Origin of the sequence: Mesorhizobium sp. M1403, from assembly GCF_040317695.1 — a bacterium.
GTDB lineage: Bacteria > Pseudomonadota > Alphaproteobacteria > Rhizobiales > Rhizobiaceae > Mesorhizobium.
In genome coordinates this window covers 114,250-161,850 of the sequence record NZ_JAMYKY010000013.1, presented here as the reverse complement: position 1 = coordinate 161,850, position 47,601 = coordinate 114,250, and the positions used below count along the sequence as shown (strand labels likewise).

At 62.9% G+C, this 47,601-nt stretch carries 47 protein-coding genes and 2 tRNA genes (1 of these 49 only partly in view); 28 read left to right on the top strand and 21 right to left on the bottom strand.

The annotated features are described in order from the left end of the window. The first annotated feature begins 188 nt into the window (after nt 1-188). Entirely contained in the window at nt 189-1,442 is a 1,254-nt protein-coding gene (gene tyrS / locus NKH01_RS21140; RefSeq protein ID WP_353022178.1) for a tyrosine--tRNA ligase, read from the top strand. A gap of 89 nt (nt 1,443-1,531) precedes the next feature. Here tyrS and NKH01_RS21135 read toward each other — a convergent pair whose 3' ends face one another. Further along, nucleotides 1,532-4,909, bottom strand: a complete 3,378-nt coding sequence (locus tag NKH01_RS21135) for a hypothetical protein (protein ID WP_353022176.1) — start codon at nt 4,907-4,909, stop codon at nt 1,532-1,534. Between the two features lie 96 nt (nt 4,910-5,005). Here NKH01_RS21135 and NKH01_RS21130 point away from each other — a divergent pair, with 96 nt between their 5' ends. From NKH01_RS21130 to NKH01_RS21065, 14 genes are all read left to right on the top strand, one after another. After that, on the top strand, nt 5,006-5,473 hold the full coding sequence (locus NKH01_RS21130; RefSeq protein WP_023717351.1) for a peroxiredoxin: 468 nt from the start codon (nt 5,006-5,008) through the stop codon (nt 5,471-5,473). A 138-nt stretch (nt 5,474-5,611) separates the two neighbouring features. Beyond that, nucleotides 5,612-6,895: a M23 family metallopeptidase gene (locus NKH01_RS21125; RefSeq protein WP_353022174.1), complete on the top strand. Its 1,284-nt coding sequence runs from the start codon at nt 5,612-5,614 to the stop codon at nt 6,893-6,895. 214 nt (nt 6,896-7,109) lie between these two features. Further along, nucleotides 7,110-8,546, top strand: coding sequence for an FAD-binding oxidoreductase (locus NKH01_RS21120; protein ID WP_502912665.1), 1,437 nt, complete (start codon nt 7,110-7,112; stop codon nt 8,544-8,546). After that, the gene (locus NKH01_RS21115; RefSeq protein ID WP_353022172.1) at nt 8,543-9,283 is read left to right on the top strand and encodes a FadR/GntR family transcriptional regulator; all 741 of its coding nucleotides are present in this window, start codon (nt 8,543-8,545) and stop codon (nt 9,281-9,283) included. The genes NKH01_RS21120 and NKH01_RS21115 overlap by 4 nt, the downstream gene beginning before the upstream one ends. A 2-nt stretch (nt 9,284-9,285) precedes the next feature. Continuing rightward, nucleotides 9,286-9,723 (top strand): VOC family protein, encoded by a 438-nt coding sequence (locus NKH01_RS21110; RefSeq protein WP_352662627.1) that lies wholly within the window; start codon nt 9,286-9,288, stop codon nt 9,721-9,723. Nucleotides 9,724-9,813: 90 nt separating this feature from the next. Continuing rightward, on the top strand, nt 9,814-10,842 hold the full coding sequence (locus NKH01_RS21105) for an ABC transporter substrate-binding protein (RefSeq protein ID WP_353022189.1): 1,029 nt from the start codon (nt 9,814-9,816) through the stop codon (nt 10,840-10,842). Beyond that, nucleotides 10,842-11,615: an ABC transporter ATP-binding protein gene (locus NKH01_RS21100; RefSeq protein WP_352857127.1), complete on the top strand. Its 774-nt coding sequence runs from the start codon at nt 10,842-10,844 to the stop codon at nt 11,613-11,615. The genes NKH01_RS21105 and NKH01_RS21100 overlap by 1 nt, the downstream gene beginning before the upstream one ends. Beyond that, complete coding sequence (locus tag NKH01_RS21095) at nt 11,612-12,367, top strand: ABC transporter permease (RefSeq protein ID WP_023717344.1); 756 nt, start codon at nt 11,612-11,614, stop codon at nt 12,365-12,367. Before NKH01_RS21100 ends, NKH01_RS21095 begins: the two co-directional genes overlap by 4 nt. Before the next feature lie 111 nt (nt 12,368-12,478). Then, nucleotides 12,479-13,645 carry an ROK family transcriptional regulator gene (locus NKH01_RS21090; protein WP_353022171.1) on the top strand — a complete coding sequence of 389 codons (1,167 nt, stop codon included), beginning with the start codon at nt 12,479-12,481 and terminating at the stop codon, nt 13,643-13,645. Next, nucleotides 13,642-14,406, top strand: a complete 765-nt coding sequence (locus NKH01_RS21085; protein ID WP_023717343.1) for an ATP-binding cassette domain-containing protein — start codon at nt 13,642-13,644, stop codon at nt 14,404-14,406. The genes NKH01_RS21090 and NKH01_RS21085 overlap by 4 nt, the downstream gene beginning before the upstream one ends. Before the next feature lie 40 nt (nt 14,407-14,446). Next, entirely contained in the window at nt 14,447-15,487 is a 1,041-nt protein-coding gene (locus NKH01_RS21080; RefSeq protein ID WP_353022170.1) for a sugar ABC transporter substrate-binding protein, read from the top strand. A gap of 162 nt (nt 15,488-15,649) precedes the next feature. After that, on the top strand, nt 15,650-16,645 hold the full coding sequence (locus NKH01_RS21075; protein WP_031193507.1) for an ABC transporter permease: 996 nt from the start codon (nt 15,650-15,652) through the stop codon (nt 16,643-16,645). Then, the gene (locus tag NKH01_RS21070) at nt 16,642-17,412 is read left to right on the top strand and encodes an SDR family oxidoreductase (protein WP_353022168.1); all 771 of its coding nucleotides are present in this window, start codon (nt 16,642-16,644) and stop codon (nt 17,410-17,412) included. Before NKH01_RS21075 ends, NKH01_RS21070 begins: the two co-directional genes overlap by 4 nt. Further along, nucleotides 17,409-18,056 carry a GNAT family N-acetyltransferase gene (locus NKH01_RS21065; protein ID WP_353022167.1) on the top strand — a complete coding sequence of 216 codons (648 nt, stop codon included), beginning with the start codon at nt 17,409-17,411 and terminating at the stop codon, nt 18,054-18,056. Before NKH01_RS21070 ends, NKH01_RS21065 begins: the two co-directional genes overlap by 4 nt. A gap of 85 nt (nt 18,057-18,141) precedes the next feature. On the opposite strand, the gene NKH01_RS21060 is transcribed toward NKH01_RS21065, so the two are convergent. Together NKH01_RS21060 and NKH01_RS21055 are read right to left on the bottom strand one after the other, a co-directional pair. Then, a complete protein-coding gene (locus NKH01_RS21060; RefSeq protein WP_353022166.1) occupies nt 18,142-18,465 on the bottom strand; it encodes a hypothetical protein in 324 nt (107 codons plus the stop codon). Nucleotides 18,466-18,766: 301 nt separating this feature from the next. Then, a tRNA-Val gene (locus NKH01_RS21055) sits at nt 18,767-18,842 on the bottom strand. A gap of 217 nt (nt 18,843-19,059) precedes the next feature. On the opposite strand from NKH01_RS21055, the gene NKH01_RS21050 reads away from it, so the two are divergent. Next, nucleotides 19,060-19,136, top strand: a tRNA-Asp gene (locus NKH01_RS21050). Nucleotides 19,137-19,339: 203 nt separating this feature from the next. On the opposite strand, the gene rbsK is transcribed toward NKH01_RS21050, so the two are convergent. Genes rbsK through NKH01_RS21035 form a run of 3 tightly spaced genes read right to left on the bottom strand, consistent with a single transcriptional unit; the run spans nt 19,340 to nt 21,828 of the window. Continuing rightward, on the bottom strand, nt 19,340-20,281 hold the full coding sequence (gene rbsK / locus NKH01_RS21045; RefSeq protein WP_353022164.1) for a ribokinase: 942 nt from the start codon (nt 20,279-20,281) through the stop codon (nt 19,340-19,342). Nucleotides 20,282-20,285: 4 nt separating this feature from the next. After that, complete coding sequence (locus tag NKH01_RS21040; RefSeq protein ID WP_352481196.1) at nt 20,286-20,738, bottom strand: RbsD/FucU family protein; 453 nt, start codon at nt 20,736-20,738, stop codon at nt 20,286-20,288. A 31-nt stretch (nt 20,739-20,769) separates the two neighbouring features. Further along, the gene (locus NKH01_RS21035) at nt 20,770-21,828 is read right to left on the bottom strand and encodes an ABC transporter ATP-binding protein (protein ID WP_352640079.1); all 1,059 of its coding nucleotides are present in this window, start codon (nt 21,826-21,828) and stop codon (nt 20,770-20,772) included. A gap of 293 nt (nt 21,829-22,121) precedes the next feature. Between NKH01_RS21035 and NKH01_RS21030 the strand changes: the two genes are divergently transcribed. The 4 genes from NKH01_RS21030 (at nt 22,122) to NKH01_RS21015 (ending at nt 26,289) form a co-directional block, all read left to right on the top strand. Further along, nucleotides 22,122-23,798, top strand: a complete 1,677-nt coding sequence (locus tag NKH01_RS21030; protein ID WP_352845077.1) for an ABC transporter substrate-binding protein — start codon at nt 22,122-22,124, stop codon at nt 23,796-23,798. 126 nt (nt 23,799-23,924) lie between these two features. Then, a complete protein-coding gene (locus NKH01_RS21025; RefSeq protein ID WP_353022188.1) occupies nt 23,925-25,046 on the top strand; it encodes a carbohydrate ABC transporter permease in 1,122 nt (373 codons plus the stop codon). Between the two features lie 13 nt (nt 25,047-25,059). Continuing rightward, nucleotides 25,060-25,977, top strand: coding sequence for a carbohydrate ABC transporter permease (locus NKH01_RS21020; RefSeq protein ID WP_353022162.1), 918 nt, complete (start codon nt 25,060-25,062; stop codon nt 25,975-25,977). A gap of 3 nt (nt 25,978-25,980) precedes the next feature. After that, complete coding sequence (locus NKH01_RS21015) at nt 25,981-26,289, top strand: hypothetical protein (protein WP_353022160.1); 309 nt, start codon at nt 25,981-25,983, stop codon at nt 26,287-26,289. 7 nt (nt 26,290-26,296) lie between these two features. Here NKH01_RS21015 and NKH01_RS21010 read toward each other — a convergent pair whose 3' ends face one another. Both NKH01_RS21010 and NKH01_RS21005 read right to left on the bottom strand, forming a co-directional pair. Further along, nucleotides 26,297-27,040, bottom strand: a complete 744-nt coding sequence (locus NKH01_RS21010) for a creatininase family protein (protein ID WP_023717331.1) — start codon at nt 27,038-27,040, stop codon at nt 26,297-26,299. 5 nt (nt 27,041-27,045) lie between these two features. Further along, on the bottom strand, nt 27,046-27,612 hold the full coding sequence (locus NKH01_RS21005; RefSeq protein ID WP_023717330.1) for an SIS domain-containing protein: 567 nt from the start codon (nt 27,610-27,612) through the stop codon (nt 27,046-27,048). Nucleotides 27,613-27,796: 184 nt separating this feature from the next. Here NKH01_RS21005 and NKH01_RS21000 point away from each other — a divergent pair, with 184 nt between their 5' ends. Then, nucleotides 27,797-28,819 carry an aldo/keto reductase gene (locus NKH01_RS21000; RefSeq protein WP_353022157.1) on the top strand — a complete coding sequence of 341 codons (1,023 nt, stop codon included), beginning with the start codon at nt 27,797-27,799 and terminating at the stop codon, nt 28,817-28,819. A gap of 86 nt (nt 28,820-28,905) precedes the next feature. Here the strand turns inward: NKH01_RS21000 and NKH01_RS20995 are convergent, their stop codons facing one another. The 4 genes from NKH01_RS20995 to NKH01_RS20980 form a co-directional block, all read right to left on the bottom strand. Continuing rightward, nucleotides 28,906-29,178, bottom strand: coding sequence for an HU family DNA-binding protein (locus NKH01_RS20995; RefSeq protein ID WP_006201846.1), 273 nt, complete (start codon nt 29,176-29,178; stop codon nt 28,906-28,908). 196 nt (nt 29,179-29,374) lie between these two features. Next, entirely contained in the window at nt 29,375-31,786 is a 2,412-nt protein-coding gene (lon, locus tag NKH01_RS20990) for an endopeptidase La (RefSeq protein WP_023674656.1), read from the bottom strand. A 280-nt stretch (nt 31,787-32,066) separates the two neighbouring features. Continuing rightward, nucleotides 32,067-33,341: an ATP-dependent Clp protease ATP-binding subunit ClpX gene (gene clpX, locus NKH01_RS20985; RefSeq protein ID WP_006332719.1), complete on the bottom strand. Its 1,275-nt coding sequence runs from the start codon at nt 33,339-33,341 to the stop codon at nt 32,067-32,069. A 304-nt stretch (nt 33,342-33,645) separates the two neighbouring features. Further along, on the bottom strand, nt 33,646-34,275 hold the full coding sequence (locus NKH01_RS20980) for an ATP-dependent Clp protease proteolytic subunit (protein ID WP_023674655.1): 630 nt from the start codon (nt 34,273-34,275) through the stop codon (nt 33,646-33,648). Between the two features lie 347 nt (nt 34,276-34,622). Between NKH01_RS20980 and NKH01_RS20975 the strand changes: the two genes are divergently transcribed. Further along, entirely contained in the window at nt 34,623-35,213 is a 591-nt protein-coding gene (locus NKH01_RS20975) for a hypothetical protein (protein WP_353022155.1), read from the top strand. Nucleotides 35,214-35,217: 4 nt separating this feature from the next. Here the strand turns inward: NKH01_RS20975 and NKH01_RS20970 are convergent, their stop codons facing one another. After that, nucleotides 35,218-36,321, bottom strand: coding sequence for an NAD(P)/FAD-dependent oxidoreductase (locus tag NKH01_RS20970; protein WP_353022153.1), 1,104 nt, complete (start codon nt 36,319-36,321; stop codon nt 35,218-35,220). Between the two features lie 195 nt (nt 36,322-36,516). Here NKH01_RS20970 and NKH01_RS20965 point away from each other — a divergent pair, with 195 nt between their 5' ends. Beyond that, nucleotides 36,517-37,764: a cytochrome P450 gene (locus tag NKH01_RS20965; RefSeq protein ID WP_353022151.1), complete on the top strand. Its 1,248-nt coding sequence runs from the start codon at nt 36,517-36,519 to the stop codon at nt 37,762-37,764. 33 nt (nt 37,765-37,797) lie between these two features. On the opposite strand, the gene NKH01_RS20960 is transcribed toward NKH01_RS20965, so the two are convergent. The 6 genes from NKH01_RS20960 to NKH01_RS20935 all read right to left on the bottom strand — a co-directional run bounded on the left by NKH01_RS20960 (nt 37,798) and on the right by NKH01_RS20935 (nt 42,138). Continuing rightward, nucleotides 37,798-38,148 (bottom strand): cupin domain-containing protein, encoded by a 351-nt coding sequence (locus NKH01_RS20960; protein WP_352857149.1) that lies wholly within the window; start codon nt 38,146-38,148, stop codon nt 37,798-37,800. A 5-nt stretch (nt 38,149-38,153) separates the two neighbouring features. Beyond that, nucleotides 38,154-39,434 carry an O-acetylhomoserine aminocarboxypropyltransferase gene (locus NKH01_RS20955; RefSeq protein ID WP_352857151.1) on the bottom strand — a complete coding sequence of 427 codons (1,281 nt, stop codon included), beginning with the start codon at nt 39,432-39,434 and terminating at the stop codon, nt 38,154-38,156. 143 nt (nt 39,435-39,577) lie between these two features. After that, the gene (locus NKH01_RS20950) at nt 39,578-40,099 is read right to left on the bottom strand and encodes a CoA-binding protein (RefSeq protein ID WP_023717322.1); all 522 of its coding nucleotides are present in this window, start codon (nt 40,097-40,099) and stop codon (nt 39,578-39,580) included. Continuing rightward, nucleotides 40,096-40,872, bottom strand: coding sequence for an AAA family ATPase (locus tag NKH01_RS20945; protein WP_353022186.1), 777 nt, complete (start codon nt 40,870-40,872; stop codon nt 40,096-40,098). The genes NKH01_RS20950 and NKH01_RS20945 overlap by 4 nt, the downstream gene beginning before the upstream one ends. A 12-nt stretch (nt 40,873-40,884) precedes the next feature. Then, on the bottom strand, nt 40,885-41,307 hold the full coding sequence (locus NKH01_RS20940; protein ID WP_023717320.1) for a VOC family protein: 423 nt from the start codon (nt 41,305-41,307) through the stop codon (nt 40,885-40,887). Between the two features lie 9 nt (nt 41,308-41,316). After that, nucleotides 41,317-42,138, bottom strand: a complete 822-nt coding sequence (locus tag NKH01_RS20935; RefSeq protein ID WP_023717319.1) for an enoyl-CoA hydratase — start codon at nt 42,136-42,138, stop codon at nt 41,317-41,319. A 149-nt stretch (nt 42,139-42,287) separates the two neighbouring features. Between NKH01_RS20935 and NKH01_RS20930 the strand changes: the two genes are divergently transcribed. The 3 genes from NKH01_RS20930 to rpsI all read left to right on the top strand — a co-directional run bounded on the left by NKH01_RS20930 (nt 42,288) and on the right by rpsI (nt 43,916). Next, on the top strand, nt 42,288-42,752 hold the full coding sequence (locus NKH01_RS20930) for a PaaI family thioesterase (RefSeq protein WP_353022149.1): 465 nt from the start codon (nt 42,288-42,290) through the stop codon (nt 42,750-42,752). A gap of 215 nt (nt 42,753-42,967) precedes the next feature. Then, the gene (gene rplM / locus NKH01_RS20925; protein ID WP_023674645.1) at nt 42,968-43,432 is read left to right on the top strand and encodes a 50S ribosomal protein L13; all 465 of its coding nucleotides are present in this window, start codon (nt 42,968-42,970) and stop codon (nt 43,430-43,432) included. Between the two features lies 1 nt (nt 43,433). Further along, complete coding sequence (gene rpsI, locus NKH01_RS20920; protein WP_023717316.1) at nt 43,434-43,916, top strand: 30S ribosomal protein S9; 483 nt, start codon at nt 43,434-43,436, stop codon at nt 43,914-43,916. A gap of 110 nt (nt 43,917-44,026) precedes the next feature. Here the strand turns inward: rpsI and NKH01_RS20915 are convergent, their stop codons facing one another. Next, nucleotides 44,027-44,929 carry a LysR family transcriptional regulator gene (locus NKH01_RS20915; RefSeq protein WP_352845096.1) on the bottom strand — a complete coding sequence of 301 codons (903 nt, stop codon included), beginning with the start codon at nt 44,927-44,929 and terminating at the stop codon, nt 44,027-44,029. Nucleotides 44,930-45,024: 95 nt separating this feature from the next. Between NKH01_RS20915 and NKH01_RS20910 the strand changes: the two genes are divergently transcribed. Next, entirely contained in the window at nt 45,025-45,906 is an 882-nt protein-coding gene (locus NKH01_RS20910; RefSeq protein ID WP_353022147.1) for an aldo/keto reductase family oxidoreductase, read from the top strand. A 107-nt stretch (nt 45,907-46,013) separates the two neighbouring features. Here NKH01_RS20910 and NKH01_RS20905 read toward each other — a convergent pair whose 3' ends face one another. Further along, nucleotides 46,014-47,063: a glycerophosphodiester phosphodiesterase family protein gene (locus NKH01_RS20905; RefSeq protein WP_353022146.1), complete on the bottom strand. Its 1,050-nt coding sequence runs from the start codon at nt 47,061-47,063 to the stop codon at nt 46,014-46,016. A gap of 302 nt (nt 47,064-47,365) precedes the next feature. On the opposite strand from NKH01_RS20905, the gene speB reads away from it, so the two are divergent. Further along, nucleotides 47,366-47,601, top strand: partial view of an agmatinase gene (speB, locus tag NKH01_RS20900; protein ID WP_352481211.1) — the start only. It continues 772 nt past the right edge of the window; only the first 236 of its 1,008 coding nucleotides appear in the window; the start codon lies at nt 47,366-47,368; its stop codon lies beyond the right edge, outside the window.

The window sequence follows — 47,601 nt, the reverse complement described above, 5'->3', positions numbered from 1 at the left end:
TCACTGCCATCGCGATTCCCTCAGACCGTCCACCTCAGAGAATCACAATCAGCGAATTACGCAACAGGCCCACAAGGGGAGAAGGGAAGAGGGCGGATTCCACTTTTGCTGATCGCGCTTGAGTGCTAAACGCCCGCCTTCATGCATAGCCGAGCCACGTTCGGCCGGAAGCCTTTCAGGAAAGAAAAATGTCCGCCTTCAAATCCGATTTCCTGCGCACGATGAGCGAGCGCGGTTTCATCCACCAGACCTCGGACGATGCCGCCCTCGACCAGCTTTTCGCCACGGAAACGGTGAGCGCCTATATCGGCTTCGACGCGACCGCCAGGAGCCTGCATGCCGGGTCGCTGATCCAGATCATGATGCTTTACTGGTTGCAGCAGACCGGCCACCGGCCGATCGCGCTGATGGGCGGCGGCACCTCGATGATCGGCGATCCGTCGTTCAAGGACGAGGCGCGCAAGCTTTTGACGCCGCAGGACATCGAGAACAATCTGGCCGGCATCCGCCGCAACTTCATTCCCTACCTCAAATTCGGCAGCGGCCCCAACGACGCCGTCATGATCAACAATGCCGACTGGCTGATGGATATCAACTACGTCAATTTCCTGCGCGATGTCGGCAGGCATTTTTCGGTCAACCGCATGCTGGCCTTCGATTCGGTCAAGCTCCGGCTGGACCGCGAGCAGTCGCTGTCGTTCCTCGAATTCAACTACATGATCTTGCAGGCCTACGACTTCGTGGAGCTCTACAAGCGCCTCGGCTGCCGGCTGCAGATGGGCGGCTCCGACCAGTGGGGCAACATCGTCAACGGCATCGATCTCGGCCACCGCATGGAAGGCGCGCAGCTTTATGCGCTGACGACGCCGCTGCTCACCACTTCGTCCGGCGCCAAGATGGGCAAGTCGGCCTCGGGCGCGGTCTGGCTCGATGCGGAGATGTTGAGCCCGTACGAGTTCTGGCAATATTGGCGCAATACCGAGGATGCCGATGTCGGCCGTTTCCTGAAGCTCTACACGACCTTGCCGCTCGCCGAGGTCGCGCGCCTCGAACGGCTCGGCGGCTCGGAGATCAACGAGGCCAAGAAGATCCTCGCCACCGAAATCACCGCCATGCTGCATGGCCGCGAGGCGGCGGAGGAGGCCAGCGAAACGGCGCGCAAGACGTTCGAAGAAGGCGCGCTCGCCGAAACACTGCCGACTGTCGAGGTGAGCAGGGCGGATCTTGAAGTCGGCGTCGGCATATTGTCGCTGTTCGTGACCGCCGGGCTGGCTGCGTCCAACGGCGAGGCAAGGCGGCATATCCAGGGCGGCGCCGTGCGCCTCAACGACCAGCTCGTAGCCGACGATCGCAGGATGGTGACGCTGCAGGATCTTGGCCCGGAAAACGTGGCAAAGCTGTCCCTCGGCAAGAAGAAACACGTTCTGGTGCGGCCGGTCTGACGCTACGCTGCCGTTGACGCCGGCAGGACAGAGGGGGGCACGAAGGATCGCTACAGAGCGTGGTTGTTCACCCGCCTACCCTGGCCGCCTCAACGATACTCGAAGATCGACCGGAATATCCCGGGCGCGATCACCGATAGCGGATTGACCTCCAGGTTGGGCTTGTTGGCGTTGCCCTTGAGCCTGTAGGTGACGCCGATCAGGCCGCGGTCGCGGCCGTTGCCGAGCAGCGCGCCGATCAGCGGCAGTTCGCCGAAGATGCGGTTTACGCCGTAGGCCGGCATGAACGTGCCGGTGATGTCCATATTGTTGTTCTGGTCGTAGAGCGTGCCCTGGAAGGTGGTGCCGATGCGCGAGCCGCGCAGCACGCCGTTGCGCAGCTTCAGATAGCCGCTGCCCTTCTCGATTTCGCTGAAACCGCGCTCGAACTTCACCCTCGACGTGTCGAGATTGCCTTTGACCGCCTCGTTGAGGCTACGGCTGTCGCCAGCCGGCGTCGTCGACACGATCGAGGCGAGCTTCGGCTCGTTGACGATAAAGAAGTTCTTGGCGTCGACCTGGCCTTTCATCGGCCCGTCGCCGGCCCCGGTGAGTGCCAGCGTGATCGAGCCGCCTTCCATGTGCTCGTAGATGTTAAGGAAGCGCAGTATGGCACCGGCATCGGCCGACTTCATGTTGAGCGCGCGCAGGCCGCCGCCGGTCGTATTGCTGATGGTGATCGCGGCTCCCGAATCTGCCGTGGCGCTCACCTTGAGCCCGTTCACCCTGGAGCCGGCGGCGCTGTAGTCGAGCTTCAGATTCGATAGCACCTCGTCATGGAAGCCGGTCAGGGAACTGACGTCGGCGCTGACCGAGATCGTATCGACGCCGGTGGTCTTGGTGGCGGTGTCGACGTCGGACGTGAATTGCTTGATCAGCGAGCGTGCGTCCAGCGCGCTGCCGCTAACCTCGACCGCATAGGCCTTGCCCGACCGCTTCACCGAGACGGCGACGTCGTCGCCCCTGTTCAACGTGACCTTGCTGAACCGGGCCGAGGACAAGGCGCCGTTGACCAGCACCGCGCTGCCGTCGATGGAGAAGGTCTTGCCGTCGAGTTCGAAATTGGACAGCGTCGTGGTGTCGCCGGTCTTCGCCATGGCGAAGGTGACCTTGGCGGGGATGCCGGGGCCCTTGCTCCAGCCGGCCCAGGGAATGTCCAGCCTGGCATTGGTCAGGTCGGCCGACACGTTCTGGTTGCCGGTGCCGCTCTTGTCCATCGCCACCTTGATGGTTCCGGAAAGCAGCGTCGACAGGCCAGGCATGGCGGTGGCGCGGGTCTTGTCGTCGAGCACCAGCGCTACTTTACGACTGCGCGGCGGGCCGCCATCCCTGAGCGGCTCGATCAGGTCGAGCTCGGCCGGAATGCCGTTGAGCAGCGCCTTGGCCGAGATCACCGCCCGGTCGGGTGCGACGGTGATCGAGCCGTCGGCATGGCTGACCGTCTGGCCCTCGAACGGCTTGGCCAGCGACAGGTCCTTGTAGTCGAGCGCCACCAGCCAATCGAGTTTGGAGGAGTCGACGCCGGACTGCAGCGGAATATCGGCCTTGACGTGGCCGGTCACCGTGCCGGACAGGTCGTCCGGCAGCAGGCCGACATGGCGCATGGCGTTGATCGGGTCATAGGATGCCAGTTCGGCGATCGCCGGCGCCTCGCCGGCGACATCGATGTCGAGCGCGCCGATCACCGGCGGATGGTTCGCCGCCTTGACGGTGAGCGTGCCGTTGCTTGCCGCCACGGTACGGCCGCTCGGCATATAGACGCTGCCCGAGGACAGCGCGACGTCGACGTCGTTGCCGTGGAAGCCGACGACGCCGACGGCATCGCGGATCGGCGGAATACGGCCGGCCGTGTCGAAGCGCGATCCTTCGACCTGAAAACGGCCGAATACTTCATCGGCGGAAAGCGGCACGCCGTTGCCAAGCCTCCCGGGTACGACCTGAAATTGCAGGCTGCCATCGACGACGCGGCCGCCGAACAGGTTCTTAAGCACCCACAGCCTGGCATTGCGCGCCGAAAACCACGGCCATAATTGCTTGACGTGCGAAACCGGCATGTCGTGGACATTGAGCGCCACCGAAATGCCCGGCGCCTGGTTGGCGACGAATGAAACCGAAGCCGTGCCCAGCACTTCGCTGCCCGGTCCAGACCGGACGCCGATCTGCTCGGCGACCAGCTTTTGGCTCGTCGGCTGGTAGACGCCGGCAATACGGGCAATGAAGCTGAGCGCCGGTTCCGGCGAATCAGACGGCGCCAAGGTCGAACCGTCGCTGGTCAGGTCGTAGCGATAGGATGGCTCCTCGCCCGCTCTGCCGGTCGCCGGCTTGGGCCCGATCGAACCGGCAAAATCGAAGGTCGAGCGGCCGGTCTTCACCAGCAATCCGTCGACCTGGATCTTGTTCGAGGCGGCGACGAGCGTTGCATCGAGATCGACGTCGGCCGGAAGCAGGCCGCGCGAACCGAGGTCGAGCACCGATCCGGTCAGCGACAGGGCGGCGGTCAGCCGCGAACCGTTGTCGCCGGCCGCTTCCGACCCCGCCAGCTTCAAGGCGATCGCGCCCAATTTGCCACCTGCCGCCGCAGTGTCGGCGTCCGCCGCCTGGATGCTGGCGTCCAGCGTGGCGATGCGTCGCGTCGCCGGATCGCGGGTGGCGGAAGCGGCGATGGTGAGCGCCCTGCCGTCGACATCCGCGTCGGATGAAAACTCCATGCTTCCCGGTCCCGACTGCGACACGGAGGCGTCGGCGATGGTGACCGACTTGACCGATCCGGTCTCGGGCAGTGCCAGCTCGACATTGCGCAGATCGATCTGGCGCACCGAATCCTCGCGCACCGCATCGAGCGCGCGGTTGACGTTGGCGAAGACGGCGGCGGAAAGTTTTTCCGGATCGATGAGGCCATCCTGGTTGCGCAGCCCGGCCGTCCAGTCGCCGCCGGACGGCATCGCCGCCATGACGATGTGCGCGTCGGAAATCCGGGCGCTGGTCAGCCGCACCTCGCCCGAAAGCAGCGGGATCAGCCGGATGCCGAAGCGGACCCGGCCGGCATCGGCCATCGGTTTGCCGTCGGCGGTCTTGAGGCTGACGTCGCTGACCTGCAGCGCAATGAAGCTCGACCCGTCAAGCGTCAGCCGGGCCGGCCCGACGGCAACGTCGACATCGAAGCCGGCCAATTTCTCGATTGCCGTCTCGGCTTCCGCGCGAAGCCGCTCCGAGCCGAAACCGGACACGCCGATCGCATAGACACCGGCCGCAGCCAGCAGCACAAGGGCGACGAGGCCGGCAAACAGCCGCGCCATCAAACGAACGCCGCGACCGATCGACGCCTGGCCGAGCGGCGGGACGCGGCACGCGGACGGAAAGGTTCCCAGGTCGGTGATCTCGTCACGCCTGAACCTGATCTTCTCGTGCTGCGGTAGCTCCTGATCCACGCAATCTTCCGTTGAAACGAATTCGATCGTGGACGAATCCCCGCTCGACATTATATCGATGCAGCCTGGCGCGTAACCTCAAACAAGGGCATCGGTATGGCTGACCTCGACGTGGGCGATGTTGCGCCGCAATTCGATCTTCCGCGCGACGGCGGCGGTTCACTCAGCCTCGCCGCATTGCTGGGAAAACCCATCGTACTCTATTTCTACCCACAGGACGACACCACAAGCTGCACCAGCGAGGCGATCGGCTTTTCGCAGTTGAAGCCGGAATTCGAAAAGGCCGGCGCTGTCGTCATCGGGCTGTCGCCGGACAGCGTCAAGAAGCACGACAAGTTCAAGGCGAAATACGATCTGAGCATCGACCTGGTCGCCGACGAAGAGCGCAAGGTGATCGAGGCCTACCATTTGTGGGTCGAAAAGAAGCTCTACGGCCGCATTTATATGGGCGTCGAGCGGGCGACGTTCCTGGTCGGCCGGGACGGACGCATCGCCAGGATCTGGCGTAACGTCCGCGTCAAAGGCCACGCCGAAGCGGTGCTGGAGGCGGTTCGCGCCCTTTGAGAGCTGCGGCACGCCGCTACAATTCGATGCCCGTTTTGCGCGAATACCTTTGCCCGTCGTTCGGTCCGGCAAAACTTTGTTAACCCTAATAATGTGTAATCAGGCTCGTCGTTGGTGTCGTAACGAAAGCTTGGTCCCGTGAACGTAGCCAGTCAGTCAGCGGTCTTCGGCAGACGCAAAGAGCCCCACACCGTCATCATCGCCCGGGGTGACCAGATAAGGCATTTCACCATACGCCCGTGGCTGGCCGCATTTTGCGGCTCGGCGCTGGCAGCGATCGTCATTGGCTACCTGCTGGCGACCTCTTATCTGGTGCTGCGCGACGGCCTGATCGGCGCCACGACGGCGCGGCAGGCGCGCATGCAGCAGGCCTATGAAGACCGCATCTCGGCATTGCGCGGCCAGGTCGACCGCATCACCAGCCGCCAGCTTCTTGATCAGCAGCTGATGGAAACCAAGGTCAGCGAGTTGCTGGAACGGCAGAGCCAGCTCAGCCTGCGTCACGGCCGCCTCGGCCCGATCCTCGAACGAGCCGAAAATGAGGTCGGAACGCCGCCCGTGCCGACGGCAAAGCCGGACGAACACGCCGACGCGACCGGCAGCATCGCCCAGCCGATGGCCTACTCCGTCGCCAGCATTGCTGCCCCCCTTGCCAGCGACGACACGAGGCCGTTCTCGCTGTGGTCGACCCGCGCCAATCCGCTGCCGAGCGAAAGCGCGGCCGACCGGGCAGACAAGCTCTTCGTTTCGATCAACAACTCGCTGAAGACCATCGAGAGCCAGCAACTCACCCGCATCGCGACGCTTGCCGACAGTGCCTACAAGAGCGCGGACGCGATCTCGCAGGCGCTCGAGGCCGCCGGCCTGCCGGTCGATAGCGAATTCGAAAAGAGCGACGTCGGCGGCCCGCTGATACCGCTCGACAGTTCGTTGGTCTTCGACAGCAAGGTCAAGGAGTTGGACGAGGCGCTTGACGCGCTGGATCATCTGAAAAAGGAGGCGCGCCGGCTGCCGCTCGCCAACCCCGCCCCCGGCCATAGCGTCACCAGCCCGTTCGGCGTGCGCACCGACCCCATCCTCGGCACGGCCGCCTTGCATTCCGGCATGGATTTCAGGGCGCCGGTCGGCATGCCGGCCAAGGTCACGGCAGCCGGCGTCGTCGTCAAGGCCGGCTGGAACGGCGGCTACGGCCGCATGGTCGAGGTCGACCACGGCAACGGTTTTGTGACGCGTTACGGACATCTCAGCAAAATCGACGTCGCCGTCGGCCAGAAGCTCGATGCCGGGGACATCATCGGCAAGACCGGCAACAGCGGTCGCTCGACCGGCCCGCATCTGCACTACGAGGTTCGCCACAATGGCGAGGCAATCGACCCGCTACGGTTTCTGACCGTTGGCAAGAAGGTCGAGCGGTACCTCTAGGAGCCGGGCTGCTCCTCAGACGACCCAGCAATTGAGCGGCATCGGGCCGGCGCAGCCAGGCCAAGGCGGCCTCACCTCGGGCGATCGCCCTTCGCTCTATTCTCCCCAGCGAACATTCGGCTCCAGCCCTTGAGGCCTCTGCCTCACAGCGTTGACTCGGGCGCAGTTGTAGGATGATATATATAAGCCTATGCCTTAGCCCAACAGGCTTGTAATGACCGTTTATGGTATCCCGCCTGAAATTCTGAATGCTCTGGAGAGCGCTGTCGGACAAAGCGGCGTGGCTGCCGACGCTGCCAGTATGGCGAAATACCTTTTGGACTGGTCCGGGGATCATCGCGGCGGAGCCCTTGCGGTGCTGAAGCCTGCTTCCGTCAGCGAAGTCCAGGCTGTGGCGCGGCTCTGCGGCACGCTCGGGCTCGGAATCATCCCACAGGGCGGGAACACGGGGCTGGTGGCGGGTGCAATCGACATCGACACCCGTGGCGCGGTGGTCGTCAGTCTGGAGCGGTTGAACGGCATCCGTCTCGTCGACGCCGACAATTTCGTCCTGCAGGCCGATGCCGGCTGCATCCTGCAGCACATCAAGGATGCGGCAGAAGCAGAGGATTGCCTGTTTCCGCTGGCGCTCGGCGCGCAGGGAAGCTGCCAGATCGGCGGCAATGCGGCCAGCAATGCCGGCGGCACCAACGTGCTGCGCTATGGCATGGCGCGCGATATCATCCTCGGCCTCGAAGTCGTCCTGCCCGATGGCGAGTTGTGGAGCGGCTTTTCCGGCCTGCGCAAGGACAATCGAGGCTACGACCTGAAGCAGCTCTTCATCGGCAGCGAAGGAACGCTCGGCATCATCACCGGCGTCGAGCTCAAGCTGTTTCCGAAACCGGCCCGGGTCGAGACCGCTTATCTCGGTCTCGTTTCGTTCGAAGCGGCCATCACCCTGTTCCGGCAGGCTCGCCGGGCCTCATCCGATCTGATTTCGGCCTTCGAGATCATTGGATCGGAGTGCATCGCGCTCGCGCGCTTGATCGATGCCAACATCGTTTCGCCGGTCGAAGCTCCCGTCCACGTGCTGATCGAACTCTCCGCAAGTGCTACGGTCGATCTGCGCTCAATGCTGGTCGATTTCCTGGCCGGAGCCATTGAGAGCGGTCTGGTTGCCGAGGCCGTCCTTGCTGAAAGCGTCGCACAGGCCAGGGCCTTCTGGGCGATCCGCGAAGGGCTGGTCGAGGGCCAGGTAAGACGCGGCTACCATGTGCGCACCGACCTTGCGGTCAGGATATCGGACATCCCTGCCCTCATCGATCAGGCCCGCCAATTCGTGGCGCTGGAACATCCAGGCTGGCTGCCGCAGGCCTATGGCCATGCCGGCGACGGCAACGTCCATTTCAACGTCCTGCCACCGCTTGGGCTCGCCGAGGGGGAAGCTCGTGCCCAGGGCGCGGAGATCACTGCCGGACTCTACCAGATCGTCGGCGCGCTTGGCGGGTCGATCAGCGCCGAGCACGGCATCGGCCGCACCCGTCATCGCACTTTCTGGGCCGGCCTGGCGCCTGCCCATCGCCGGCTCGTCACGGCGCTCAAAACAACGATCGACCCTCAGGGATTGATGAATCCCGGCTGCCTTCTGCCATCGACGGAGACCTTTCCATGAAGCAAAGACTGGCCGCTATCGGCACGGTCGAGGCGCTGCCGCATCGCGTCGCCGCGTTCCTCAGCCGCGAGATCGAATCCGGCGAGCTCAATCCGGGCACGCGGCTGCCGACCGAGCAGCAGCTCTCGGAAAAATTCGGCGTCAGTCGCAATGTGGTGCGCGAGGCGATCGCTCAACTCAGGGCTGATGGCATGATCGAAGCCCGGCAAGGCGTCGGCGCCTTCGTGCTGGCGCCGGAGCAGCGCGCCTCGATCCGGATCGATGGCGAGGCGCTGAAAGCGACCGGGAATATGGAGCGGCTGTTCGAGCTGCGTTGCATACTGGAAGCCGAGTCAGCTGCGCTCGCCGCCGAACGGCGCGGGCAGGAGCACCTCGACGCAATCAAGGCGGCGCTAGACCGGATGAGCGGCGAGGAGCGCTGGGAAGAAGGCAGCATCGACGCCGACCTTTTGTTCCATCGCGAGATCGCACGGGCGACCGGCAACAATTACATCCACACCTTTATCTCCTTCGTTTGCGAGCAGATCCGCCGCTCGATCCACTACGCGCGCCTCACCAATCCGCTGCACGACCTGGTCGAAGTCAATGTCGGGGAGCATGTGCGCATCTACGAGGCGCTGGTCGCGGGCGATCCCACGGCCGCCGAGGCGGCGATGCGCGCCCACATCGTCGGCGCCGCCGACCGCGTCGGCGTCAAACTGCCAGCATCGCGCGCCGCGCACAGCACAGGGAGGTAGCCATGCCGGTCGGAGGCGCATATGCGATTTCGGACGTCTGCCTGCTCGTCGAAAATATCGAGCGGACGGTTGAATTTTATGTCGAGAAACTCGGCTTTCGCCTGCGGCGTCGCGCCGAGGGCTTTGCCGACTTCCATGGCAAAGGCGTCACACTGGCGGCGTGGGAGATCGACCACATCAACCGGCACACCGGCGTCTCCAAATTGAGGTCGCCGCGCCAGGCGCACAAGGTCTGCGTGGCGGTCAGGCTAGACGCGCCCGGCGAGATCGACCGGCTCCATGGCGAACTGGCAGCCAAGGGCGTGCCCTTCTACGGCCCGCCGGAGGATTATGTCTGGAACGCGCGCTGCGCATATTTCACCGATCCCGACGACACGCTTTGGGAACTATACGCCTGGCTCGACGGCGGCCCCGGCGACTATCACGACGAACAGCCGTAGACGACGCCGCGCCACGGGAACGGCGCGCAATGAAGAGACGAGAACGTCTTGCAACAGGAGCGAAAAATGAGTGGGAACAGAGACTACGACATGAACCGCCGCAGCTTCGTGAAAGCCGGCTTCGCCGCCGTCGCGGCAGCTTCGGCCGGAATGCAGCTCGTGCTGACGCCGGGCGCCAAGGCTGCCGGAAAGGTCGTCATCCAGTATGATTGGCTGATGTCCAACGGACAGATCGGCGACATCGCCGCGGTCGCCAACGGCTATTTCAAGGACGCGGGCCTCGAGGTGGAATTCAGCCCGGGCGGTCCCAATGCGGCAACGGTGCCGCCGGTGATTTCGGGGGCAGCACAACTCGGCCAGTTTTCCGAGACGCCGCAGCTCTATGCGGCGCGCGCCAGCGGCGTGCCGGTGAAGATCATCGCCTGTGGCTTCCGCACCGGTCCCTATGCCTTCACCTCGAAGCCTGCCAAGCCGATCCGCGGCGTGGCGGACCTCAAGGGCAAAAAGATCGGCATCCAGCCGACGGCGCGCTTCGTCATCGATGAGATCCTGGCCAAGAACGGCATTGATCCGTCCGAGGTCACCGTCGTCAATGTCGGCTTCGACAAGGCGCCGCTGGTGCGCGGCGACGTCGACGCGATTGGCGGATGGATCACCAACACCCAGGCGCTGAGCGTCGTCGGCGACGACAGGATCGATCTTCTGGTGCGCGACCTCGGGCTGAACTCCTATGCCGACGTCTATTTCGCTACCGACACCGCGATCGAACAGGATGCGGAAACGCTGGCGAAATTCATCGGCGCCGTCGCCAAGGGCTGGGGCTGGGTGCACGCCAATCCGCAGGAAGCAGTCAAGAAGATGGTCGAAGCCTATCCGGAAATGGACCTTGGCTGGGAGCAGAAGACGATCAATCTGGTGCTGAAACTCTCCTTTGACGGTGCAACCGCCAAGGACGGATGGGGAACCTTCGATCCCGCCTCGATCGAGGAGCAGCTGGCGCTGCTGGACAAGGTCGGCCAATACCCGAACGGCCGGCCCGCGGCAGCCGATGTCTACACCACCAAGATACTCGAATTGTCGGCCGCCGACCGACCCAAGCTCGACGCGCCCGCCGCTTGATGGCGAAGGCGATCGAGGCCCGCAGGCTGGATGTCGGCTATAGCGGCCGGCAGCCGGTGGTGAAAGTGCTCTCCGGTCTCGACCTGTCGGTCGAGGCCGGCTCCTTCCTGTCGATCCTTGGACCTTCGGGATGCGGCAAGTCGACCCTGCTCCGCGTAGTCGCGGACCTGCTCGATCCGCTCGGCGGCTCGATCACCGTGCTTGGCGACACACCGCATGCTGTCCGTTCGCGGCGCGATGTCGGTTTCGTCTTCCAGGACTCGACCCTGCTGCCCTGGCGCACCGTGCGCGACAACGTCCGCCTGCCGCTCGATGTCGGACAAGGCCGGCTTACCCGGACAATAGACGATCGAACCGACGAGCTGCTGGATCTGATGGGGCTTGCCGGGTTCGGTGAGCGTCTGCCGCACCAATTGTCCGGCGGCCAGCGCCAGCGCGTGGCGATCGCCCGGTCACTGCTCGGGCAACCCAGGCTGCTTTTGATGGACGAGCCCTTCGGTGCGCTGGACGAGATCACCCGCGACCGCCTCAACGACGAGCTTTTGTCGTTGTGGCGGCGCACCGGCGCGACCATCCTTTTCGTTACTCATTCGATCGCCGAAGCCGCCTATCTCGGAGAACGGGTCATCGTTCTCGCCGCCAATCCGGGCCGCCTGGCCAGAGACCTCGACATGCGGCCGTTCAAGCAGGCAGGCAACCGCTGTTCGCGCGAGGATCCGGCGATCGTTGCCGCGATGGCCGAACTGCGCGGCGCGCTGGAACAGGCCTCATGAGGCAGGCGCCCTTGCCATCGGCGCTGGCCGTCGCCCTGCCCGTTTTTGGCGCGGCCTCGATCCTGCTCGCCTGGCAGTTCCTGCTGCCATGGCTCGGCGTGCCGGCCTATATCGTACCGACGCCGACGGCCATATCAGGCGTGTTCCGGAAGAGTCTTGCTTTGCTACTCAGCAATCTCTGGCCGACGCTGATCGAGGCGCTGGCGGGATTTGTCATCGGCAATTTTGCCGGTGTGCTGCTGGCGGTGCTGTTCGTGCACAGCCGCATCCTGCAGGCCGCCTATTTTCCGATCGTGCTGTTCTTCAACACCATCCCCATCCTGGCGCTGTCGCCGATCATCATCCTGATCTTCGGGCTCGGCATGACGCCGAAGATCGTGATCGCGGCGGTGATCTGCTTCTTCCCGACGCTGGTCAACATGATTCGTGGGCTGGACTCGGCCAGCGACAACGAGCACGAACTGTTCCGGGTGCTATCGGCTACGCGCTGGGAGATCTTCTGGAGCCTGCGCCTGCCAAGAGCATTGCCGATGCTGTTCTCCTCGCTGAGAATCGCTTCGGCCACGGCCGTGATCGGCGCCATTGTCGGCGAGTGGATCGGGTCGGATAAGGGCCTCGGCGCGCTCATCATCCAGGCGACCTTCAACTATCAGTCGGACCGGCTCTATGCGGCGATCGTGCTGTCGTCGTCCTTGTCGATCGCGATGTTCGCAATCGTGGTTCTGCTGGAGCGCCGTGCCATCCGCTATTGACCATTCCGTCGAGCGGCCATCCGCCAGGCGCGGGCTGTAAATTTATTTTTGAATTCCATTTGACTGAATAAATCTTCAGTGCCAGTCTGGCCTCTCTCGAGGGCGCAAGGCATGGCACTGCGGGGAACCAATCAGGAGTTCGGGCGGCCGTATAATCGGCGCATCGTGCTCGAATCCATCCGCCTTCACGGGCCGATCGCCCGCGGCGACATTGCCAGGCGGGTCGGGCTCACCGTGCAGACGGTGTCGACCATCGTTCGCGAGCTGGAAGAGCACGGTTACGTGCTGTCGCTGCGCGAAGAGCCCAAGGGGCGCGGCCTGCCCCCGGCAACGCTGCGGATCAATCCGGAAGGCGGCTATGCCGTCGGCATTCACGTCACCCCGCTGGGCATCAATGCCGCGCTGATCAACCTCAGCGGCGATGTCATCGAGAGCAGCTACCGCGAGGCCCCAAATGCAACGCCCGACCACGCCTTCGAGCTGATCGGCGCCATGGTACTCGAATTGACAGCACTGCGGCCCGGTGGCCGCGTCCTCGGCATCGGCATGGCGTTGCCCGGGCCGTTTGGCGTGGAGTCCATGAGCTTTGTCGGTCCGACCACCATGACCGGCTGGAAGGATGTGGCGCTGCGCGAGCGGCTGGCCGCCTCGACCGGGCTGCCGGCCTTTTTCGAAACCGACATGGCGGCGGCTGCCATCGGCGAGCGCCTCTATGGCCTCGGCACGGCCTATTCCGAATATTACTATCTCTATTTCGGTGTCGGCCTCGGCGGCGTCATGGTGCATGACGGAGCCGCATTGCGCGGCGCCTGGGGCAATGCCGGCGAAATCGGCCACATTCCCGTAGTGCCGGGCGGCGAGCCCTGCCCGTGTGGCAATCGCGGCTGCCTCGAACGGTATCTTTCGCTCGAGGCGCTGCGGCGCCGCAACGTCGCCGACGCCGACTGGGTGAGCGAGATCGCGCCGATCTTCCGCAACGCCATCACCATCATCGAAAACCTGTTCGACCCCGAAACCATCATCCTTGGCGGGCTGGCCTCCACCGACCTGCTCGAAAGACTGGCCGGCACAGCTGCGCACCTGCCCAACTCGGTGTCGGCGCGAAGCGACCGCACGACGCCTCGCGTCAGCGTCGCGCGCGGCGGCCAGCATGCGGTGTTGCGCGGCGCCGCAGCGCTTGCCGTCTCAGGGGTGCTTTCGCCACGCTTCGGCCAGATCTTCACCGCCGAACGCGAACGCGGGCGGGATCTCTTGCATAACAAGGGGATCGCGGCATGAGCGAACCGCTGCTGGTGCTCGATAACGTTGCCAAGAATTACGGTGCCATCGAAGCACTGAAAGGCATCAGCTTTTCGATCGGCAAGGGCGAAGTGGTGGCGCTGCTCGGCGACAACGGCGCCGGCAAATCGACGCTGGTCAAGATCATTGCCGGCGGGCTCGAGCCGACCTCCGGCCGCATGCTGTTCGAAGGCAAGGAATTCCTCGCCAAATCTCCTGCCGAGGCCAAGGCCGCGGGGATCGAGACCGTCTACCAGGACCTGTCGCTTTGCACCAATGTCGACGTGGTCGCCAATTTCTTCATGGGCCGCGAGATCACCAGGAAGGTTCTCGGCATTCCGGTGCTCGACGAGCGCGCCATGGAGCAGGTGGTGCAAAAGGCGTTGGCCAGCGCCGGCACCCGCATTCCCTCGCTTCGCACCAATGTCGAGCACCTCTCCGGCGGTCAGCGGCAGGCCATCGAGCTCAACCGATTCGTGCATTTTGGCGGCAAGCTGGTGCTTCTCGACGAGCCGTTCGCAGCGCTCGGTGTCGAGCAGACGCGGCGCGGCCTCGACATGATCCGCCAGGTGGCGAGCCAGGGTATCGGCGTCGTCATCATCACCCATATCATGCAACAGGCCTTCCAGGTCGCCGACCGGATCGTGGTGATCCGGCAAGGCGTCGTGGCTGGCGATGTCGCACGCAACAAAACAAGTCCCGACGCGGTGATCAACATGATCACCGGAGAGACGCTTGCCGGTGCCGGACCGGCGAGCTGAGGGACAAAATGAGGGGTCCGGCGCAAGAGGAGCGAACGACATGAAGAAAATACTTCTTTCCGTCTTCGGTATCCTGGCACTGGCCTTTGCCACGCTCACGCCGGCATTCGCTCAGTCCAAGGGCACCGTCTACTACATGGTGCCGACACTGCTCGATGAGTTCCAGACCGGCTCGGTGAGCGCGCTGGAATTGTTCCTGAAGCAGGTCGGCTACGAGATGAAGACGCTGAACGCCGACAACAAGACCGACGCTCAGCAATCGCAGATGAACGACGTCATCGCGCTCAAGCCGTCGGCGATCATCCTTGCCGCCGTCGATTTCAATGCGCTGAAACCGTCGATCGAGGCCGCCCGTGCCGCCGGCATCCCGGTCGTCGAGTTCGACCGCCAGATCACCTCGACGCCTTCCGACTTCACCTCGGTGGCCGGAACCGTCGAAATCGGCTACGTCGCCGCCGATCAGGCGCAAAAACTCCTGACCGCGAAAAACGGCTCGGTGAAAGGCAAGATCCTGCAGGTGCTCGGCGATCCGGGCGACCCCTATACGCTCGATATCCAGAAGGGTTTCGAGGAGAAGATGAAGGCGTTCCCGGACGTCAAGATCATCTCGCTGCCGGCCATGCAATGGGCGGCGGATGCAGCCGGGACCATCGTCAACGACCAGCTGCTCGCCAACCCCGACATCGACCTGATCTTCAGCCATGCCGCGCATCTTTCGGTCGCTGCCGTCGCCTCGCTCGAGGCCGCCGGCAAGAAGCCGGGTGACGTCATGCTGATGAGTTCGAACGGTGCTCCGGTCGGCCTCGACCTGATCCGTAAGGGCTGGCTCAATGTCGAAGTCGAGCAGCCGCTCTACGCCCAGGCCGCGGCGGTCGCCATGTTCATGGACAAGGTGGTCAACAAGCAGGAGATCAAGCCCGGCGAATATGATGTGCTTGGCCTGAAATCGACCCTGACCAAGGAAGCGTGGGGGCCGAACATCAAGATCCCCGGCGCTGCGATCACCAAGGAAAATGTAGATAACCCAGCCTTCTGGGGCAACATGAAGCCGCCGGCCGAAACCATAAAGCCGGTCGAATAGCGAACTCGCCAGAAGCTCCGGGCCACGCAGGCCCGGAGCCCAGCCCTGCAGCCCGGTGCGTTCAAACGGACGCGCACGGGAATGCTGCAGCAATTTTCAACCGCGCCTGATCTTTCCGACGACCGAGTGGTTCTTCGGGTCATGCGCCAACCGGATCCGCAGATGAACCCTCGCACGCGCCAAACCCTCGAGTTCATCCTCGACAATCTTGTCTGGTTCATGCTGGTCTTCGTGCTGGTGGTCTTTTCCATCCTCATCCCGAACTATTTTCAGCTCGGCATCTTCGCCAACATCATCGAGGCCTCGAGCGTGCTCGGCGTCATGTCGATCGGCTTGGCGCTGGTCATCATCGCCGGCCATATGGACCTGTCGGTCGAATCGGTGGCGGCGCTCAGCGCCATGGCGGTCGGCATCCTGTTCTGCTCGTCGGGCATCGGCCTTGGCATCCAGTTGCAGCCGCAATGGCTGATGGTTCCGGTTTCGCTGCTCATCGCGCTTGCCGTCGGCGGCCTCATCGGCGCTTTCAACGGCTATCTGGTGGTCAGGGTGAAGATGAGCGCCTTCATCATCACGCTGGCCTCCTACATCTGGGTACGCGGCCTGGTGCTGGTCATCTCCGGTGGCCGCTCGGCACAAGACCTTGCGCCGGCAATCCGCTGGTTCGGCATCCAGCGCCTGGGCGGCCTGCCGTTGACGGCCTGGATCGCCATTGCGTGCTTCGTGGTGTTCTCGCTGATCATGGCCAAGACGCCCTTTGGCAGGCACCTGGTCATGATCGGCGGCAACGAGACGGCGACGTTCCGCGCCGGCATCCGCGTCAATCGCAACCTGGTCATAGCCTTTGTTCTCGCCGGTGCCATCGCCGGCCTTGCCGGCTGGCTGCTGGCAATCCGTACCTCCGGCGCCACCGCCAATCTGGGCGTCGGCCTGTTGTTCAACGCCTTCGCCGCGGTCGTCATCGGTGGCGTCAGCCTGAAGGGCGGCGTCGGCACCTTGCCCGGTGTCTATGCCGGCGTGCTGCTGCTCTCCGCCATCAATACGGCGATTAATTTGATGGGCCTGCCGGCCAACTTCACCCAGGTGATCCACGGCCTGCTCGTCCTCGCCGCCGTGCTGCTCGACGCCTTCAAGCAAACCATCCGCCAGAGGCTCGCATGACCGGCCGTCTGGAAGGTAAGGTCGCGATGATCGTCGGAAGTGCGCGCGGGATCGGCAAAGGCATCGCACAACGCTTTGCCGAAGAGGGCGCGACGCTTGTCCTGGCCGATACCGAGGTTGAGGCCGGGCAAGCGACTGCCGACGAGCTCGGCGCCGCCTTCATACGCACCGACATCTCGCAGATGGCCGATGCGCAAGCCGCCGTGGCGCTGGCGCTCGAGCGTCACGGCCGGCTCGACATCATGGTCCAGAATGCCGGCATCTATCCCTGGCAATTGCTGGAAAACACCAGTCCCGACGATTGGGACCGGGTCATGGCGGTGAATTTGCGCGGCAGCTTTGTCGCCGCACGCGCGGCGCTGGTGCCGATGAAGGCACAGCACTTTGGCCGCATGCTGTTCACCTCCTCGATCACCGGCCCGCATGTCACCAGTCCCGGCCACGGCCATTATTCGGCGACCAAGGCCGGCATCAACGGGCTGATCCGTTCGGCTGCGCTCGAATTCTCCGGCTACGGCATCACCGTCAACGGCGTCGAGCCCGGCAACATCCTCACCGAAGGCATAGAGCAGCATCGCGGTGCGGCCTTCATCAAGAACATGGAAGACGCCATCCCGCTCGGCCGCCTCGGCAGCCCGCGCGACGTGGCCAACGCCTTCCTGTTCCTGGCCTCGGATGACGCCAGCTACATCACCGGCACGACCATCATCGTCGACGGCGGGCAGCTTTTGCCCGAGGGCAAGGATTTCCGGCTGCTGCCGCCATGATCGTCGATTTCGGCGGCGGTTTCTTCCTGCGCCGGGCGACCGCCGCCGATCGTGCAGCGCTTGCCGCAATCTGTCTCAAGACCGGCGACGCCGGCAAGGACGCCAGCGGCCGCGAGGACGACCCGGAACTGCTCGGTCTCCTCTACACCGTTCCTTACCAGGTGCTCGAACCCGAACTGGCCTTCATAGTCGACAGCCCCTCAGGCGCCGCCGGCTATCTGCTTGGCGCAGCCGACACAGCTGCTTTCAATGCCAGCCTGGCATCGAACTGGTATCCCGACCTGCAGCGGCGCGTGACCGACCCCGGACCCGACAGCTCACGCTGGCGCGGCAGCGACTGGGCGCGGCACCGGATCCACCATCCCGATTTCGCTGTCCCGCCTGCACTGGCGGCCTATCCGTCGCACGGCCATATCGACCTGTTGCCGCAAGCGCGCGGGAAAGGCATCGGCAGGCGCGCGATGGAATTTCTCGACCAGCGCCTTGCCGCGAGCGGCTCAACCGGCATCCACCTCGAGGTCACGCCGCAGAATGATGATGCGCTAAGGTTCTACAAGGCGATCGGGTTTGAGGTGGTGCAGGTGCCGACGTGTTGTGTTTATGTGGCGAAACGGCTTGCTCAGGCTCCGGCGATTGCAGGCTGAGCTGCGGCAAGCAATCGCTCAAGTTGCATAGAACCGGGAGCTTTCAATACAGTGCGGGCTAGTTCCAGTCTTGGCGGAGCGTCTGCTAGTTCGGTGTGGGCGGCAGAGGAACATGCGCAACCGTTTCCCCCGCCACAATCGAGAACACATAAAGCAGATAGATAGCTAATACCAATAGCGCGAGGAATGAGCCATTGGCGAAAATTCCTGCAACCGTGGTGCTGCGATAAGGCTCAACTTTTTCTTTCTTAAAGATGTCTTCGCTACGCGTTGTCTTCACAACCCGTTCGCCTGGAAGCCGGTTTTTTTCAGCCTCCTTCGATACCTTATTCGCGAGATCTCCTGCGATCACGGCATCATCCGGAAGATGACTCGTAAGCCATCCAGGAATATTTTCGCTCCCGCCCATGCCCATGTGCAAGTAAGATTCAGCTTTCTGTTATGCTCCCCTTAAATTACTGCATGTTTTATCTTTCGGCAATCGTTTGCCTTATCGGGAAGCGCCAGATCAGACTTAAGTCCCTACGGAAAGGCGCTTTGATCGGACCAAAGTCCTAGTGGCGTAGTGGTCACATGTGTCTCGCCTGGGCCGCGGAGCATTTGCAGGCGGAAAATACGGCACAACAGCGAAGCCATTGGTTGCGATCAGAGGTTGCGCCGGGCGGGTCAGCTTGGGCGGTGTAGCCCCTGATTGAGCACATTGAGGAAAATGGTGGGCGATGACGGGCTCGAACCGCCGACATCTTCGGTGTAAACGAAGCGCTCTACCAACTGAGCTAATCGCCCGCTCCGGGCCGGACCTTTAAGCAGTTAGGACCGGCTTCGCAAGGCCAAATGAGCGGCCAGCGGCTTGGCCGAGAGCAGCTTTCGGCGACAAGGTTCTGCTTGTCAAAAAACCTTCTGCTGTTTGCTGTTATGCTGTCCGGGTCCGCTTGACACCCGGTGGCTTACCCCTTATCCACCGCCCCAACGACGAACACGGCTGACACGTGCTCGTCCATGCGCGGGTGTAGCTCAGTTGGTTAGAGTGCCGGCCTGTCACGCCGGAGGTCGCGGGTTCGAGCCCCGTCACTCGCGCCATTTCTCCTTCGGGCCACGGCCCTTGGTGTCGGAGAAATGTCGACGTTGATTTGTCAAAAACCGTCTTCTTCGTCAGGTAATCCCGATTCATTGGTTTTGAATCTGAGATCGATCTCTACATCGACCCACCAGCCCTGCTTGCTAGCGCGCCGAGCCACAAGACAAGAGCTTCCTGCCCACAGTCTGGTCCCTCAGCTACGGACTCACCCCTTGGCGAGCAGCGCCTCGACCTCCTGCAACGCCGGCATGGACGGCGCGGTGCCTGGACGCGTCACCGAGATGCCGGCGACGGCGCAGGCGAAGCGCACCGCCTGCAGGGGTTCGATCCCCCTCGACAGCGCCGCCGCCAAGCCGCCATTGAAGGCGTCGCCCGCGCCGGTGGTCTCGATGACCGGGCCGGCAGCGACCGCTGCGACATGTTCGGATCGATCGGCCGTGTGCAGCAGCGCACCCTTTTCGCCGAGCGTCACGATGACCGTGCCAACGCCCTTCTCGAGCAGGCTGTCGGCGGCACGGCGGGCATCGTCGATCGAGGACACCTTGATGCCGGTCAGTTCCTCGGCCTCGGTTTCGTTCGGCGTGACATAGTCGCAAAGCGTATAGATGCGGGCTGGAAGCTTTGCCGCCGGCGCCGGGTTGAGGATGGTGGTCACCCCTGCCCCACGCGCGATCTCCAGCGCCCGCATCGCCGCCTCGATCGGCTGTTCGAGCTGGGTGACGAAGACCCCGGCCGCGCGGATCAGTTCGGCATTTGCCTCGATATCGGCGGGCGAAATCAGCATGGCCGCACCGGGACTGACGATAATGGCGTTGTTGCCGCTCGTCTCCTCGATGAAGATATAGGCGGCACCGGTGTAGCTTTCCGGTGTGTCGATGACAGCGCTCTTCACGCCGGCCGCGTTCCAGGTCTGTCTCGCCATCTCGGCAAAGGGATCGACGCCGAGGCGGGTCAGAAAGGTGACGTCGGCGCCGAGCCGGCCGGCCGCCACCGCCTGGTTCGAGCCCTTGCCGCCGGGGCCGAGCGTGAAGGACGTGCCCAGGATCGTCTCGCCGATGCGCGGCTGGCGGGCGGCGCGGTAGGCCGTGTCGGCGACGAAGACGCCCAATATGACAACAGGCTTCATAACGATCGGTCTGCCCGGCATGTCGCTACTCCGCATCCGGCGGCACGACGCCCTTGCGGAATGCGAAGCAGCCATAGAAGCGGCGCTCGCCGGTCTGGATGACGCAATAGGCCTTCTTGGCGCGTTCGTAGAAGGCATAGCGCTCGACCGAGATCATCGGCCAGGCCTTGCCCTCGGCGGCATCGATCTCTTTTTGCACTTCCTGCTGCACGGCGGGAATCTCGTCCGGCTTGCCGACGATCTCCATGCGCGCGGCGGCATCGTCGACGAAGGTGTCCAGCGGATAAAGCGACAGCACCGCCTTGACGACCTCCGCTGCCGATGCGTCGATGCGCAGCAGCTTGCCAAGCACAGTCTGCCGCGCCACCGAATCGGACGGGAAATTGGTGTCGGCGATGATCAGATCGTCACCGTGACCCATCGCCCGCAGCGCCTGCAGCACATCGGCATTGAGCAGCGGATTGATTCCTTTGAGCATGGTATCCCTCGCGAGGTTTGCTGGGGCGAAATCAGAGCCGCTTGCCGGTCTCTGCGTCGAAGAGATGCACCTGGTCGAGCCGCGGTTTCAGGTGCAGTGTGTCGCCCGGCTTGAACTCGTGGCGTTCACGGAACAGCGCCACCATCTCGCCCTCGCCGAAGCGCAGGAACACGAGAGTCTCGGAACCGGTCGGCTCGACCACCGAAATCTTCGCTGGGACACCATCTGGATGGATTTCGAGATGCTCGGGCCGCACGCCGTAGACGACATTGCGGCCATCTTCCACGGTATTGCTCGATGCGATCGGGAACGGCGTCCCGGCGATCTCGACGACGGGCTTGTCGCCCTTGCGCACGACGCCCTTGAGCAGGTTCATCGAGGGCGAGCCGATGAAGCCGGCGACAAACAGATTGGCCGGCCGGTCGAACAATTCCAGCGGCGCGCCGACCTGTTCGATGCGACCGTCGCGCATCACCACGATCTTGTCGGCCATGGTCATGGCCTCGATCTGGTCGTGGGTGACGTAGATGGTGGTGGTCTTCAGTCGTTGGTGCAGTTCCTTGATCTCGGTGCGCATCTGGACACGCAGCTTGGCATCGAGATTGGAGAGCGGCTCGTCGAACAGGAACACCTGCGGGTTGCGCACGATGGCGCGACCCATGGCGACGCGCTGGCGCTGGCCGCCCGAGAGCTGGCGCGGATAGCGCTTGAGGTAGGGGTTGAGGTCGAGGATGTCGGCGGCGCGCTTGACCCGCTCAGTGACCACCGCCGGATCAGTTTTGCGCAGCTTGAGAGCAAAGGCCATGTTCTGCTCGACCGTCTTGTGCGGATAGAGCGCGTAGTTCTGGAACACCATGGCGATGTCGCGCTTGGCCGGCGGCAAATGGTTGACGACGCGCTCGCCGATGGCGATGGTGCCGCCGGAAACCGTTTCCAGCCCGGCCACCATCCTCAGCAGCGTGGACTTGCCGCAGCCGGAAGGCCCGACCAGCACCACGAACTGTCCGTCGGCGATGTCGACGCTGACATCGTGCAGAACCTTGACGGTTCCGAACGCCTTGGCCACATTGCGGATCGCGACTTGAGCCATCATTCCCCCTTCAGTTGCCGTGAAGCTAAACAACGCAAACGGCGAGGGCAAGTCGGTCTCTTATAGATAAAAAACCCATTCACGTTGACACCGCACTTCGTTGTGCGAATAGTGACAGCGCCCGGCTTATGACCCTGTTCCGGGCGCACCGGTACGCTTGTCCGGCACTGAATGCCAAGCGTCGCGGGAGGGAGAATTCGGGCCGCTATTTACGGGAGTCGCTGTCGTTGGGGAACATAATCGGCGCTCCACCATCTGAACCAATTCACGATTGATCTTCTGGGAGGAACGAGATGAAAGTCAGCCTTTATAACCAACTTGTCCGCGCCGGGGCCACCCGCCGCGACGTGCTGAAGGGAGCGGCCAGCATGGCCGCCCTCGCCGCGGCCTCAAGCGCCGGACTTGGTGCCCTGACGCGCCCGGCTGCGGCCGCCGATGACCTGCGCGCGCAGATCCTGCAGATCCCGGGCGTCGGCAAGGGTCAGCCGACCGATGCCGATTTCCAGCAGGTCGGCGAGCTTTGCCTGGGCGCCACCAAGGCCAATGTCAAGGAAGGCGAATTCGCCGGTGTCGAACTCACCTTCATGGGCCTCAACAATCAGAACCTGCACAATGTGCTGTTTCGCGGCTTCCTGAAGCCGTGGGAGACCTATACCGGCGCCAAGATCAACTGGATCGATCTGGCGCAGGCCGACTACAATCCGCGCCTGCAGCAGGCGATCGCCACGAACACAATTGACTTTGATATCGTCGAGATGGGCGCGCCATTCGAAGGTGACGTCTGCGGCAAGGGCCTCACTTCGGAAATGCCGGATTGGGTCAAGAAGCAGATCGACATGGACGACCTGGTGGCCTATCTGAAGCCTCCGGTCGGCACCTGGAACGGCAAGCAGTACCGCGTCACCGTCGACGGTGATACGCACAACTTCAACTACCGCACCGACGTATTCTCCGATGCTGGACTGGCAGAGGCCTGGAAAGCCGACAGCGGCGACAAGGCGGGCTTGACGGAATGGGGCGTGCCGAAGACCTGGCAGCAGGTGCAGGTGGTGACCAAGTTCCTCAAGGGCAAGCAGGTGAACGGCCAGGACGTCTTTGGTTATCTCGACGCGCCCAAGCCCTGGGGCGGTTTCGGCTTCTACTTCCTCGGCAGCCGCGCCTCCGCCTATGCCAAGCATCCCGACGACAAGGCGTGGCTGTTCGATCCGGATACGATGAAACCGCGCGTCAACAACCCGGCCTGGGTGCGGGCGATCCAGGACGTGATCGACGCGCTGCCTTTCGAACCGCAAGATCAAATCAACGCCGACCCGAACCAGACCTGTTTCTCACAATTCCTGGGTGGCACTGGTTCGATGCTGGCTTGGTGGGGAGACGCTGGCTCGAATGCGAAGACCAACGACTCCTCGGTCGTCGGGGACGTCACCGGATTCTCGATCCTGCCAGGCTCGGACGACGTCTACAATTCCAAGACCGGACAGTGGGAGAAGCTCGCCAGCGGCCCGAATTATGCGCCGAACTGCGCCTATCTCGGCTGGGGTGTCTACGTCATGGCCCGCGTCGATACGGATGAGAAGAAGAAGAAGGCGGCCTGGTCTGCCGCGGCTCATCTCGGCGGCAAGGACCTGTCGCTCTGGTGCGCGGCGTATCCGTCCGGCTTCCAGCCTTACCGCAACTCCCATTTCAACATTCCGGAATGGGTGGCGGCGGGTTACGACGAGGCGTTCACCACCTCGTATCTGAAGTCGGAAGCCGACAGCTACAACCATCCGAATGCGGCGATCGAGCCACGTATCCCCGGCATCTTCCAGTATTACAGCGCCGCCGAGGACATTCTGGCCAACACATTTGCCGGCAAGATGAAGGCGCAGGAAGGTGCCGACGCCATCGCAGCCGCCTGGGAGAAGCTGACCGACCAGATCGGCCGCGACAACCAGATCAAGCTCTACAAGGCCTCGCTTGGTATGTAGGCTGATAGTGAAACTTGGTCCGGCAGCGCATAGCCGCCGGACCTCCCCTTGACCGACTTGGCCTCGACCGGCTCGGCCGGTCATCGAGCCTCCTGTGAACGGGCAAGACGCGTGGCTGACCGGACCCTGGCTGACCAGACTTTGTCGACAAGTGAATGGCCGGCAGGCGCCGTGCCATCCGACCTGATACCGCGGAGCCGCAAACGGCTTGGCTGGGCGCTGATGGCTGCTGCAACGCTAGGCCTTCTGGCGGTGATTGCGCTGCAGATCCTTTACAAGAGCGATGTCGACGCTATCGGCTTCGAGACCTGGCGGCCTGTCGTTTACGCCTATGTGCTGTGGGGTGTCGCGCTTGGCATCGGCCAGGTGCTGACGCGCGGCGAGGACGGCCAGCGCGCGCTGTTCCTGCTGCCGGCGCTGCTGTTTACCATTGCCATGGTGATCTTCCCGACGCTGTTCGGCTTCTACATCGCGCTGACCGATTGGAACCTCAGTTCTTTCAGCGGCCGGACGTTCAACGGGCTCGACAATTTCTGGCAGATGCTGAACGACGCCTATTATCGCAACGCGCTGTTCAACATGGTGCTCTACGTGCTGGCGGTGTTGGTCGAATATGTGATCGCCTTCGGCCTGGCGCTGCTGCTCAACGCGCAGATCCGGGCGCGAAAATTCTTCCGCATCGTCTTCCTGCTGCCGTTGATGCTGTCGCCAGTCGCGGTGTCGTGGATGATCGGAAAGTCGCTGATGGAATACCGCTTCGGGCCGGCCGCAACGCTGGCGCGGCAACTCGGCTGGGAAAACCCGGCCTTCTTCTCCAACCCGATCACCGCCCGCATCTCGATCATGGTGCTCGACGCGTGGACTTTCATCCCGTTCATGATGATCATGCTGCTCGCCGGCCTGCAGGCGATGTCGCGCGAGGTGCTCGAGGCGGCGCGTGTCGATGGCGCCACCGCCTGGCAGACCTTCTGGCAAGTCACCTTCCCGCTGATGCTGCCGGTGTCGGTGACGGCGGTCATCCTGCGCATCATCTTCAAGCTGAAGCTGGCCGACATCATCATTACCGTCACCTCCGGCGGGCCGGGCGGCGCGACTGATTCGGTGTCCAGTTTCATCTACCGCGAATATCGCGACCGCTCGAATGTCGGCTACGGCACCATGCTGGCGATGGCCTATTTGGTCATCATCATCGTGTTCGTGACCTGGCTGCTGAAATTCGCCAGCCGCTTCGTACGCAACGTCAACTGATCGGGCCGGCAAGATGAGCGTTCAAACCACCGACTTTGCCGCCTCCGAAATCCGCTCGCCGGCGAGCTTCTTCGCCAACCGCGTCTTCATCTACGGCGCCCTCATCTTCTGGGCTTTCATCTGCCTGTTCCCGATTTATTGGACGATAACCACCTCGTTCAAGACCGCGGTCGACGTCACCCAGGGCCATCTGATCCCGTTCGTCGATTTCAAACCCGACTGGAAGGGCTGGCGTTCGCTTGGCCTGTCGCCGGACTCGATCTTTCGGACGTCGACGGTGCGCGACGAATTCATCAAGCGCTTCATGAATTCGGTCATCACTTCGGTCGGCGCGTCGACCCTCGCCATCGTCATCGGCAGCCTCGCCGCCTATGGGCTGACCCGCTATCGTTACAAGTTCGCCTGGTTCAGGAACGAGGACATTTCCTTCTTCTTCCTGTCGCAGTTGATCCTGCCGCCGGTGGTATTGGCCCTGCCCTTCCTCGTGCTCTACCGGGAAGTCGGCCTGCTCGACACGCGCGTCGGGCTGATCCTGCTCTACACGCTGATGGTACTGCCGATCGTCATCTGGATCATGCGCGACCAGTTCAATTCGATCCCTGTCGAGCTGGAGGAGGCAGCACTCGTCGATGGCCTGTCGATCTGGGGTGCCTTCTTGCGCATCGTCATGCCGATCGCGCTGCCGGGCATGGTCGCGGCCTTCATCCTGGCGATGGTGCTGTGCTGGAACGAGTATTTCTTCGCCGCGCTTTTGACCTCGACCGATGCCAAGACCATTCCTGTCATGGTGGCGAGCCAGACCGGCTCACAAGGCATCAACTGGTGGTCGATGGCAGCGCTTGCCACCGCGGCCATCACACCGCTCGCCGTCATCGGCATTGCGCTCGAGCGTTACCTGATCATGGGCATGACGGCGGGCGCGGTGAAATAGGCGATGGCCAACAAATACTGGTTCGCACGCAACAGGCGCGGCAGCGGCTACGCCAAAGGCGTGATGCCGATCCGTTGGGAAGGCCGGGCCGTAGTCGCCGGTTTTGTGATGGCGATGATTGCCGGCGGCTTGATCATGCTGCGTCTCGGCCTCTACGCGAACCTGATGGCACTCGGCATCGTGATTTACGTCCTGCTGGCTATCTGCGGCGCCGGCACGTTCATCTGGGCTGCGGCGACCAAGGTCGATCCCGAAAAGACCATGGCCGACTATCAGGCGGAAAGGCTAAGAGCCCGGTCGTCCGGGATCTAGACAGCACCTAACCCAAAAGTGTTGCCCGCAAATGATCGAGGATCATGGCAACCCCTTTTTGCCCCAGTTCCGCCGAGGCTTCGGGCGCACTTGCCGTGTACCAGCCGGTGTTGTCGGCGAAGCGGCCCGCATCCACCGCTTCCGGGCACAGCGCCAGCATCAGTGACGTCTCGCCGGTGCCGGCATGGTCGAACGGGTACTGGCTGTGCATTGAAGCCGGCATCAGCGGATGCACCTGTACCCAGTTGAAGAAATTGCTGCCCTCGGCGTGCTCGGCATAATAGTCAGCCATCGCCGCAGAGCCCCACCAGCCTTCGCCGCGTTCTTTCTCCAGGAAGCGGAAGATCGCTTGTCGGCCGGCGGCCTTGAAGGCGAGATCGGTTGGCATGCCGGCAGCAAAATTCTCGGTTTGGTGGTGAATGATGGCGTGGATGTTGCGGAAGCCAATGCGCAGCAAGCTGTAGAACAATTCTTCCGCAAATGGCGCCAGCACATTGCCGCCGACCTGCACCGAGCCGCTGCCTTCCGGCGCCGCAACGGCATAGCTTGCCGCGCCGTAATAGAAGGGCGGCAGAATGACGATTTCGGCCTCCGTTTCGAACAGTTCCAGGCTCTTGACCACGGCCAGCGTGTCCATGCCGACGGCCATGTGCTCGCCGTGATATTCGAGCACACCGAGCGGCAACACGACCGGCCGGTTCTCGGCGATCGCCTTGCGGATCTGGTGCGGCAGCATCAGTTCGTAGCGCATGACACCTACTCCATATTGGTGTGGCGGGCGCGCATCGCTTCCGGCGAGACGCCGGTCAGATCCCTGAGCTTCAGCACCATCACTTCGAAGAGGACGAACAGCGCGCCTTCGAACACCGAGCCCATCGGCAGGACGGATGTCTTTTCCGGACCCTGGTCGTCGGCCATGGTCTGAGCCGGGATAAGCAGCGTGAAGTCGGCCAGCTTCGCGGCAGTGCTGTCGGCTTGCGCAGTGAGCAGCAGGACGACGGCACCGGCCTCGCGCGCGACCCGCATCAAGGTCAGCACCGTCGATGTCTCGCCCGGGCCGGAGCTGGCGAGGAAGACATCGCCCGCGCCCAGCGGCGGCGTGGTCATGTCGCCGACGACCGACACCGGCAGACCGAGATGGTAGAGCCGCATGGCAAAACCCTGGACCTGCAGCGCCTCGCGGCCGCAGCCATAGGTGACGATCTTTTTCGCGCCGGCCAAGATGGCGCAAGCCGCGTCAATGCGGCTTTCGTTGATACGCTCCAGCACGGTGCCAAGCTCGCTCAGCGCAATCCCAAACAGGTTTTCGCCGTCGTCCGTCATGACATTTGCACCAGCTTGCAGGTACCGGAGAACCACATGAACATCTCAGTCACATTTGCCCCGAACAGCTTGTTTTCATTCATGCTATCACCGCGAAAATTGGTGTCCAACGACACGCAGTGCTTTTGATGCGCTACAGCCGTGATAGTGTCACGGCAAATCGTAAATGAGGAAACGACAGCATATGAAGACACGGCATTTCGACCGCATCGGCAATGGCGGCATCAACTTCACCGAGCTCGGCTTCGGCACCGCGCCGCTCGGCAATCTCTATCGCGCCGTGTCCGATGAGGATGCCAATGCCACGCTGGAGGCGGCATGGCGGGTCGGCTGCCGCTACTACGACACAGCACCGCTCTATGGGCTCGGCCTCGCAGAAACGCGGCTTAATCCGTTCCTGCGTTCGAAGAGGCGCGACGACTACGTGCTGTCGAGCAAGGTCGGGCGCATCATGCGCGCCTGCCCGCCGGAACAGCGCACCGGCATCGGCAAGTTCTTCGACACACCGTCGCGCCGCGAGGTCTACGACTACAGCTATGACGGCGTCATGCGCTCGTTCGAAGCCTCGCTGGAACGGCTCGGCGTCGACCGCATCGACATCCTCTTCGTGCACGATGTCGATATCTTCACTCATGGCAGCAAGGAAGCCTCGGACCAGCGCATCCAGGAATTCATGAGCTCCGGCTACTATGGATTGCTGGCACTGCGCGACCAGGGCGTAATCAAGGCGTTCGGCGGCGGCATCAATGAGTGGCCGGTTGCCCAGACGCTGGCCGAGCGCGGCGATTTCGACCTGTTTCTGCTTGCCGGGCGCTATACGCTGCTGGAGCAGGAGGCGCTGCAGTCTTTCCTGCCTCTATGCCAGCAACGCGGCATCGGCATCGTTCTCGGCGGGCCGTACAATTCCGGCATTCTGGCAACCGGGCCGAAGCCCGGCGCCTACTACAATTATTCGGAAGCGCCGCAGGATATCATGGACCGCGTCACCCGCATCGAGGCCGTCTGCAAGCGCCAGGGCGTGCGCCTGATCGAGGCGGCGCTGCAGTTCCCGCTGTTGCATCCTTCGGTCGTGTCGGTAATCCCGGGTGGCCAGCGGCCGGGCGAAGTCGAAAGCAATCGCTCGCTGCTCGACGCGAAGCTGCCATCAGCGCTGTGGGCCGATCTCAAGACAGAAGCCTTGATGCGCACGGATGCGCCGACCGCATAGCGCCGCGTTTCCAACGACCTGCGGGCACAGAAAAGAAAAACCGGATATGCCGGCTTTTCTTTTCTCTGAAAGACTTAAGGAGGCGCTTAGTTGACCGCGTCCTTGAGGCCCTTGCCGGCCGAGAACTTCGGCACGGTGCGCGCCGGGATCTTCACTTCCGCACCGGTCTGCGGATTGCGGCCGGTCGACGCGGCGCGTTTTGACACGGTGAAATTTCCGAAGCCGACAAGCCGGACATCGCCGCCCTTTTTCAGTTCGCCGGTGATGACGGAAAACACCGCATCAACCGCCGACTGCGCGTCACCCTTCGAAATACTCGCGGCATCGGCGACAGCGGACACCAGTTCGTTCTTGTTCATAAAAATTCCCTTCCATGAGAAAACCGGAACACTCGACTCATCCGGCAGGAAACGGACTTTAGAAAGAAGCGCTCCGGCAACCAAGTCGAAAAGCGCCAAGAAAGTCGAAAAAAGCCCGGAAATCCGGGGTTCTTCACATGAAAAAGCCGGGCTCAAGGCCCGGCTCTCTCTTTGTGCATTGCAACTTTAGCAAGAACTAATGCGCCAGCGATTTACCAGCCTCGTCTCCGACATCGACCACGGCCGGCGCATTGACGGGTTCGACCCACTGGATCGGTTCCGGCATGCGCACCAGCGCATGGCGCAACACTTCACCAACGCGTGAGACCGGAATGATTTCCATGCCGCTCTTCACGTTCTCCGGAATCTCCGCCAGATCCTTAGCGTTCTCTTCCGGGATCAGCACCTTCTTGATGCCGCCGCGCAGTGCGGCAAGAAGCTTTTCCTTAAGGCCGCCGATCGGCAGCACCCTGCCGCGCAGCGTGATCTCGCCGGTCATCGCCACATCGGCCTTGACCGGGATACCGGTCAACACCGAGACGATCGCCGTCGCCATCGCCACGCCAGCCGACGGTCCGTCCTTAGGCGTTGCGCCTTCTGGCACGTGGACGTGGATATCGCGCTTGTCGAACAGCGGCGGCTCGACGCCGAAATCGATGGCCCGCGAGCGAACGTAGGACGCCGCCGCCGAGATTGATTCCTTCATCACGTCGCGCAGATTGCCGGTCACCGTCATGCGGCCCTTGCCGGGCATCATGACGCCTTCCACCGTCAACAGCTCGCCACCGACTTCCGTCCAGGCGAGCCCGGTGACCACGCCGACCTGATCGTCGCTCTCGACCTGGCCGAAGCGGAAGCGCGGAACACCAAGGTAATCGGCAAGATTGTCCGCCGTGATGTTGATCGTCTTCTTCTTCGTCTTCAGGATCTCGGTCACCGCCTTGCGCCCGAGCTTCATCAGCTCGCGCTCCAGGCTCCTGACGCCCGCTTCACGGGTGTAGGTCTGGATGATGCCGCGGATCGCGTCCTCGCCGACGGAGAACTCCTTCGGCTGCAACGCGTGGTCGCGGATCACCTTGGGCATCAGGTGACGCTTGGCGATTTCGATCTTCTCGTCCTCGGTGTAACCGGCGATGCGGATGATCTCCATGCGGTCCATCAAGGGCGCAGGGATGTTCAGCGTGTTCGCCGTCGTCACGAACATCACGCTCGACAGGTCGTATTCGACCTCGAGGTAATGGTCCATGAACGTCGAGTTCTGCTCGGGATCGAGCACCTCGAGCAAAGCCGATGACGGATCGCCGCGGAAATCCTGGCCCATCTTGTCGATCTCGTCGAGCAGGAAGAGCGGGTTGGATTTCTTCGCCTTCTTCATCGACTGGATGACCTTGCCGGGCATCGAGCCGATATAGGTGCGGCGGTGACCACGGATCTCGGCCTCGTCGCGCACGCCGCCCAGCGCCATGCGGATGAACTCACGACCGGTCGCCTTGGCGATCGACTTGCCGAGCGAGGTCTTGCCGACGCCGGGAGGTCCGACGAGGCACAGGATCGGCCCCTTCAGCTTTTTCTGGCGGCTCTGCACGGCGAGGTATTCGACGATGCGGTCCTTGACCTTGTCGAGGCCGAAATGATCCGTATCGAGCACGTTCTGGGCAAAGGCCAGATCCTGCTTGACCTTGGAGTTCCTGCCCCACGGGATCGACAGCAGCCAGTCGAGATAGTTGCGCACGACGGTCGATTCAGCCGACATCGGCGACATCGTCCGCAGCTTCTTCAGTTCGGCTTCCGCCTTTTCGCGGGCCTCCTTGGAGAGCTTGGTCTTCTTGATGCGCGCCTCGATCTCGGCGGCCTCGTCGCGGCCGTCCTCGCCTTCGCCGAGCTCCTTCTGGATCGCCTTCATCTGCTCGTTGAGGTAGTATTCGCGCTGCGTCTTCTCCATCTGGCGCTTGACGCGCGAGCGGATGCGCTTCTCGACCTGGAGCACCGAGATTTCGGCTTCCATGAAGCCCATCGCCTTCTCCAGCCGTTCCTTGACGGAAAGCGTGGCGAGCATCTCCTGCTTCTCGGGGATCTTGATGGCAAGATGCGAGGCGACCGTGTCGGCGAGCTTGGAATAGTCGTCGATCTGGCTGGCGGCACCCACCACTTCGGGCGAGATCTTCTTGTTCAGCTTGACGTAGTTCTCGAAGTCGGTGACGACGGAACGAGCCAGCGCCTCGACCTCGACCTCTTCCTCTTCCGGTTCGACCAGCGCCGCAGCACGGGCCTCATGGAAGTCGGGACGGTCGGTGAACGCGACGATTTTCGCGCGCGAGGCGCCTTCGACCAGCACCTTCACGGTGCCGTCCGGCAGTTTCAGCAATTGCAGCACATTGGCGAGCGTGCCGATGTCAAAGATGGCATCGGGCTCCGGATCGTCGTCGGCGGCATTCATCTGGGTCGCAAGCAGGATCTGCTTTTCCTGACCCATCACTTCTTCCAGCGCCTTGATCGACTTTTCACGCCCGACGAAGAGCGGAACGATCATGTGCGGGAACACCACGATGTCGCGCAGTGGGAGGACTGCGAAGACGCCGTCGCTGGGAGCCTTGGATAATTTGGCCATTGTCCAACCTTTCATGTCGCGGCCGCCAATCGGCCAACCGCGAATCTCATATTAACGACCGGGGATCGTTCCGCCTACCACCGTTTGTGACGGGAGTTTTACAGCACAGAATTCGGCACCACGGCCTTCTGCCATTAGTTGGAGGCACAGGGGGTAAAGATCAAGGGTCAACACGGTCCGTCCCTCCAATCCGCGGCCATTACGCGGCGCCGTACGCAGTGTGCGACAGCAAAACGGCGCCCTGCGGCGCCGTTTCAGAAAAATCCATTGCCGGCTCACGTCAGGCGCTGACGTTGCCCTTCTTTTCCTTCTGCTCGGAATAGATGTAGAGCGGCCTGGCGTTGCCTGACACCACCTCTTCCGAAATAACCACTTCGCGCACGCCTTCCAGCGCCGGCAGCTCGAACATGGTGTCGAGCAGGATCGCTTCCATGATCGAACGCAGGCCGCGCGCGCCGGTCTTGCGCTCGATGGCGCGCTTGGCGATCGCCGACAGCGCGTTCTCGTGGAAGGTCAGGTCAACATTCTCCATCTCGAACAGCCGCTGATACTGCTTGACCAGCGCGTTCTTCGGCTCGGTCAGGATCTGGATCAGTGCCGGCTCGTCGAGGTCCTCCAGCGTCGCCAGGACAGGCAGACGGCCGACGAACTCGGGAATGAGGCCGAACTTCAACAGATCCTCAGGCTCGACCAGGCGGAAAACATCGCCGGTGCGGCGATCCTCGGGCGAAGCGACGATGGCGCCGAAACCGATCGAGGTCTTCCTGCCGCGATCCGAGATGATCTTGTCCAGGCCGGCGAAAGCGCCGCCGCAGATGAACAGGATGTTGGCGGTGTCGACCTGCAGGAATTCCTGCTGCGGATGCTTCCGGCCGCCCTGCGGCGGCACGGAGGCGACAGTGCCTTCCATGATCTTCAAAAGTGCCTGCTGCACGCCCTCGCCCGACACATCGCGGGTGATCGAGGGATTGTCCGACTTGCGCGAGATCTTGTCGATCTCGTCGATATAGACAATGCCGCGCTGGGCTCGCTCGACATTGTAGTCGGCCGACTGCAACAGCTTCAGGATGATGTTCTCGACGTCCTCGCCGACATAGCCGGCCTCGGTCAGCGTCGTCGCGTCAGCCATGGTGAAGGGAACGTCGATGATGCGGGCCAGCGTCTGCGCCAGCAGCGTCTTGCCGCAACCGGTAGGGCCGATCAGCAGGATGTTCGACTTCGCCAGCTCGACGTCGTTGTTCTTGCCGGCATGGGCGAGGCGCTTGTAGTGGTTGTGGACGGCCACCGATAGCACACGCTTGGCGTAGGGCTGGCCGATGACGTAGTCGTCGAGAACCTTGAGGATTTCCTGCGGGGTCGGCACGCCCTCGCGCGACTTCACCATCGAGGTCTTGTTCTCCTCGCGGATGATGTCCATGCACAGCTCGACGCATTCGTCGCAGATGAACACCGTCGGCCCGGCGATCAGCTTGCGCACTTCATGCTGGCTTTTGCCGCAAAACGAGCAATAAAGCGTGTTCTTGGAATCACCGCTGTTGTTGCCGACCTTGCTCATTTTCATGTCCTTTCATGGCCGCCCGCCGATGGTCTGGTTGAAAGGGCGCATATTCAATCTATCGCGGGAATCCGCCGCCGCCAGTGCCCCGGCTCCCGCAACGCATTCCGTACGAAACACAAATCGGAAAACGGGGCAATGATTCGAACAACCCCACGCAAAGCTAAGCCGTCGAAAATCAACATAGCCTTAACGTAGGCAATTGCACCCGTCGAGGGAACAGCCAATTGTGGCTGAAATGCCGCAAGCTGCGCCAAAAGCGCGTGATCCCGCCACTCACTGCCACCGCGGGGCCACCGCGTGCCTATAAGGCAATACCTTCGACCGGCTCACGTGACGAAATGACCTTGTCGATAAGGCCGAAATCCCTGGCCTCGTCGGCAGTCATGAAATGGTCACGGTCGAGCGTTTTTTCAATCTCATCGTAGCTCTTGCCGGTGTGCTTGACGTAAACCTCGTTGAGGCGGCGCTTCAGCTTGATGATGTCCTGGGCATGGCGCTCGATATCGGAGGCCTGGCCCTGGAAGCCGCCGGACGGCTGGTGGACCATGATGCGGGCGTTCGGCGTCGCAAAGCGCATGTCCTTGTGGCCCGCCGTCAAGAGCAGCGATCCCATCGATGCGGCCTGGCCGATGCACAGCGTCGACACGGCAGGCTTGATGAACTGCATGGTGTCGTAGATCGCCATGCCGGAGGTGACGACGCCGCCGGGCGAGTTGATATAAAGGTTGATTTCCTTCTTCGGATTCTCCGCCTCGAGGAACAGCAGCTGCGCGCAGACCAGCGTCGCCATGCCGTCCTCGACCGGGCCGGTGATGAAAATGATGCGCTCCTTGAGGAGCCGCGAGAAAATGTCATAGGCCCGCTCGCCGCGATTGGTCTGTTCGACCACCATCGGAACGAGGTTCATGTAGGTTTCGACGGGGTTCTTCATGGACTATCCCTTTTTGAGGATGGGATTCCGGCGCCGGAGATTTGCAATCGGGCAGAATCGGTTCTGGATCGTTATTGTGTAAATAGGATGCCGGCTCACCCTAGCGCAAGGCCGCCTCTCCTAGCCATCCGGTTAAGTCGAATCAAGGTTTCCAAACCAAGTTTCGCCCGTCGCCGTGCCGGCAGCCCTCTCCCGCCGCCGGAAGGGACGCTCATGCTTGGCCGTTGTTTAGCAGTTTCTTAACCGCATCGCTTAACGAAAAGCGGTGAAACCGCTTTTTCCAGCCGCGGCTTGCCCTACAATCCAACGTTGAACCCGCTTCACGCAGTTCAAACAGGGGGAGTGCGATGATCAGGAAAACTGCTTCCTTGGCCCTTACCGGCATCGCCGTACTCGGCATGGCATCCGAAACGGCTGCCAGCGGACGCGCGGTTGAATGCTACGAGAAGGTCAACCGGCCGGCCGTCTACGACACGGTCTATGAGAACGTGCTCGTCAGTCCGGCCGGCCAGCAGGTGGAATACGAGGCGCCAATCTACGGGACGCGCGAGCGCGTGGTGCAGATCGCGCCGGCGCGCGTCAGCTACGAGATCGTGCCCGCCATCACCCGCACCATCTACCGGTCCGTGAGGGTCGACGACGGCGGCTATTCCTGGGAATGGCGCATCATCAATGGCCGCAAGGTCCTGTGCAAGGTCAGGCACAAGGCGCGCTATGAACGTGTGGCCGAGGTCGTCGTGGTTGAGCCGGAACGCCGGCGGCGCGTTGTCCTCCCCGCCGAATACGAGAGCGTCGCCGAAGAGGTGCTCGTGCGGCCGGAGCAACGGCGCATCATCGACATTCCGGCGTCTTATCAGACAGTGGCGCGCCGCGTGGTGGTCAGGGAGGGCTCATCCAGCTGGCGGCGCGTGCATATTCCGAGGCATTGCCGATACTAGGCGCTCAGGCCGCCTCGGCCCTGAGCCATTTCTTCAGGCCGTCGACATCGCCATTGCCGACGCAGGCCGCAACCCTTCTGCCAACTGCCGCGCCGAACTTGTAGCCGTGGCCGGAGCAGGCCGAGACGACCAGGCATCTGCCTTTCTGGTGGGCCAGAAATTTCTCGTCGGCGGTGAAGGTGTAGGCGCAGGTGACCACTTCGGTGACCTTGTACTCCTCGATACGGGCAATCGGCGGCGAAAACAGATTGCGGATCGCCTCACCCTCGCCCGGTACCGGTTGACGGTTCCAGTCGGCATCGCTGGTCGGTACTCGGTGCAGGCCTGAGCCGAACTTCATGCCGGCGCCGCCGGAGGGCGGGATCACGTAGCCGTCGACGGAGCCACCGACGTCGAGCACAACCGGTGCTGCCTGCCAGGCTGCCTTCAGGTCCACTGGCGGTTCGACATAGGCGAGCGCGGTGCGCCAGGTTTTCAGCTCGCCATCCAGCTCCGGGAACAGTTTTAGCACCCAGGCGCCGGCGGCGACGACGATGCGGTCGGCCTGCATCGTTTCGCCGCTCGCAAGCACGACATGTCCGGCGTCGGCATCGATCTCGACCACCTTGCTGTTTTCGTAGACATTGGCGCCGTTCGCGCGCAGCCATCTGGCGAGGCCCGAGGCGATCTTGCGGCAGTGCAAGGCGCCACCGTCTGGTGAAAAATATGCATAGCGGAATGAACTGGGTTCTAGGAACGGCCAGCGGTCGACCGCGGCGTCCGGTTCGAACAATTCGAACGGGTAGTTCCCGGCTTCCATGCCTTCGCGGTATTCCTCGGCCTCATCTCCCGGCTCGCGCGAAATACAGATGAAGCCGCGCGGATCGAGATGGCTTTCGCCGAGATCGGCCCACATCTCATCCCATGCTTGATAGGCCTCGGTGATCAGCCGGCCGTAGCCCGTCCTGGCCCGATAGGCGCGGCGAATGATGCGATGGTGGTCGCCGGAGGCGGCGAGCGGATTGGGGATCGGTCCCTGCTCGACGATCGAGACAAGGTGCCCAGCCTTGACCAGAGACCACGCCGTGGAAAGCCCGGCAACGCCTGCACCGACCACGATCACATTCATGAAAACCGTCCTTCCACAACCGCTTTGGCGGCTCACCTCACGGGAGGGCCAACATACGGTCTGGCACCAGACTGGCAAGCCTTGGAGCGCCGCGCGTCCTTCGACGCGCAAAGGACGCTCCAACACTTTGAATCTGCGCATGATCCTTTCCGAAAACCGATTCCGGTTTTCGGGGTCATGCGCTAATGGTCTGGCATGACCGAATTGAAGCCGCCCTACCTTGCCTTTGATCCAGCCACCCGCCGACTGCGGCTCGATCCGCACGAGCCGGCTTTTTTCCAGGACCCTTACGAAGCCTACGCTTACCTGCACGGTGCATCGAACGCCATCTTCTGGGAAGAATTTGGTTTCTGGTGCTTTGGCGGCTTCGACGACGTCAACCGTCTGCTGCGCGATCGCCGCTTCGGCCGGCAGAACCCGGCCGGCATTCCAGACAGCCGGGGCATCGGCCAGGATCGCACGCATCTCAGCGCCTTCGACGGCATCGAGGCCAATTCGATGCTGGAGCTGGAACCGCCCGTCCACACACGGCTCAGAACGCTGGTCAACCGCGCCTTCGTCTCGCGCCAGGTCGAGCGGCTCAGGCCGCGCGTCGAGGCGCTGGCCAACGAACTGATCGACCGTTTCGAACCAGGGGAAGTCGACCTGCTGCCGGCGTTCGCAGCTCCCTTGCCGATCACCATCATTGCCGAGATGCTCGGCGTACCGGTCGACATGGGGCCGCAGTTGCTCGACTGGTCGCATCGGATGGTCGCCATGTACATGCATGGCCGCACCCGCGAGACGGAGGACACGGCCAATCGCGCCGCGCGCGACTTTTCGGATTTTTTGCGCGGCTATGTGGCCGAGCGGCGAAAGAGGCCGGGCGAGGATCTTCTGTCGCTGCTGATTGCGGCACAGGAGGATGGCCAGAAACTGTCGGAGGACGAGCTGGTATCGTCGGCGATCCTGTTGCTCAATGCCGGCCATGAAGCAACCGTCCACCAGACCGGCAATGCGGTGCGCTCGATCCTTGCGCAAGGCGGCGACCCGCGCCGCTTCTCCGCCTCACCGGAAGCAACAGCCGCGACGGTCGAAGAGTGCCTGCGCTTCGACGCGCCGCTGCACATGTTCACGCGTTATGCCTATCAGGAGGTCGAGGCTGGGCCTGGGATCATCGTAGGCCCTGGCGAGACGATCGGTCTGCTGCTCGGCATGGCCAATCGCGATCCCGTCGCCTTTACCGAGCCCCTCGCCTTCAGGCCGGACCGCGCCGACCAGAAAAACCTGTCGTTCGGCGCCGGCATTCATTTCTGCATCGGCGCGCCGCTCGCCCGGCTCGAATTGCAGGTGTCGCTGAAAACCTTGTTCGAACGCCTGCCGCAGCTGCATCTTGCCGAACAACCACGCTTTCGCGACAGCTATCATTTCCATGGGCTGGAAACGCTCGCCGTGGGCTTTTGAGGATTCGATCCGATAGGCTCAGCCGACAGGCGATCAAAGCTTGATCACATACTCCTTGCGAGTCGTTTCAAGCACTTCCCAGCTCCCCTTGAAGCCCGGCCTCAGCGCGAAACTATCGCCGGCTTTGACGGTGCGCGCCTTGCCGCCGTCTTCGGCGATCACCGAGACCCCTGACAGGATGTGGCAGAACTCCCACTCGTCATACTCGATGCGCCATTTGCCGGGCGTTGCTTCCCAAATGCCGGCATAGAGGCCGCCGTCCTGTTCCTCGACATTCCAGGTGCGGAATTTCGGATCGCCCGAAATCAGGCGATCCGGCGCCGGTGCGCCAAGTTCCGGTTCGACGGTGTCGACGCCGACGAAAAGAAATTTCGGTGCGGTCATGGCAATCAAACCTTGCCGAGCGCCTGTTCCAGATCGGCGACGATGTCGTTGACGTCCTCGATACCGACCGAAAGCCTGACCGTGTCCGGCCCTGCCCCGGCATTGATCTTCTGCTCGTCGGAAAGCTGGCGATGCGTGGTCGATGCCGGGTGGATGACCAGCGACTTGGTGTCGCCGACATTGGCCAGGTGCGAGAACAGCTCGAGCGCCTCGACGAACTTGATGCCCGCCGCGTAGCCGCCCTTCAGCCCGAAAGTGAAGACCGCGCCGGCGCCCAGCGGCGAGTACTTCTTCTGCAACGCATTGTTCTTGTCGCTGGGCAGGCCGGGATAGGACACCCAGGCGACCTTGGGATGGTTGGAAAGCCATCCGGCGACCGCCGCCGCATTGTCGCAGTGGCGCTGCATCCTGAGCGGCAAGGTTTCCAGACCGGTCAGGATAAGGAATGCATTGAACGGCGAAATCGCCGCGCCGATGTCGCGCAGGCCGAGCACGCGCGCGGCGATGGCGAAGGCGAAATTGCCGAAGGTCTCATGCAGGACGAGGCCGCCATATTCGGGGCGCGGCTCCGACAGCATCGGATATTTGCCCGACTTCGACCAGTCGAACGTGCCGCCGTCGACAATGGCGCCGCCGATCGAATTGCCATGGCCGCCGATGAACTTCGTCAGCGAATGCACGACGATGTCGGCGCCATGCTCGATTGGCCGCAGCAGGTAGGGCGAGGCCAGCGTGTTGTCGACAATCAGCGGCAGGCCGTGCTTGCGGGCAATGTCGCCGATCTTCTCGATATCGACGAAGACGCCGCCCGGATTGGCCAGGCTTTCGATGAAGATCGCCTTGGTCCTGTCGTCGATCTGGCTCTCGAAGGTCGAGATGTCATTGGTGTCGGCCCAGCGCACCTGCCAACCGAAATTCTTGAAGGCGTGGCCGAACTGGTTGATCGAGCCGCCGTAAAGCTTTGTCGCTGAAACGAAATTGTCGCCGGGCTGCATCAGATTGTGGAAGACCAGCACCTGCGCGGCATGGCCGGAGGCGACCGCAAGGCCTGCCGTGCCGCCTTCGAGTGCCGCGATGCGCTCTTCCAGCACCGCCTGTGTCGGGTTCATGATGCGGGTGTAGATGTTGCCGAACGCCTTCAGCCCGAACAGCGAGGCGGCGTGGTCGGCATCGTCGAAGACAAAGGAGGTCGTCTGATAGATCGGCGTCGCTCGCGCCCCAGTCGCCGGATCCGGCTTGGCGCCGGCATGGACGGCGAGCGTGTTGAAACCGGGCGTGCGGGCCATCGAAAACCTCCCTCAATGGTGAATGGTGAATGGTGAATGGTGAATGGTGAAGTCGGCCAGCGCCGCCCTGATTGCAAGCGGCTCATATGCCGCCTTGCCGCCTTCCAGAAAAATCCTTCTATTCACCATTCACTATTCACGACCTACTTCTGGCGAACGCCGAAACTCTGGAAACCCGGCCGCATCAGCGGCTTCTTCGACGACAGCACGCCGGAATTGACGCCGGTCCAGCCGATCTCGCCCGACAGCTTGCCATATTCGATCTTGGGGCAACGGTTCATCACCACCTTGATGCCGGCGGCTTCGGCGCGTGTGGCCGCCTCGTCATGGCGTATGCCAAGCTGCATCCAGATGACCTTCGGCAGCGGATCGAGCCGCAGCACCTCGTCGACAATGCCCGGCACGGCAGCGGACGCGCGAAACACGTCGACCATGTCGACAGGTCCCGGAACGTCGGCGAGCCTGGCAAAGGTCATCTGGCCTAGGATCTCCTTGCCGGCCTGGCCGGGATTGATCGGGAACACCGAAAAGCCCTTGCCGAGCAGATATTTCAGCACGAAATAGCTCGGCCGCACGTCATTAGCCGACGCGCCGACCATGGCGATGGTCTTCACCGAATTGAGGATGCCGGCGATATAGGCGTTGTCGTAAGCGTCGTGGTTCATGCCTCGTCCTCATACAGCGCTTCGGCGAGAAAACCATCTGGATCGTTGCAAAAATTGCGCATCATGCGGAAATGATCGGTGTCGTGAAAATCGGTCGGGTCGAGCCCGGACCGGCTGATGCGGAACAGCCGCGCGCCGGGACAGGCCATCAGCAGCGGCGAATGCGTCGCCATGATCACTTGCGCCGTGCCGGACTGGTCCATCCGCCGCAGCATCTTGAGAAGTTCGATCTGGCGCGTCGGCGACAAGGCGCTTTCGGGCTCGTCGAGGATGTAAATGCCTTGCCGGCGGCAGCGCTCCTCGAAGAATCTGATGAAACCCTCGCCATGCGACCAGGACAGGAAGTCGGGCGGCGCCTCATGTGCGTCGATGGCAGCCTGATCTAGATAGCGGGCAACCGAATAGAAGGATTCGGCGCGAAAGAACCAGCCGGCGGTGACCTTCGGCAGCCAGTGGCCGCGCAACGTCGCCGCCAGCGCTGCGCCGCTCTTGTCGACGGCGCGGGAGTGATCGACCGGCATGTAGCCCTTGCCGCCGCCGGCTTCATCGTAGCCTGCCAGCGCGCCGATCGCTTCGAGCAGCGTCGATTTACCGGTGCCGTTCTCGCCGACGATGATGGTGATCGGCGTGGTGAATTCGAGCTCGAATTCATGGCGGTGAAAGTTCGGCAGGTTCCAGGGATATTTTTCCCAATCGACGACCCGGCTGGGCTCGATCAGGATACGCTTCAGATAGGGCGCCTTCAGCCGCGTCAGTTGCTTGCGATGAGCCAGAGGGGAACCTCGTCAGGCCGGCAGCGAAATCGATCCGTCTTCCGCGATCGGAAAAGCCGGATTGTGCGCCACTTCCCAGACATGCCCGTCCGCATCGGCGAAATAGCCGTACCAGCCACCCCAGAAGGCCCGTTGCGCCGGCTTGACGATACGGCCGCCGGCCTTCTTGGCCAGCGCCAACACTGCATCGACCTCGGCGTCGGAGCGGGTGTTGTAGGCGAGGTAGACGGCCGACGGCGCGTTGCCGAAGGTCACGCCTGAATCCTCCTCGGCGCTTGGGCGCGGAAACAGGGCAAGGATGGCGCCACCCATCTGGAAGAAAGCAACGCCCTCGGTGATCCCGGCATGGCGGGTCAGGCCCATCGCCTCATAAAAGCGCGTGGCGCGGTCGAGATCGTCGGTGGCGATGGTGATGATGGAGATGCGCGGTTCCATATCCGCCTCCTATTCCTCCGGCCATTCCGGCTTGCGTTTGCCAATGAAGGCGCCAATGCCCTCTTCCGCATCGCGCGCCAGCATGTTCTCGACCATGACGCGCCCGGTGTAATCATAGGCCTCGGCCAGCCCCATTTCCGCTTGCTCATAAAAGGCTTCCTTGCCGATCTTGACGACCAGGGAGGATTTGGACGCAATGGTTTGCGCGTATTTGGTGACAATCTGATTCAGATATTCGCGCGGCACGACGCGGTTGACCAAGCCGAATTCCTTGGCGGTTGCCGCTTCGATCGTTTCGCCGGTCAAAAGCATCTCCATGGCGTGCTTGCGCGAGACATTGCGCGACAGCGCCACCATCGGCGTCGAGCAGAACAGTCCAATATTGACGCCCGGCGTGCAGAAGGTCGCCTCGTGCGAAGCGATGGCGAGATCGCAGCTGGCGACCAGCTGCAATCCGGCCGCCGTCGCCAGGCCGTCGACTTCGGCGATCACCGGCTTGGGATGGCGAACGATCGCCTGCATCAGTGAAGCGCAGGCGGAAAACGTCTTTTCGAAGAAGGCCCTGCCGTGATCGGCATCGGCGCGGTGCGTGCTTAACTCCTTGAGGTCGTGCCCGGCGCAGAACACTTTGCCGGCCGCCCCAAGGACGATGACGCGGACGGACTTGTCGGCCTTGGCGCGGTCGAGTTCCGCCATCAGCGCCGCCATCACTGAAAGCGAAAGAGCATTGGCCGGCGGATTGGCGAGCGTCAGGCGCAGCACGCCCTTATCCAGCCGGGCGGCGACCGGCCCTTCAGCAACGGCAGGCTTGATGGCGACGATTTCGGCCATGGGTCATTCCTCCGCGATTCCGGATCGGTGATGGACTAATCTAGTATGCGGGTCTCGCTTCGTCCAACACCCCGCCTCTGCCATAATGAATGGCTGTTGCCAGAAACGGCACGCTGCGCTCAAACAGGCAGGCACAACGAGAGACCGCCATGCCTGCTCAAAGCAATCTCAAGCCGGTGCTGACGGCTGCTGACGTCAACGCGCTTGTGGCGACTGTTTTCCCGCAGCTCAACGACCAGTTCACCTTCTACGAGGCGTTGGAGGTGTTTCCAGGCGGCTGTGTTGTGCGGCTCAATGCTGACGAGCGCCATTTGCGTCCCGGCGGCACCGTATCGGGTTCGGCGCTGTTCACGCTGGCCGACATAGGCGGTTATGTCTGCGTGCTCTCGCATGCCGGACCGGATGCACTTTCGGTCACCACCAGTCTCAACATCAATTTTGTCCGCAAGGCCGAGGCCGGGCCGATCGACGGCCATTGCCGCATCCTCAAGCTCGGCAAGAGCCTGATGGTGTTCGATATCGACATCGTCGCCGGCCCGGAGGGACACACGGTAGCGCACGCAACGGGCACCTATTCGATCCCGCCAAAGCGGTTTGGAGATGTGGTAAAATAATACCTTGTGCTCAAATCATTGTTTTTGCTTGATTTTACCCCAGAGATGGCTTTTCACGCGCCTTGACGTAGTCGCCGCTCTCTCCTATAAGCCCTCACGGAACAGCGGCCCGCAAAGGCCGCCGTTTTGTTATTGGCGGGGGGGCAAGTGCCTTTCGCCAATCCAAGCAACAAGAAACGCCTTCTTTTGAAGGTCCGAACCGAAAGCAACAATCCATGGCAACCTTTTCGCAGAAGCCTGCGGATGTGGTGAAGAAGTGGGTGCTGATCGACGCCGAGGGTCTCGTCGTCGGCCGTCTCGCCACTGTCATCGCCAATCATCTTCGCGGCAAGCACAAGCCCACTTTCACCCCGCATGTTGACGACGGCGACAATGTCATCGTCATCAATGCCGACAAGGTGGTGTTCACCGGCAAGAAGTTCACCGACAAGGTCTATTACTGGCACACCGGTCACCCCGGCGGCGTCAAGGAACGCACCGCGCGGCAGCTGCTCGAGGGCCGCTTTCCCGAGCGTGTCGTTGAGAAGGCCGTCGAACGCATGATCCCGCGCGGCCCGCTCGGCCGTCGCCAGATGAAGAATCTCCGCGTCTATGCAGGCACGGAACATCCGCATGTCGCCCAGCAGCCCGTCGTCCTCGACGTGGCCAAGCTGAACGCCAAGAACAAGAAGGTTTCGTAAGATGGCTGAGCTTTCCTCGCTCGCAGAACTCGGAACTGCCACCGGCAACACCAACACCCAGCCGGCAGCACCCGTCCATGTCCAGAAGCTCGACAAATCGGGCCGCGCCTATGCCACCGGCAAGCGCAAGAACGCCATCGCGCGCGTCTGGGTGAAGCCCGGCTCCGGCAAGATCGTCGTCAACGACAAGGTGTTCGCCGAATATTTCGCGCGTCCGGTCCTGCAGATGATCCTCAACCAGCCGATCATCGCCGCCAATCGCGCCGGCCAGTACGACATCGTTGCCACCGTCATCGGCGGCGGCCTCTCCGGCCAGGCCGGTGCCGTGCGCCACGGCATCTCCAAGGCGCTGACCTACTACGAGCCGGCGCTGCGCGCCGTGCTCAAGAAGGGTGGCTTCCTGACCCGTGACAGCCGCGTCGTCGAGCGCAAGAAGTACGGCAAGGCGAAGGCTCGCCGGAGCTTCCAGTTCTCCAAGCGCTAAGCGCTGCGCAATTGCACGCTATCGAAAGGCCGCCTCCGGGCGGCCTTTTCTGTTCGTGCAGAGCCTTCTCCCACCAGCGCCTGCGGCGGGGTTCATGCCTGGCGCAGACATCAGGTCCGGCTGTCCCTGATAAAGTCAATGAACGCCCGTAGCGGCGCCGGCACGAGGCGCCGGCCGGGATAATAAAGGAACGGCCCGGAGAAGCTCTGCCACCACGGTTCAAGCACCGGTTCGAGCGCCCCGCTCTCGAAGTGAGGGCGCAGCCAATCCTCGAACAGGCTGACGATGCCTGTGCCGGCGATGGCTGCATCGACCTTGAGGTCGGTCGCCCCGCCCAGTGTCACGAGAAGCGGCCCACTTGGGTCGACCCGCACCACCTCGTCGTCGCGCTCGAACTCCCATGGCGTTATCGCACCGCTGGGAAAGCGGCCGCGCAGGCAGGCGTGGCCGAGCAGGTCGCGCGGGTGTTGCGGCCGGCCATGACGATCCAGGTAGGCCGGGCTGGCGGCGGTGGCGAAGCGCTGCACGCGCGGCCCGATCGGCACGGCGATCATGTCCTGTTCCAGCCGCTCGTCGTAACGGATGCCGGCATCGCAGCCGGCCGCCAGCACGTCGACAAAGCTCTCCTCGGCGATCACCTCCAGCCGGATACCGGGATAGGCGGCAAGGAACCGCGGCACGATGCTGGGCAGGACCAGTCGCGCCGCGCTGACCGGCACATTGAGGCGCAGCGAGCCGGCCGGCCTGTCGCGAAAGCCGTTCACCACGTCCAGCGCCGACTCCACCTCGGTCAAGGCTGGACCGAGCCGCGCCAGCAAGCCTTGGCCGGCCTCCGTCAGGACGACGCTGCGCGTCGTCCGGTTGAGCAGCCTGACACCGAGCTGCGTCTCCAGGCGGCGCACCGCCTCGCTCAAGCCGGACGCACTGCCGCCGCTGGCGCGTGCCGCATCCCGAAAACCTTTGGCGCGCGCCACGGCCACGAAGGCGTTCAGATCCCCGAGATCAATCTGCATTGTTCGTCATTCCGCACAGCCCGTGCGAATTGTACCCAATTATCACGAGATCGGACACCGTCTATCTGTGCACCATTCCCTGAAGGAGAAAGACCATGTCCAGCGTCGACCAGTCCGGCACATTCATCCTCGGCGACCGCAAAGTCAGACGGCTCGGCTACGGCGCCATGCAACTCACAGGGTCCGGCGTCTTCGGCCCACCAAAGGACCACGATGCGGCATTGGCCGTGCTGCGCGAAGCCGTTGCGCAGGGCGTCAATCACATCGACACCAGCGATTTCTACGGCCCGCACGTCACCAACTTGTTGATCCGCGAAGCGCTCGCACCCTATCGCGACGACCTCGTTATCGTCACCAAGATCGGCGCCCGGCGCGGCCGGGACGGAGCATGGCTGCCGGCCTTCTCGGCCGAAGAGCTGACCAAGGCGGTGCACGACAATCTGCGCAATCTCGGGCTCGACGTGCTGGAGGTGGTCAACCTTCGGGTCATGTTCGACGCGCATGGCCCCGCCGAAGGGTCGATCGAGGCGCCGCTTGCAACGCTCACCGAGCTTCAGCGACAGGGCCTCGTGCGTCACATCGGGCTGAGCAACGTCACCGCTGCACAAATCGCCGAAGGCCGCAGGATTTGCAAGATCGTCTGCGTGCAGAACCAGTACAATCTGGCGCATCGGGGCGACGATGCGTTGATCGACGATCTGGCCCGCGACAGCATCGCCTATGTGCCGTTCTTCCCGCTTGGCGGCTTCAACCCGCTGCAGTCGTCGGCCTTGTCCAAGGTCGCCTCACGCCTCGGCGCCACGCCCATGCAGGTCGCGCTCGCCTGGCTGCTTCGCCGCGCGCCCAACATTCTTCTGATCCCCGGCACGTCTTCAGTTGCGCATCTCAGGGAGAACCTCGCCGCAGGCGATCTCGCGCTGCCGGAAGATGCGCTCGAGGCGCTCGAGGCGCTGGAGGGCGTGGCGATGGCCGCTTGACCTGCGCACGAGGCGCGAGGTGCCGCCAGCCGGTGTCGGAGACTAGCGAAGGCGGTGATGAGCCAATCTCCCCCTCGTGGGGGAGATTGGCAGCGCGACAGCCGCTCCTAGTTAATGCTGGCCGTATTCGCCGGCTCGGCCGAGCCGGCATAGGGCACGCGAAAACCGTTCGCCGCTAGCCAACCAATGGCGGCCTTCGGTTCGTCGGTCTGGATGATGGTGGCGCCGCGCTCGACCCAGAAGCCATAAGTCTCGCGCGGCAGGCTGGCCGCGACCGCCAGCTCGTCGCCGCGGCCACCGGCGAGGAAGCCACCCGGCTTGTTGACGATGGCATAGGTGTCGGCCCAGATGTGCCAGTCACCCCTCACCGCCAGCGCGCGCATGCGCGGGCTGAACAGCGGGCCGCCGGTCTCGGTCAGTGTCTCGGCGCCAGCCCGCCAATTGATCAGTTCGATCGCCCGCACCGGGAACGCCCGGCTGACTTTTTCGGCAAACATGGCGTCGTGAACCGCATCGTCGGCTATGATCGGCATGAACTGGAAGCCGCCGTCGATCGCGTCCATGGCGGCCGCAACCGTGGCGATCCTCTCCGCATCCCACAGGTTCTCCTTGACGATCACCTGTTCGGCCATGCCGAGGTCGCGCGCGACCGCGACCATGCCGGCGAGGCTTTCGGTATCGAGCTTATTGTCGAGATTGATGAGGATCCTGTCCCTGGTCGCCATCAACATTTCGCGCAACGTCGAGACTGTCTCGCCCGTAAAGGCGCCGGTGCCTTCGATCACCAACCGGCACGTCTTGAGTTCGGCCAGCGTGCGCTTGACCACCTCGCCCTTGCAGTTCGTGGTGCGGTCGAGCCAGCTGTCATGCATGACGACGAACTGTCCGTCCTTCGAGCGCCTGATATCGACCTCGACGATTTCGGCGCCCATTGCAATCGACGCCTCGACGGCGGCGATCGAATTTTCGGGATAGAGCGTCTTGCCGGCCTGCATGCCGCCGGCGCGGTGCGCGGCCACCATCACATGGTCGCGCCATTGGTTGGCGTGCTCGAACCGGTCGAGAATCTGCCTGGCGCGCGTTTCGCATGCCGATGCATGGCCAAGGGAGGCCGCCAGCGCCGCGGAAAGCAGAAGGCTCAGCCAAGTCGTTCGCATGAGACAGGTCGTTCGCATGAGAATCGCTCCGTACCGGATCGACACCCGGTTAAGCGACGCTCGTGACAGCCTAGTGAACGAAGCCGGCTTCGCAAACGCTGGAAAATCAGGTTAATGCCGGCCGAAACGGCCGTAGCGGCTACTTTCGGTTGCTAACTAGGCAATCTCCGGGCCAGCCATGCGGGGCTCTCCGGCAAGCAAGGATTTGTGACCGGGCCGAATAGCCATGTTCTTCCGAAGGGGTCGCAATTCTGAGAATTATGGCCAATAAGGTTGCGCGTCGACGCACAGGAGATCGCTTCATGCCGCCAAGGACCATCGATCACGCCTTCACCACCCGCTCCAGGACGGGCGCGTCGTTCGAGCCGACCTATGCCGGCGCGCTGTCGTTCATGCGGCGCAAATATTCGAAGGACGTGAAGGGCGCCGATGCGGTGGTGTGGGGCATTCCCTTCGACGCGGCGGTCACCAATCGGCCGGGCGCGCGTTTCGGACCGCAGGCGATTCGCCGCGCGTCGGCCATCCTCGACAACGATCC

Coding starts and splice junctions, on each gene's coding strand:
- tyrS (WP_353022178.1), top strand. CDS start 189: ATGTCCGCCTTCAAATCCGATTTCCTGCGCACGATGAGCGAGCGCGGT.
- NKH01_RS21130 (WP_023717351.1), top strand. CDS start 5,006: ATGGCTGACCTCGACGTGGGCGATGTTGCGCCGCAATTCGATCTTCCG.
- NKH01_RS21120 (WP_502912665.1), top strand. CDS start 7,110: ATGACCGTTTATGGTATCCCGCCTGAAATTCTGAATGCTCTGGAGAGC.
- NKH01_RS21115 (WP_353022172.1), top strand. CDS start 8,543: ATGAAGCAAAGACTGGCCGCTATCGGCACGGTCGAGGCGCTGCCGCAT.
- NKH01_RS21110 (WP_352662627.1), top strand. CDS start 9,286: ATGCCGGTCGGAGGCGCATATGCGATTTCGGACGTCTGCCTGCTCGTC.
- NKH01_RS21105 (WP_353022189.1), top strand. CDS start 9,814: ATGAACCGCCGCAGCTTCGTGAAAGCCGGCTTCGCCGCCGTCGCGGCA.
- NKH01_RS21100 (WP_352857127.1), top strand. CDS start 10,842: ATGGCGAAGGCGATCGAGGCCCGCAGGCTGGATGTCGGCTATAGCGGC.
- NKH01_RS21095 (WP_023717344.1), top strand. CDS start 11,612: ATGAGGCAGGCGCCCTTGCCATCGGCGCTGGCCGTCGCCCTGCCCGTT.
- NKH01_RS21090 (WP_353022171.1), top strand. CDS start 12,479: ATGGCACTGCGGGGAACCAATCAGGAGTTCGGGCGGCCGTATAATCGG.
- NKH01_RS21085 (WP_023717343.1), top strand. CDS start 13,642: ATGAGCGAACCGCTGCTGGTGCTCGATAACGTTGCCAAGAATTACGGT.
- NKH01_RS21080 (WP_353022170.1), top strand. CDS start 14,447: ATGAAGAAAATACTTCTTTCCGTCTTCGGTATCCTGGCACTGGCCTTT.
- NKH01_RS21075 (WP_031193507.1), top strand. CDS start 15,650: ATGAACCCTCGCACGCGCCAAACCCTCGAGTTCATCCTCGACAATCTT.
- NKH01_RS21070 (WP_353022168.1), top strand. CDS start 16,642: ATGACCGGCCGTCTGGAAGGTAAGGTCGCGATGATCGTCGGAAGTGCG.
- NKH01_RS21065 (WP_353022167.1), top strand. CDS start 17,409: ATGATCGTCGATTTCGGCGGCGGTTTCTTCCTGCGCCGGGCGACCGCC.
- NKH01_RS21060 (WP_353022166.1), bottom strand. CDS start 18,465: ATGGGCGGGAGCGAAAATATTCCTGGATGGCTTACGAGTCATCTTCCG.
- rbsK (WP_353022164.1), bottom strand. CDS start 20,281: ATGCCGGGCAGACCGATCGTTATGAAGCCTGTTGTCATATTGGGCGTC.
- NKH01_RS21040 (WP_352481196.1), bottom strand. CDS start 20,738: ATGCTCAAAGGAATCAATCCGCTGCTCAATGCCGATGTGCTGCAGGCG.
- NKH01_RS21035 (WP_352640079.1), bottom strand. CDS start 21,828: ATGGCTCAAGTCGCGATCCGCAATGTGGCCAAGGCGTTCGGAACCGTC.
- NKH01_RS21030 (WP_352845077.1), top strand. CDS start 22,122: ATGAAAGTCAGCCTTTATAACCAACTTGTCCGCGCCGGGGCCACCCGC.
- NKH01_RS21020 (WP_353022162.1), top strand. CDS start 25,060: ATGAGCGTTCAAACCACCGACTTTGCCGCCTCCGAAATCCGCTCGCCG.
- NKH01_RS21015 (WP_353022160.1), top strand. CDS start 25,981: ATGGCCAACAAATACTGGTTCGCACGCAACAGGCGCGGCAGCGGCTAC.
- NKH01_RS21010 (WP_023717331.1), bottom strand. CDS start 27,040: ATGCGCTACGAACTGATGCTGCCGCACCAGATCCGCAAGGCGATCGCC.
- NKH01_RS21005 (WP_023717330.1), bottom strand. CDS start 27,612: ATGACGGACGACGGCGAAAACCTGTTTGGGATTGCGCTGAGCGAGCTT.
- NKH01_RS21000 (WP_353022157.1), top strand. CDS start 27,797: ATGAAGACACGGCATTTCGACCGCATCGGCAATGGCGGCATCAACTTC.
- NKH01_RS20995 (WP_006201846.1), bottom strand. CDS start 29,178: ATGAACAAGAACGAACTGGTGTCCGCTGTCGCCGATGCCGCGAGTATT.
- lon (WP_023674656.1), bottom strand. CDS start 31,786: ATGGCCAAATTATCCAAGGCTCCCAGCGACGGCGTCTTCGCAGTCCTC.
- clpX (WP_006332719.1), bottom strand. CDS start 33,341: ATGAGCAAGGTCGGCAACAACAGCGGTGATTCCAAGAACACGCTTTAT.
- NKH01_RS20980 (WP_023674655.1), bottom strand. CDS start 34,275: ATGAAGAACCCCGTCGAAACCTACATGAACCTCGTTCCGATGGTGGTC.
- NKH01_RS20975 (WP_353022155.1), top strand. CDS start 34,623: ATGATCAGGAAAACTGCTTCCTTGGCCCTTACCGGCATCGCCGTACTC.
- NKH01_RS20970 (WP_353022153.1), bottom strand. CDS start 36,321: ATGAATGTGATCGTGGTCGGTGCAGGCGTTGCCGGGCTTTCCACGGCG.
- NKH01_RS20965 (WP_353022151.1), top strand. CDS start 36,517: ATGACCGAATTGAAGCCGCCCTACCTTGCCTTTGATCCAGCCACCCGC.
- NKH01_RS20960 (WP_352857149.1), bottom strand. CDS start 38,148: ATGACCGCACCGAAATTTCTTTTCGTCGGCGTCGACACCGTCGAACCG.
- NKH01_RS20955 (WP_352857151.1), bottom strand. CDS start 39,434: ATGGCCCGCACGCCCGGTTTCAACACGCTCGCCGTCCATGCCGGCGCC.
- NKH01_RS20950 (WP_023717322.1), bottom strand. CDS start 40,099: ATGAACCACGACGCTTACGACAACGCCTATATCGCCGGCATCCTCAAT.
- NKH01_RS20940 (WP_023717320.1), bottom strand. CDS start 41,307: ATGGAACCGCGCATCTCCATCATCACCATCGCCACCGACGATCTCGAC.
- NKH01_RS20935 (WP_023717319.1), bottom strand. CDS start 42,138: ATGGCCGAAATCGTCGCCATCAAGCCTGCCGTTGCTGAAGGGCCGGTC.
- NKH01_RS20930 (WP_353022149.1), top strand. CDS start 42,288: ATGCCTGCTCAAAGCAATCTCAAGCCGGTGCTGACGGCTGCTGACGTC.
- rplM (WP_023674645.1), top strand. CDS start 42,968: ATGGCAACCTTTTCGCAGAAGCCTGCGGATGTGGTGAAGAAGTGGGTG.
- rpsI (WP_023717316.1), top strand. CDS start 43,434: ATGGCTGAGCTTTCCTCGCTCGCAGAACTCGGAACTGCCACCGGCAAC.
- NKH01_RS20915 (WP_352845096.1), bottom strand. CDS start 44,929: ATGCAGATTGATCTCGGGGATCTGAACGCCTTCGTGGCCGTGGCGCGC.
- NKH01_RS20910 (WP_353022147.1), top strand. CDS start 45,025: ATGTCCAGCGTCGACCAGTCCGGCACATTCATCCTCGGCGACCGCAAA.
- NKH01_RS20905 (WP_353022146.1), bottom strand. CDS start 47,063: ATGCGAACGACTTGGCTGAGCCTTCTGCTTTCCGCGGCGCTGGCGGCC.